This window comes from Paraburkholderia sp. SIMBA_027 (assembly GCF_046535315.1).
Classification (GTDB): domain Bacteria; phylum Pseudomonadota; class Gammaproteobacteria; order Burkholderiales; family Burkholderiaceae; genus Paraburkholderia; species Paraburkholderia tropica.
The window spans coordinates 56,619-112,908 of record NZ_JAWRWY010000014.1 but is presented as its reverse complement, the minus strand read 5'-3'; the positions used below and the strand labels follow the sequence as shown (position 1 = coordinate 112,908).

Here is a 56,290-nt window from a genome sequence, read left to right as displayed (position 1 = left end):
GCCATCTTCAACGCGTTGGCCTGCGCGAGAAAATCAGATAGCTGAGCACCGCAAGCGTGCAGACCGCGAGGCCGCCGTACAGCATCAGCGTGTTGAAACCGGCTTCGAGCGCGGCACGGGCTGTCGTTTCGAAATACGGTTCAAAATGCGTTTCAAAATCAGCGTGGCCGATCGAGCCGTCGCCCGGCGTGAAATTGCCCGCCGCCACGCGCGCGGCCAGCGCCTGCCACGACACCGCCTGCGCCGCGCCGCCGAGCGCGTCCTGCAGATGGCGCGCGACGCTCGCGACAAGCAGCGATCCCATCAGCGCGATGTTGATGGCGAGCGTCACCATGCGCGCGCTCATGTCGATGCCCGAGGCCATGCCCGCGCGGTCCGCCGAGACCGAACCGGTCGTCGTGTTCGTGACCGGCGTGTTGGTGACGCCGAGCCCCGCACCCGCGACGAGGCAGCCGGGCAGCACGGCCAGCGCGTGGCCGTGGCCGAAGGCGCTGCCCGCGCGCATCAGCAGGAAGCCCAAGCCGATCGTGAAGAGGCCCGCCGGAATCGCGCGCGCGGGCTGCAAGCGCAGCGCGAGGCGCTCGCCGATGGGCGGGAACACGAGCGTCGGCAGCGTGTAGGCGAGCAGCGACAGTCCGGAGGCCAGCGGGCCTTCGCGCAACACGCTCTGGAAATAGATCGGCAAATAAATGATGAATGGCCAGAAGCTGAAGTTCATGCCGACCGAGCCGAGCAGCGCGCCCGAAAAGCTGCGGATTCTGAAAACCGAGAAGTCGAACATCGGATGCGCGGCGCGCAATTCGATCGCGACGAACGCCGCGAAACTGGCGGCGCTCGCGGCCAGCACGCTCAGCGCCGGCACGCTGAAAAAGCCGATATCCGCGCCTTGCGTGATGGTCCAGACGAAGCCGAACACCGCCGCCGACAGCGTGACCATGCCCGCGATGTCGAGCTTGCGCGCCTGCGGGTCGCGCGATTCGCGCACGCCGGCGAGCGCGAGGCCGAGCGTCGCCACGGCGATCGCCACATGCACCCAGAACACCCATTTCCAGCTCGACAGCGCCACGATCGCGCCGCCCACCAGCGGGCCGAATCCGAGGCCGATGCCGAGCACGATCCCCCACGCGCTGAATGCCCGTGCGCGCGCCGCGCCTTGCGGAAACTGATGCGAGAGCACGGCCACGAGGCAGATGAGCATCGCGCCGCCGCTCGCGCCTTGCACGAAGCGGCTCGCGATCAGCGCCGCCGTGCTCGACGCCAGTCCGCACAGCCAGGACGCCGCGCCGAACAGCACGATGGTGACGACGAACACGCGCTTGCGGCCGAAGCGGTCGGCGAGCGTGCCGGTCGCCATCAGCACGGTCGTGCACGCGAGCGTGTAGGCGTTCATGATCCATTGCATCTGCTTGAAGTCGCCGTGCAGCACGACTTCGAGCGTCGGCAGGATCATCGGCACGCTCGAAATTTCGAGCGAAAACATCATGGCCGCGAGGCAGACGGCGATCAGCGCGAGGGTGTTCCGGCGCATCTGGGTGGGGCGCAGCGGGTCATGGTTTTCGCGGGCGAGGTCTTGCCCGAGTTCGGATAGCTGCATGTGGGAACTCCAGGTGAGCGGGGGAGATTCGCGTGTCGTCGAATCGGCTACACTCAGTTTATGGGAATGAAATTCCCGTATTGACGCGTTTGTGTCCCTATCAGGATTCCCATGAGGAACCAATGAACGACAAACTGGATGGTGTTGCGACCTTCGTGCAGGTCGTGGAGGCGGGCAGCTTCGCGCTGGCGGCCGAGCGGCTGAATCTCACGCGCTCGGCGGTCGGCAAGGCCATTACGCGGCTGGAAACGCGGCTGGGCGTGCGCCTGCTTCATCGCAGCACGCGTAGCCAGACGCTGACGACCGAAGGGCAGTGCTATTACGAGCGCTGCGTGCGCGCGCTCGCGGAACTCGACGACGCCGAAGCCTCATTCGACATCAGCCGCGTGGAGCCGGGCGGGCGGCTGCGCGTGAGCGTGCCCGAGGCTTTCGGGCATTGGTGCGTCGCGCCGGTGCTGCTCGATCTCGCGCAGCAGTATCCGCAATTGCAGATCGATCTGTCTTTCACGGACCGCTATACCGATCTGATCGAAGAGGGGGTGGATCTTGCCGTGCGCATCGGCGAGTTGCGCGACAGCACCACGCTGGCGGCGCGCCATCTGGGCACGCAGCACATCGTGATCGCCGCGGCGCCCGCGTATCTGGCGCAACACGGCACGCCCGCCAGTCTCGCCGATCTCGCGGATCACACCGGCATCGCCTATTCGCGCGCGGGCGTGATCGCACCGTGGGACGCGCGCGGCCCGAACGCGCAGACGCAGCCCGTGCGTATCCGCACGCAGATCAGCATGGACGATGTGCAGGCGATCGCGAGCGCCGCCATCGACGGTCATGGGTTGGCGTGGCTGCCTTGCTGGCTGGTCGCGCGTCATCTGGCGAGCGGCGCGCTCGTGCCGGTCCTCGACAGCTATCGCGTGCGTTCGCAGGAAATCTATGCGGTGTGGCCGCAGGTGCGGAACCTGCGCGCGAAGACGCGCGTGGCCATCGACGCCTTGAGGGCGCGCATTCCGGAGATGATTGGCACCTGATTCGATCGGGCAGCGTGGCAGCGCGGGCGCGAAAAATGCGCTTTTGCCCAGCGCGCATACGGTGCGCTTTCGTCGGAGAACTACGTTGCTAATAAATTTTCCATCCGGACCCGCATTCTGGACGACGAACCGGACCATTGCGTTCGCGGCATTCGTCGATGGCGTCGAGGTGATCTGCGAGTTGTCGCTCGAAGCCATAGAAGAGCATTTCGGTGCGAGCCGTTCGCGTCGCGACAGCATGATCGCCGCGTTCGACCGTCATCGCAGCCGCATCGAAGCGGTGGCGCAACGCGTCATTCCGCAGCGTCTCGCGGCGGGACGGTGTCCGCTGTTTTCTCGCGACTTTTATTGAATGACCCGAATCACGCGAATGTGGGGAAGGGAGCGAGCGCGCCGCGCGCATCCCGGCGCGCGGCGCGTCGATTCACGAGAAATCGCCGGGTTCGAGCTCGAGCGACTGACCGCCATTCTTCGAGAGCGCATGGCGTGCCGCGCGCTCAATGGTGGGCCGATTGGCGTCGAACGCACTCAATAGCGAACTCGACGACGTGCCTTCATTGCCGAAGCGTGTATTGAGCGCGTCCATCGACACGCTGCACCAGACCGGCCTGTCGTCGACATGCGCTTCGAACGCAATGCGCGCAGCCGCCACGCTATGACGTCGATTCGTAAACTCGATTCTCATCTCGATCCTCCGTGAAGTTTGGCGTAGTGAAAATGCCCGGCGCCAATCCTCTGCGGATTGGCCGGGCCTGTCTGGCGCAGCAAGGTGCAGTCCTGCCGGTCCTTGCATGACTTGCCACGCGAAACGCTGTTACGTCCTCGGTGTACTTCATTATGCGCGAGAAAAAAATTCGCGCACTGCGTGTCTTTCAGCTCTACGAATCGTAGGCGTTCGCGCGGCATATGTCAGTTTTTATCGATGAAGGTAATTTCGACTTTGTCGGTAAAAACATACCGGCAAACATAGCGGCGCTCATTATGGTTCGAGCCGGGTTCGGCGTTTGCACAGGTGAGTGTGTGCCATGCACGACAACCGTGACGGAGGACATCATGACCAGCACACTCGACCCCGACAACGACAACGCAGGCGAAGAGACGCCGCCCGTCGCGCCCGGACACGATATCGAATCGCTCGGACCCGGCGACTCCTCGGATAGCGGCAGCGATACGATCGGCGCGAAGCGCCACGAATTCGACCGCGATACGGAGCTCGACAATCACGCGCTCGAATTAGGCGCGGATGAAGAACGCAGCGACACCGACCGAAGCGGCACGGGCGAACGCGCGTCCGCCGACGGCGACGAAACCCTGCGTCCTGATGATGATGTATTGCCCGATCGCATCGAAGGTCCGGAAGACATTTAGCCTCGACGGATGACGCGCAGGCAGTTCTCATCGACACAAGGAAAAGGAAAACGCACGAGCGATGTCGGAAGAAGCATTGTGGTTTTTGCTGGTCGGCGTGCTGCTGATGTTCGTGGCGCTCGCGCGCGGGCCGATCGCGCGCCTGCCGCTCACGGGTGCGATGATTTATCTCGCGGTGGGCGTCGTGGTCGGACCAGGCGTGCTGGGTCTCGTTCACGCCGATCTTGCCGACAACGCGTCCACGCTTGCGGTGCTGGCCGAAGCCGGGCTCGTGATCTCGCTGTTTTCGGTGGGCATGCATTTGCGCGTGCGTCTGCTCGATCCGCTCTGGATCTTGCCGCTGCGGCTCGGCGTGCTCGCGATGGCGATCAGCGTCGCGTTGATGTTCGGCTTCGGCCTTGCGATGGGCGCCGCGCCTGGCGTTGCGCTATTTCTCGCCGCCGCTTTGGCGCCGACCGATCCGGTGCTTGCCAACGAATTGCGCGTGCAGGAAGCGGGCGACGCGGAACCTGTGCGCTTCGCACTGTCCGGCGAAGGCGGACTCAACGACGGCGCGGCCTTGCCGTTCGCCTTGCTCGGCCTCGCGTTGTGCGGCGTCCACGTCACGGGCATGGCGAACGCGGCGACCTTCGCGCTCTCGCTCGTCTGGGGCGTTGCGGGGGCGCTGCTGGTCGGCGCGGTGCTGGCCACGCTGTGCGTGCGCCTCGTTTTTCATCTGCGTACGCGTTATGGCGAAGCGGTGGGTCTCGATGGCTTCATCGCTATCGGGCTCATGTCGGTCGCGTATGGCACCGCGTTGCTGCTGCACGCGTATGCGTTCGTGGCGGTGTTCGCGGCGGGCGTGGCGCTGCGCCACGAGGAATTGCGCGCGACCGGCGAGCGACGGCCCGCCGAGACGCTGGAGACCATTCAGCTTGGCGAGCGCGTGGAGGCCGCGAAAGATCCGCAGCGTGCGCACGTGTTGCTCGCGGAGAGCATGACGGGTTTCACGCTCGAAATCGAGCGCTTCGCCGAATTATCCGTACTGCTGATTATTGGCTGTGTGGTGTCGGCGCACTGGCGCGAGATGCTCGATTGGCGCGCGGTCTCGTTCGCGCTCGTGCTGGTGTTCGTGGTGCGTCCGCTTGCCGTGCTGGTGTCGATGATCGGCGCGCGTGCCGACTCGCGGCAGCGCTGCCTGATGGCCTGGATGGGGATTCGCGGCGTGGGCGCGTTCTATTACGCGGTCTGGGGACTGGCCGAAGCGGGCGATGTGCTGCGCCCCGTGCTGCCCGCGGCGCTCGACGCCATCGTCATCTCCGTGTTGCTGCATGGATCGACGGCGGGCTATGTGCTGGGCCGCTACTATCGGCATGAGGATGCACGGCGTGCACGCGAGCGGGCGCGTGGAAAAGCGGCGGCCTGAGCGCGCCGCTTGTTTTGATGCCTGGTCTTATCCGTGCGCTTATCCGTGCGAATCCACCCACGCGCGCGCCCAGGAGAGCCCGGCGTCCTGCGCTTCCTGCTCGGTGTCGAAGGTGCCGAGTATGCCGGACGCTTCGACCAGCTTGAGGTCGAGCGTGATGGTGCCGCTTCCCGCATAGCGCTCGGGTGCGAGCAGTTCTTCCTGCTGCGCGATGGCATGTCCCCACAGGACATAGCCCTTGTATCGCTCTTGTTCCATCAGCGCGTCGCCTTGCGGGGTGGGGTGGATAAGCCACCATTTTAAGGGAAATAGCGGGTCCGCAGGCGGGCGGCGATGCTGCGCTGCGATTTTGTGGCTAAAGTCGCAGCGCGGGATTATTGCAGCGTTATTTTTCGCTCAGCGACTTCAGCCGGTTCAACCCCGCGCGGTAGAGCACTGAGTAATGCCCAACAAGTGAATCCGCGTGGTGCGCATCGATCGGCTCGAAGCGGCTGGCCCACGTCACGGTCGTACGGTTTGCGTCGATACGCCGCGCCGACACCTCGGCCTCATAGCCCGTCACCGGATCGGGGCCTTCGACAATCGCATAGCGATAGAAGCGCTCCGTGTCGCTGTGCTCGAGTAGCGCTTCGACGATGATCGCGCCGTCGATCGCTTCGAGGTGGCGCAGACGCCCGTCGTCCGAAAGCCGCGACGAGCGCACGAATTCAAGCCAGCCGGGCAGGCCGTCGAAGTTGCCCAGCAAGGCCCAGACCGATTCCACGGGCGCGTCGATATCGACGGATACGCTCACGCTTGCCATCATTTTTCCTTTGAGAATACGTGTTGCGAGCTTCGCGGCGCGCACGCCGCGAAGCTTCGAAAAGCGCTCGATTCAGCGCCTCAGTCCCACTGTGCGGCGAGACCTTCGGGGCTCACTTCGCGGCCATTGCGTTCGAGCGCCGCGATCTGCGCCATGTCGTCGTCGCTGAGTTCGAGCGTCTGCGCCAGCAGGTTGCTCGCGAGATTTTCGCGTTTCGTCGACGAAGGAATCACCGAGTAGCCGAGCCGCAGCGCCCAGGCGAGCGCGACCTGGGCGGGCGTCGCGTGACGGCGTTCGGCGATGGCGCGGATCACCGGGTCGCCGAGCACCTTGCCATACGCGAGCGTCATGTACGAGGTCACGTGAATGCCTGCCTGCTGCAAGAAGTCGACGAGCTTGCGGTTTTGCAGGTATGGGCTCAATTCGATCTGATTCGTCGCGATGTTGTCCTTGCCGACCACGGCAATGGCCTGCTTCGTCAGTTCGATATTGAAATTCGACACGCCGATCTGCTTCGTCAGACCTTGCTGCTTTGCTTCGGCGAGGGCGCTCATGAATTCGTCGAGCGAGACGCCGTTGTTCGGCGCGGGCCAGTGGATCAGCGTGAGATCCACGGCGTCTGTGCGCAGTTTGTGGAGGCTGTCCTTGAGGCTTGGGATCAGCTTCTCGCGTGAATAGTGGTCGACCCAGATCTTGGTGGTCAGAAAGAGGTCGTCGCGCGCGACGCCCGAGGCCGCGATGGCTTCGCCGACTTCGGCTTCGTTGCCGTAGATCTGCGCGGTGTCGATGGCGCGATAGCCGAGTTCGAGACCGTTGCGCACCGAGTCGATGACGACCTGGCCTTGCAGGCGGAACGTGCCGAGACCGAATGCGGGAATGTTGCTCATGTTGGACTCCGTAAAGTAATCGATTGAAAAAGCAGCGTGAAATCAGCGCGCGGCGCTTGGCGCGGGCTGGCGATTCTGGGCGATCTGCACGAGCACCAGCGCGAGGCCCGAGACGGCGATCAGCGCACCGACCACCGGCACGGCGGCATAGCTGAAGCCCGCCGAGATCGCCGCGCCGCCGGCCGCCGCGCCCACGGCGTTGCCGAGATTGAAGGCGCCCACGTTGACCGAGGAGGCGAGGCCCGGCGCTTCGGCGGCGGCGCGCATCACGCGCATCTGCAGCGGCGGAACCACGGCGAAGGTGGCGAGGCCCCACACGACCACGGCGAACGCCGCGCCCAGATGCGTTTTTGCGAGCAGCGGGAACGCCAGCATGATCGCGACCAGCAGCGTCAGGAACACGACGAGGCTGCCGTTGAGCGAGCGGTCCGCGAGCTTGCCGCCCGCCGCGTTGCCGATCGAAAAACCCACGCCGACGAGCACGAGCATGGCCGTGACGAAGGTCGGCGAGGCGCCCGTGATCTGTTCGAGCGTCGGCGCGATATAGGTGTAGAGCGTGAACATCGCACCCGCTCCCAGCACGGTGGTCGCCATCGCCGTGAGCACGGCCGGGCGCGTGAGCACCTGCAATTCGCCGCGCAGGTTGGGTGCCTGGCCCGCTGCGCCCTGGGGCAGCGCGACGCGCAGGATCAGCATCGTCAGCACGCCGAGCCCCGCGGTCGCCGCGAACGCCATGCGCCAGCCGATGGTCTGGCCGAGCCAGGTGGCCGCGGGCACGCCGCCGATATTGGCGATCGTCAGGCCCATGAACATGGTGGCGACGGCGCTCGCCTGCTTGTGGCGCGGCACCACGCTCGCGGCGACCAGCGAACCGAGGCCGAAGAACGCGCCGTGATTGAGGCTCGTGACGAGGCGCGCGAGCAGCAGTGTCGTGTAGTCCGAGGCGAACGCCGAGAGCAGGTTGCCGATCGTAAACAGGCTCATCAGCACGATCAGCGCGCTGCGGCGCGACCAGCGCGAGAGCGCGAGCGTCATCAGCGGCGCGCCGACCATCACGCCGATCGCGTAAGTGGTGATCAGCATGCCAGCGCGGGGAATCGACACGTGTACGCCCTCGGCGATCACGCGCAGCAGGCCCATCGGCGAGAACTCGGTGGTGCCGATGCTGAATGCGCCGATGGCGAGCGCCAGCAGTGACAGCCAGGCGTGGCCTTCGCGTGCGGGCGCGGAAGTGAGGGGCGGGGTCATGGCGAAAGGGGCTCCAGCGGTTTTTTGAACAGGACGCAGTGTGCCCGCTTTACTTTTGCAGAAAAAGTCGTCTATAAACGAAAGAGTTTTGATTTCAAATCAAGAATGAAAGTCACACTGGATGAACTGCAAGCCTTCGTGAGCGTGGTCGATACGGGTTCGATCACGGCGGCCGCGCATCAGCTCGGGCTGACGATTTCGGCCACCAGCCGCACGCTGGGGCGTCTGGAAGACAAGCTCAGGACCACGTTGCTGCGGCGCACGACGCGGCGTCTCGAACTGACCGAGGAGGGCAGCGCGTTTCTGCGCGACGCGCGGGCGATCATCGCGTCGGTGGAGGGCGCGGAGGAGCAGATGGCCGCGCGCCGCGAACGGCCTTCGGGCCGCCTGCGCGTGGACGCGGCGACACCGTTCATGCTGCATGTGATCGTGCCGCTCGTGCAGGGCTATCGTGCGCGCTATCCGCAGATCGAGCTGGAGCTGAACAGCAACGAAGGGATCATCGATCTGCTGGAGCGGCGCACGGACGTCGCGATCCGCATCGGCCAGTTGAAGGACTCCACGCTGCACAGCAAGCCGGTCGGGCGCAGCCGCGTGCGCGTGCTCGCGAGTCCCGCGTATCTGAAGACGCACGGCCAGCCGCGCCGCGTGGCGGACCTCGCGAAGCACACGCTGCTGGGTTTCACCGAGCCCGAGGCGCTCAACGTCTGGCCGCTCGCGGGGCCGGATAACGCGCCGTATCGCATCGCGCCGGGCATCCGTTCGTCCAGCGGCGAGACGCTGCGGCAACTCGCGCTGGCGGGCGAAGGCATCGTCTGTCTGTCCGATTTCATGACGGCGCGCGACCGTGGCGAAGGCGCGCTCGTGCAGCTTTTTACAGCGCAGACGCTGGAGGTACTGCAGCCGATCAACGCGGTCTACTACCGCAATACGGCGATTTCAGCGCGCATTGCGTCTTTCGTCGACTATCTGATCGAGGCCGTGCGCGACAGCGAATTCGCGCGGTGAGTGCGGTGCCTGGGCGGCTTCGTCATCGTTGCGCGCTCAACTCGCACCCTCAAGTCGCGCCCCATTTGGCCGACAAGGAGAAAGGCGCCGCCAGCACGCGCGCGCCGCTGCGATCCCCTGCATTTCATAAAGGTTGTACATGACGTTTTCGAGCCGAATCCCGCTACGGCTTTTTCGCCGGGATTTACGCCAGGTTTCAAGCCGGGTTGTGAGGGCGGCGCTGCTCGGCGCCGCGATGGTGTCCCTCAACGCGTGCGGCGGCGGCACGCCGGGCGACGCCGCCACGACCAGCGCCACTGCCAGCACCGCCGTCACCACGAGCCTGAGCGTCACGCCCACCACGCTCGCGCTGGTGGTCGGCAAATCGGCGGCGGCGCAGGCGACCGTGCTGCCCGCGAACAGCACGATTGCGTGGTCGAGCGGCGACACGTCGATTGCCACGGTTTCGTCGGCGGGCGCGGTGAGTTGCGTGGCAGCGGGCTCGGCCACGATCAGCGTGAGCACGACCGACGGTCACACGGCCACGATCGCCGTGACCTGCGCGAAGCCGTTTTCGATCTACGAGTTCCTGAAGCTCAAGCAGTATCAGGACGCGAGCGGCACGCACTCGATGACCGATGCGTGGTTCGAGAGCGAGCGCATCGCGCCGCTCAACCTGATCTATTCGAGCAAGCTCGTGACGTGTCCGCTGTCCAGTTGCACCGACGAATACGACGTCGACAGCACCAAGATCGCGACCGCCGCCGAGGCCGCCGACAGCACCGGCAAGACGCCCGTTTCGCTCGACCTCGAAGTGTGGGACACGAAGCGCTTCTACCCGAGCGTGGCGACGGGCAACGGCCAGACCATCGTCGAGAATCTGAGCGAGGCGTTGCAATTGTTCAAGGCCGACAATCCGGGCGCCGTGGTCGGGCTTTACGGCGAGGTGCCGCAGAACACCTTCGGCTGGAGCAGTTCGACCGAGGCGACGTACAGCGCGCTCAATCCGCAATATGCGAACGTGGCCGCGCTGGTCGATTACTACAGCCCGTCGCTGTACAACTACAACTACGACGGCACCGCGACCGGCGACGCCAACTGGAGTTCGGCCGCGAGCTTCGCCGTGTCCCAGTCGCGCGCGTTCGACACGCTCAACGGCACGTCGAAAAAAGTGCTGCCGTACATCACGCCGGTCTGGACCGACAGCGCGGGCACGGAACATCTGCTTACCTACGACCAGATGACCTTCCGTCTCGACGCGTTGCGCGCGGCGGGCGCGGACGGCTGCATCCTGTGGATTTCGAGCAGTCAGGTCGATCCGTCGACGGGCGCGCTGCTCGTCATCGATACGACGTCGGGCTGGTTCAAGGCCGTGCTGGACTTCGCGCAGACGGCGTCGTGACGCGGCATGGCGCGCGCTTTCGGCGCGGATTTCGACGCTTGAGACGATCGGGCATATTCCTGAGCGCCCCCGGCATTCGCGCCAGACGCCCGCGCGCCTAAAGTCACTCCATCGAACGACGGCATCCGCCGTCTCAAGTCTGGAGTGGATCATGAACGCATGGATCACCAAGCATGAGCCGATGCCCGCGGGCTTTTTCGGCATCGCAGTGGGCGCGCTGGCGCTGGCGGGCGCGTGGCGCGTCGCGGCGAAGCTCTGGGAAGTGCCGGCGGTGGCGGCGCAGGTGCTGACCATTGTCGCGCTCGTGGTGTGGGGCGCGATCATGACGATGTATGCAATCAAGTGGATCGCGCACCGCGAGGCCGCGCGCAAGGAGTGGGCGCACGAAGTGCAGTCGTCGTTCGTTGCGCTCGGCCCGGTGTCGACGATGCTGGCGGCGCAGGCGATCAAGCTCTGGTCGCCCGATCTCGCGCTGGCCCTGTTCGCGGCGGGCGCGCTCGCGCAACTCGGTATCGGCGTGATGCTGCACGGACGGCTCTGGCAGGGCGCGCGCAATGCGGAACTCGTCACGCCGGCGATCTATCTGCCGACCGTCGCGCCGGGCTTCGTGGCCGCGACCACGGCTGCCGCTTTTGGTCTTCCCGAACTCGCGATGTTGTTCTTCGGTGCGGGCGCGCTCTCGTGGCTCGCGATCGAATCGATGCTGCTCAACCGCGCCGCGCATGCCGCACCGACGGCGCCCGCACTGCGCCCGGGCTTCGGCGTGCAACTCGCGCCGCCGGTGGTCGGCGGCGTGGCGTGGATGGCGATTACCGGCACGGCGGCACATACGGGTTTGACGACGGGGCTGACCGGCACGACGGGTTTGATCGCTTACGCGCTGCTCGGCTACGGTCTGTATCAGGCGCTTCTGCTGCTGCGTCTGCTGCCGTGGATCCGTGCGCAAGCCTTCGCGCCGTCGTACTGGGCCTTCAGCTTCGGCACGGCCGCGCTGCCCACGCTGGCGATGCTGATCGCGCAACGCGGCGCACGGCACTGGGAACACGAACTGGCGTTCGTGCTGTTCGCGGCCTCGAACCTGGTGATCGGCCTGCTGTTCTTCAAGACGGCCGCGCTGCTGTGGGACGGCAAGCTGCTGCCGGCGCGCGCGGTGTCCTGATCGAGCGACACGTCATGCAAAAAAGCCTCACATCCGTGAGGCTTTTTTTCGTTAAACGCGCGCTTGTTCAGGCGGACAGCTTCTGCATTTGCGCGTAGAGATCGGCCTTGCCCTCGAAGCCGATGCCTGGCAGATCCGGCATCGTGATGAAACCGTTCTCGACCTTCACGCCGTCGGGGAAGCCACCGAACGGCTGGAACAGATCCGGATACGACTCGTTGCCGCCCAGCCCGAGACCCGCCGCGATATTCAGCGACATCTGATGGCCGCCGTGCGGAATACAGCGGCTGCGCGACCAGCCATGCTGATGCAGCATGTCGAGCGTGCGCAGATATTCGACGAGACCATAGCTCAGCGCGCAATCGAATTGCAGCCAGTCGCGGTCCGCGCGCATGCCGCCGTAGCGGATCAGATTGCGCGCGTCCTGCATCGAGAACAGATTCTCGCCGGTCGCCATCGGCTTGTCGTAGTAGTTGCGCAGCGCGGCCTGCAATTCGAAGTCGAGCGGATCGCCCGCTTCCTCGTACCAGAACAGGTCGTATTGCGAGAGCGCCTTCGCGTACTGGATCGCGGTGTCGAGATCGAAGCGGCCGTTCGCATCGACCGCGAGTTTCTGGCCGTCGCCGAGCACGCTCAGAATCGAGTCGATGCGGCGCAGGTCCTCGTCGAGCGACGCGCCGCCGATCTTCTTCTTCACCACCGTGTAGCCGCGATCGAGATAGCTGCGCATCTCGTCCTTGAGCTTGTCGTGATTCTGGCCGGGATAGTAATAGCCGCCCGCCGCATAGACGAACACCTTGCGGTTCGGCTCGCCGTTGCCGTAGCGGTCGGCGAGCAGTTGAAAGAGCGGCTTGCCCGCGATCTTCGCCACCGCGTCCCACACGGCCATGTCGATCGTGCCGATCGCCACCGAGCGCTCGCCGTGGCCGCCGGGCTTCTCGTTGGTGAACATCGTCGCCCAGATTTTGTGCGGGTCGAGATTGTCGCCCGCGTCGTTGACGAGCGAGGCGGGATCGGCTTCGAGCAGGCGCGGAATGAAGCGCTCGCGCATGAGCTTGCCTTGACCGTAACGGCCATTCGAATTGAAACCGTAGCCGACGACCGGCTTGCCGTCGCGGATCACGTCGGTGATCACGGCGACGAGGCTCAGCGTCATCTTGCTGAAGTCGATATAGGCGTTGCGGATCGGCGAACTGATCGGCAGCGTTTGCTCGCGAATCTCGACGATTCTCATGAGGCGGTCTCCTGGATGGATGCGTGGGCGCGCAATGTGGGTTGAGCGGTTTAAGTAGCGTGGCGCAATGGGAAGTAGCATAGCCGTCGCCGGGCCGCCTATACTTCACCTCAATTCATTTCATTCTTTACCCAAAGTGAGAACTGATTCGACTTCCGACTTCGCGTTCTTCGTGCAGCTGGCGCGGCTCAAGAGTCTCTCGGGCGCGGCGCGCTCGATCGGCATCACGCCGCCGGCGGCGACCAAGCGGCTCGGGATCCTCGAAGAACGCTTCGGCACGCGGCTCGTCAACCGCACCACGCGCAGCGTGAGCCTGACACCGGAAGGCGAGACCTTCGCGCGTTACGCCGCGCAGATTCTCGACCAGGTGCGCGAGATGGAGGACGCGATGGCCGGTTCGCCCGCCGATCCGCACGGACGCCTGCGCATCAACGCGACGCTGGGTTTCGGGCGCACCACGATCGCGCCGCTGGTGTCGGAGTTCGCGCGGCGCTATCCGCGTGTCGATATCCAGTTCGAGGTGACGGACCGGCCCGTCGATCTGGTCGAAGGCGCGTTCGATATGGCGATCCGTTTCGGCGAGTTGCCGGACCAGCGTCTGCGCGCGCGCCGCTTGATGAGCAACCGGCGTTTTCTGTGCGCATCGCCGAAATATCTGGAACGGCATGGCGTGCCGCGGCGCAAGGAAGATCTGGTCGATCACCGCTGCATCATTCACACGCAGAACGACGACGCGTCGGGCGTGTGGCGCTTCATGCAGGCGGATCATCTGGAAGCCTTGAAGGTGAGCGGCGCGCTGTCCAGCAACGATGGCGATATCGTGCTGCGATGGGCGCTCGACGGCCACGGCATTCTGATCCGCTCGGAATGGGATCTCGCGAAATACATCCAGAGCGGGCGGCTCAAACTCGTGCTGCCCGAGGTGGTGCTGCCGTCCGCCGATCTGTACGTCTACTATCCGGGTCAGCGCAACGAGTCGCCGCGCGCGCGGGCCTTCATCGACTTTCTCGTCAAGCATTTCGAAGCGCCGTTCGTGCCCGTGGACGTGAGCCAGCCCGCGCCGCCAGGCAAGACGGTGCGCAAACCGGCGCGTAAAAACGCGGGCAGGGCGAAGCGCTGAATGCACGCGGGGAAGTCGGGCGTGCAGCTTACGCGCGGCTTCCAGTGTTGGCTGACTCGCGCTAACATTCGCGTTTGCGTTGGTTTGTGCGTTTGTGCGTTTGTGCGTTCGTGAACCGCGACGGCCGCTTCGCTGCACGCGATGTGTCCCTGTCGTTGGACTGTGCCGGCGTTCGTGCTGGATTCACCGACGCCGTTCATTGCGAGGCGTCCGCCTCCCGCTCCCCTCATCCATCGTCGGCTGAATGCGATTCGTTCGGCCGGCTGGCGCTTTATGTCTGAAATCGATTCTCCGCTTCGTCAATCCGCCCCCGATACTTCGCGCGATGCATGGCCCGCCGTGGCCTCGCTCGCGCTCGGTTCGTTCGCTTCGGTGACCACCGAGTTTCTGCCGGTCGGCGTCTTGCCGGACGTGGTGAAATCGTTCGGCGTGAGCGCCGGACACGGCGGTCTGATGATGACGCTGCCGGGCCTGTTCGCCGCGCTGGCCGCGCCGGGCGTGCTGCTCGTCGGCAAGCGGATCGACCGGCGCACGCTGTTGCTGGCGCTTTCGGTGCTGCTGCTGGCGTCGGCGCTCACGTCGGCGGTGTCGACGCAATTCGGCTGGATGCTGCTCGGACGCGCAATGGTCGGCGCCAGTCTCGGCGCGTTCTGGTCGATGGCGCTGGCGGTCGCCGGGCGGCTGGTGCGCGCGGATCACGTGCATTACGCAGCGGCGGCAGTGTTCGGCGGCGCGACGACGGCGATGATCGTGGGCGTGCCGTTCGGTACCTTCGTCGCGGATCTGACCTCGTGGCGCGGCGCGTTTCTCGCGGCGGCCGCGCTCTCGGCCATCGCCCTGATCGTGCAGATCGTTGCGCTGCCCGCGCTTGCGGCCACGTCCTCGGCGACGCCCGGCGCGGCGCGCCTGCTGGCCTTCGCGCGCAACCGCATGGCCCAGCGCAGCATGGCCACGATCACGCTGCTGTTCGCCGCGCACTTCGGCACCTACACGTTTCTCGTGCCGCTGCTCAACGAAGCCGGATTCGCGGGTAAGGACGCGACGTGGGTGCTGCTCGCGTACGGCGCGTTCGGTTTCCTCTCGAATGCGCTCGCGAGCCGCTACGTGGCGCGCAGCCTGCGTCACACGCTGCTCGGCGCGACTGTGCTGATGGCCGTCACGCTGCTGGCGCTGCCCGCGGCGACGGGCCTGCGCGGCGCGGTGCTCGCGCTGGTCGCGCTGTGGGGCGTGGCGTGGGGCGCGCTGCCGCTCGCGCTGAACATGTGGCATCGGCAGATTCGCGATATCGAGGACGAGACGGTGTCCGCGATGTTCACGCTCACCACCCAGGTCGGCATCGGCTGCGGCACGGTGCTGGCGGGCTATATCGTCGATGCGCGCGGTCTGGGCGCGAACTACGTCACGGGCGCGGCGGTGGCGGCGCTGGCCGTGCTGGTGATCGTGCTGCTGCCGGTGAAAGGGACGGTTGAAGCGCCGGTGAAAAGGGCTGAATCAGCGTGAGTTGGCGCAATAAAACAGGGCGTCATCCCACCCGAAGGCTTGCCCTCGATGCCCAGGGAAAACCCGCACTTCAAGCGCGCCCGTAAAGGTCGATATCGCAGCTATCCCACTCATTCGACCACGCCGGGGAGCCACCGATGAATCTACGTTTGTTGATTGCCGCGACGCTGTGCGCGGCCACGTGTGCGGGCGCGACGTCGGCGTTCGCGGATAGCGCGACGCCACTGTCCGCGATCTCCGCAGTCTCCGTATCGAGCGACGACGACAGCGCCGCCGTCTTCGCGCCGGTGAAGCTCACCGCGGTGCAGAGCACGGCAGGCAACGCGGATCTCGCCGCGCCATCGGCCTCGGTGGGCGCGGACGTGCTGCGCGGCGCGACCGGCAACGCGGGCGTGAACCTCGTCGCCGGGGCGTTCAATGTGCAGGCCAATCAGATCGCGCTCGTCGGCACGTCGCGCGCGGAAATCGTCTCGCAGCAGACCGTGCAGGGCACCGCGCACATGACGGGCAGCGGCACGGCCGCACTCGGCGCGGGCGCGCTCGCCAACGTCAGCGGCAATATCGGCATCAATATCGCGGCGGGCGCGGGCAACGCGCAGTACAACGGCATGGTCGTGCACTGAGGCACGCCGCGCTACACCACGCTTCAGACCTCCTGCGCCGTCGGCCGGAACAGGATCTCGTTGACGTCGACGTCGTCGGGCTGCTCGATCGCGAAGGCGACCATGCGCGCGAAGCTGTCGGCGGGAATCGCGAACTTCTCGTAGAAGTCGGCGATCCCGGCCGCCACATCGGCTTCGGTCACGCTCTGCGGCAACTCCGATTGCACCGCGCCCGGCGAGATGATCGTCGTGCGGATGTTGTGCGGTTTCACTTCCTGGCGCAGCCCTTCGGAGAGCACGCGCACCGCCGTTTTCGTCGCGCAATACACGGCGTTGTTCTTGCCGACCTTGTGCCCCGCGACCGACGACACGTTGATGATATGACCGCTCTTTTGCCGCGTCATAGGCGGCAGCGCGGCGGCGATGCCGTACAGCACGCCCTTGATGTTCACGTCGATCATGCGATCCCAGTCCGCGATTTTGCCGCGTTCGAGCGGCGAATGCGGCATCAGACCGGCGTTGTTGATCAACACGTCGATACGGCCATGCGTGGCAACTGCGTGATCGACGAGCGCCTGAACCTGGCTCGCATCGGTGACATCGGTTTCGACGGCGGCGTTCTCCGGCAACCCGAGTTCGGCGGCCAGCGCCACGAGGCGATCGACGCGCCGCGCGCCGAGCACGAGCTTCGCGCCGGCGGCGGCGAGACGGCGCACGGCGGCTTCGCCGAGCCCGCTGCTCGCGCCTGTGATGACGATGACTTTTCCTGCGATATTGGCTGACATAGTGTTCCTTTGAACGGGGGGCGGGCGCGGGCGATCCTCAGCCGCGCGCCCGGCCGCTTACTTGCCGACGCGCGCCTGCAAATGCGCCGGATAGCGGTCGCCCTTCACGGCGATGTTCGCGAACGCCGTTTCAATGTCGCGCAGATTTTCAGCGGTCAATTCGATGGCCGCCGCGCCGACGTTTTCTTCCATTCGATGCATCTTGGTCGTGCCCGGAATCGGCGCGATCCACGGCTTTTGCGCGAGCAGCCAGGCGAGCGCGATTTGCGCGGGCGTCGCGTTCAGGTCCGTGGCGATCTGCTTGAGCACATCGACGAGCGCTTGATTGGCGCGGCGGTTTTCCTCCGAAAAACGCGGCACGACGTTCCGGAAATCCGTTTTGTCGAAGCTCGTCGTCGCGTCGATCGCGCCGGTCAGAAAGCCTTTGCCGAGCGGACTGAACGGCACGAAACCAATGCCGAGTTCGTCGAGCAGCGGCAGAATCTCCTGCTCGGGCTCGCGCCACCACAGCGAATATTCGCTTTGCAGCGCCGCGACCGGCTGCACGGCATGGGCACGGCGAATCGACTGCGCGCCCGCTTCCGACATGCCGAAATGCTTGACCTTGCCTTGCGCGATCAGCTCCTTCACCGCGCCCGCGACGTCTTCCATCGGCACGTCCGGATCGACGCGATGCTGATACAGCAGATCGATGCGATCGGTGCGCAGCCGCTTGAGCGCGGCGTCGGTCACGGCGCGGATGTTGTCGGGCTTGCTGTTGACGCCTTTCTGCACGTCGCCGCCTTCGAAGCCGAATTTGGTCGCGATCACCACCTCGTCGCGAACCGGCGCGAGCGCCTCGCCGAGCAATGCCTCGTTCGCGCCTTGCGCGTAGGCTTCGGCGGTGTCGAAGAAGGTTACGCCGCGCTCGAACGCGGCGCGGATCAGCTTGATGGCATCGGCCTTGTCGGTGGCGGGGCCGTAGCCGTAGCTCAGGCCCATGCAGCCCAGACCGATCGCGGACACTTCGAGCCCGCTCTTCCCGAGAACACGTTTTTTCATCGTCGACTCCTTATGCGTTGAGTTGCCGTCGCGACTCCGACAGCGGCACGACGATCAATGTAGCAGCGCGGCGTCTTGCGATTAAGCGCTAGAATCGGGATGAAGTTAGAAGCTGGGCTTATTAATCATGGCGCGTTCCGATCTTGCCGATATCACCGCATTTCTCGCCGTGGCGCGCGAGGGCAGCTTCACGAAAGCGGCCGCGCAACTGGGCGTCTCGCAGTCGGCGCTGAGCCAGACCGTGCGCAATCTGGAGGCGCGTCTGGGCTTGCGGCTGCTTGCGCGCACGACGCGCAACGTCTCGCCGACCGAAGCGGGCGAACGGCTGATCCAGTCGGTCGGTCCGCGGCTGGACGAAGTCGAGGCCGAACTGGCCGCGTTGACGGCGCTGCGCGAGAAACCGGCGGGCATCGTGCGCATCGCGGCGGGCGAGCACGCGGCGGAATCGCTGCTCTGGCCCGCCATCGAAAAGCTGCTGCCTGCGTATCCGGACATCACGATCGAACTTGTGATCGACAACGGGCTGACCGATATCGTCGAGCAGCGGCTCGATGCGGGCGTGCGGCTCGGCGAGCAGGTCGCGCGCGATATGGTCGCCGTGCGCATCGGGCCGGACATCCGGATGGCCGTGGTCGGTACGCCGGCGTATTTCGCGCGCCATCCGAAGCCGAAAACGCCGCAGGATCTGACCGTGCATAACTGCGTGAACATCCGCATGCCGACCGCCGGGAGCCTCTACGCGTGGGAGTTCGAAAGGGCCGGGCGCGCGCTCAAGGTGCGTGTGGAAGGCCGGCTGATCTTCAATACGGCGACGCTGGCGGTGCGCGCCGCGCTTGCGGGCGCGGGACTCGCGTGCGTGCCCGAGGCGCGCGTGCTGGCGCATATCGAGCGCGGCGAACTGCTGCGCGTGCTGAGCGACTGGTGCGCGCCGTTTCCTGGTTTCTATCTGTATTACCCGAGCCGACGGCAGCCGACACCGGCGTTTACGGTTGTCGCCGATGCGTTGCGGGGCGGGGTGTAGGTGAATGGGCTGGCGCGCACTGGCGGTGATCACGACCGAGGATGCACGCGCGCAACACCTCGCCGAAGTGTGCAAAGTGATCTTCGCGCCTTGCAAGCAAGCGTGAATGCGGCGTTCAGGCGCGCTGCGTTTGCTCGGCCAGTCGCGCTTGCAGGAACTCGATAAACCGCTGCGTTTTCGCGGGCAGCAAGCGTGTTTCCGTCATCGCGTAGATCGGCGTGGGTGTGCCGTGCCACTGCGGCATGACGGGCACCAGCGCGCCAATCGCGAGATCGTCGGCGACCACTTCGCGCGGCACCAGCACGATGCCCCGATCGAGCGTGGCGAGGCGGCGAATCATCCCCACGCTGTTGAGCGCATAGCGTCCGCCGACCGGCACCGTGACCGCGCGTTTGCGCTGACCGTCGTGCAGCGTCCATGAAGCAGCCTTCAGGATCGTCAGACATTCGTGCCGTTCGAGATCGGCGGGTTTCTCCGGCACGCCTGAACGTTTCAGATACGCGGGCGACGCAAACAGCGAGGGCGTGAGCGTTGCCAGCAAACGCGCGATCAACTGCGAGTTTTCCGATTCGCCGATACGGATCGCCACGTCGAACGGCTCGCTCACGAGATCGACGCGGCGCGGCGTGAGATCGAGATCGAAACCGATGCCCGGATATCGCTCGCCGAACTCCACGACAAGCGGCGCGAGATAGGTCACGCCGAAATCCACCGGCAGCGAGACGCGCAGCGTGCCGCTGGGCTGTGCGAGCAGCGTGCCGAGCTGGGCGTGCGCGAGCCGCGCCTCGTCGACGATGCGCTTGCAGCGCTCAAAATAGATCTGCCCGGCTTCGGTCAGCTCGATCTTGCGCGTCGTGCGATGCAGCAGCCGCAGCCCGATGTGCTTCTCCAGCGCGCTGATGCGCCGCGAGAGCGTGGAGTTCGGGATGCCCAGTGCGTCGGCGGCGTGGCGAAAGCCCTTGGCCTTTACGACCTCGACGAAGAGGGCCATGTCATTGAGGTAATCGTCCATCTTCATTGCTCCATGAGTGGATCAATGATATCCGATTAGCCGTCTTTATCTTCCTCATGAAGCATCCGATGATGGCGCCATCGCAGGTCCGAACCGTCTGCGTTCAACCCATTCGAGGAGCTGGTCATGAAGCAATTGTTCGATTCCGTCCGCGTCGGCCGTCATGCGCTGCGCAACCGCCTGGTCATGGCGCCGATGACGCGTTCGCGCGCCCAGTTCGACGGCACGCCGGGCGATCTCGCCGCGACTTACTATGCGCAGCGCGCGAGCGTCGGCCTGATCGTCACCGAAGGCACGCAGCCGTGCGCCGACGGCCAGGGCTATCTGACCACGCCGGGCATCTACACCGATGCGCACGTGGCCGGCTGGAAGCGGGTCGTGGACGCGGTGCACGCGAAAGGCGGCCGCCTGTTCATTCAGCTGATGCACGCGGGGCGCATGTCGCATCCGGATAACACGCCGCATCATCGCGCCGGTGTCGCGCCGTCCGCCATCGCGCCGGGCTCCGGCATGTTCACGGCGAAGGGCATGCAGGACATTCCGGTGCCGCGCGCGCTTTCGACCGAGGAAGTCCGCGCCACGGTCGCCGACTTCGCGCATGCGGCGCGCCGTGCGATCGAAGCGGGCGCGGACGGCGTGGAGATTCACGGCGCGAATGCCTATCTCGTGCAGCAGTTTTTCGCGCCGAGCGCGAACGTGCGGACCGATGAATACGGCGGTTCGATCGAGAATCGCGCGCGCTTTGCGATCGAGGTCGCGACGGCCATCGCGAAGGAGATTGGCGCGGACCGCACGGCGATCCGTCTGTCGCCGGGCATGGCGCTGTGGGGCATCGACGAGGGCGAGCAAGGTCCCGCGTTGTACCGCTATCTGGTGACGGCGCTCGACAAACTGGGCCTCGCGTATCTTCACATCGCGCATCAGGGCGATGAGGCGTTGCTCGCCGACATTCGCGCGCGCTGGACCGGCACGCTGATGGTGAACCGCGCGGGGCGTGCGCGGGAGCAGGTGGGCGCCGACGTGGCGTCGGGTGTGGCCGATCTCGAATCGTACGGCGCGATGGTGCTGGCGAATCCGGATTTCGTCGAGCGCATCAAGACCCACGCGCCGATGAACGAGCCGCGCCGCGAAGGTTTCTTTGGCGGGACGGCGCAGTTCTATACCGACTATCCGACGCTTGGCTGAGCGCAGGCGCCAAGGTTAATGAGCAGAACCGTGAGGCCGGGAAGCTGAACGGTTCTGCCGCCGCGAATTCGACGCCGATGAAGGTCGTGCCGGACCAGCCGCTGGTGACTTCCTGTGAAGGCGACGGCTGCATGATGCAGGCGAAATTCGCGCGGCCTTTTGCCTGACTGATATTCTTCAGGCAAAGGCCGTTGCGGATCACACGGTCCGCCGTGCATTCATCCCCCGCAACATCCCTCGCCGCCACATCCCCGCCAACACAGGCACAATACCCCCATGCGCCGCGTGTCGAACCGCTTCGACACCGCACCGCGCCATTTCGCCATTCGAACCGCCACACCCTGATTTGCAAAGACCCGCCGTGACCCAGCGCCATCCTTCCGCCGCCCACTGTTGTGCTTCACCCGGAGGCGTCCACGATGTCCGATCCTGAGTTCCAGGTCCTGCTCGTCGACGATGACGAATCGCTGCGCGACCTCCTGCGCGAATTTTTCCAGCAGCGCAACATCGCGTTCTCGGTGCTGCACGACGCCACCCAGCTCGAACGCCGCCTCGAACGCGAGCGTCCCTCGGTCATCGTGCTCGACGTGATGATGCCGGGCGTCGACGGCCTCACGGCGCTCAAGCAGTTGCGCGCGAGCGGCGACCGTATTCCGGTCATCATGCTCACCGCGCGTGCCGATGGCGCCGACCGCGTGATCGGCCTCGAACTCGGCGCCGACGACTATCTCGGCAAGCCCTTCATGCCGCAGGAACTGCTCGCGCGCCTTCGCGCCGTGCTGCGCCGCCAGGGCGAGCCCGATCGCGGTGCGCCCGAACGCCGCGCGCCATGCCGTTTCGGTCCGTTCGAATTGAATTTCGCCACGCGCACGCTGCTGCGCGACGGCGAGCCGGTCAAGCTCACGGGCAGCGAGTACGCGATGCTCGAAATCTTCGCGCAGCATCCGATGGAAACGCTCTCGCGCGCGAAGCTGCTCGATCTCTTGCACGGGCCGGGCGCGGCCGTGACCGAGCGCGGCATCGACGTGCCGGTGTGGCGTCTGCGCCGTCTGATCGAAGTCGATCCGTCCAACCCGCGCCGCCTGCAAACCATGCGCGGCGTGGGCTATATGTTCGTTCCCGACGATGACGCCGATGAAGCTTCCCTTCCGTCCGCTTGACACGCTGTTCGGCCGCCTTTCGCTGATGATCGTCGGCCTCGTGGTGCTGGTGCATGTGATGGCGCTACTGCTGATCGACAAGGAGCGCGCGAAGATCGACGCGCAGCGCTCGCTCAACAATCTCGTGATAGCGGCGCAGGTGCGCGAGCGCGATCCGGTGCTCGCCGAACACGTCGCGGACACGCTCGGCATTCATTACGTCGGTGTGGCGCATGCGATCGAGGCGGGCTGTCCCGCGCCGTGCACGGATACGAATGGTCCGCTCGAAGAGAGTTTGCGTCCGCGTCTGGGCGAGGGCAGTCACGTCGTGGTCGAGCCGGACACCAGCAGCGTGTGGGTGCGTCAGCGCGACGCGAAATACTGGATCGTGATGCCGGGCTTCATGCCGCCGCTCAGCCGCTTCATGGGTTTTTCGGCGCTTACGCTCGTGTTCGCGATCGTCACGGCGGTGATTTTTGCGTGGCAGGTGCAGCGTCCCGTGCGCGAACTGGCGCGTGCGGCGCGCGAGTATCGCATCGGGCGCGGCGTGCATCGCGTGGCGCAGGCGGGGCCGCACGAAGTGCGCGAACTGGTCAGCGATTTCAACGACATGGTGAGCGAACTCGCCGAAAGCGAGCGCGAGCGCTCGGTCATGCTCGCGGGCATCGCGCACGATCTGCGCACGCCCATCACGCGCATGCAGTTGCGCGCCGATCTGCTCGCCACGCCGAAAGATCGCGCGGCGTTCCTGCGCGAAACGGAATCGATGTCGCGCATCGTCACGCAGTTTCTCGACTTCGCGCGCGAGAACGTCAGCGATTCGGCGTTCGTGAGCGTCGACGCGCATTGCCGCCGCGATTACGGCGCGCACGCGGGCGATTCAGCCGAATCGGGCGCAACGGCAGCAGCGGAAGACGCTGACGACGGCGCACTCGTCAAGCTCGCGCTCCACGCAGGCGACGGCTTCATGCTGCCCGCCGTCGATCTCGACCGCATGCTCTCGAACCTGATCGAAAACGCGCTCACGTATGGCGAGCCGCCGGTCGAAGTGTCGACGAAGCTCGCCGATGGCCGTTACGTGCTGCGCGTGCGCGATCACGGCGCGGGCGTGCCCGAAGCGGATCTGCATCGCGTGCAGCGTCCGTTCGTGCGGCTCGACGCGGCGCGCGGCGGCGATGCGCATTGCGGCCTCGGTCTCGCGATCGTGCGCCGCCTCGTGCGTCATCACGACGGCGCGATGGATGTCGCCAACGATCCGCGCGGCGGCTTCGTCGTCACGATGAGCTTTCCTTATCCGCGCAAGGCGGGTTGATCGGCGCTGCCGATGGACGTCGGCGCGCCACTGACGCGCGCCGGTGTCTCGCGCATCGCCGCCGGTTGATGCACGTGATCGGACACGCTCAACTGCACGCAGCACAACACCGTTTCCACCACGCGCGCGACGAGCACATCGTCGGCGGCGGGCTGGCCGCTCGATAGCTGGCGGCAGAAGAAACCCGTGAGAGCCGAATAGATGAAGCGCGCGGACCCGAGCGCGTCGAGCGGCCCCTCGATCTCGCCGAGATGCGCGGCGTCGTCGAGCACGGCGGCGATGGTGGTTTCGGCGTGCGTGGCCGCGCTTTGCATGCGCGCGGCGAGCGGCGCGTTGCGGCGGACCGATTCGGCGTCCGCGAGCGCGATGCCGTAAAGACGGCGCGCCGAGCGATTGCCGAGCATGCGCTTGAGGCGCGCGCGCAACTCCTGCGCGAGCCAGTCCATCGGCCGCGCCGTCGCCGGCCGCGCGGGCAGATCGAAGGGCGCGAGCGACAGGTCGGGGCGCTCGAACAGCGCCTCGAATATCGCGGCCTTGCTGCGGAAATGCACGTAGATCGCGCCGCGCGTCACGCCCGCCTTGCCGGCGATTTCCTCGAGCGTGGCGGCCGCGAATCCCTTCCTGTAGAAGATCTGCTCCGCGCAATCGAGCAGCGTCTGGCGCTGCGCGAGCGATTGCTCCTTCGTCCTTCTCATATCAATCGGCCCTTCAAATTCCGTGCGTCCCGCACCGTCATGGCATCCGGCCCTCACACCCGATGGCGCGACGATACGGCGCGAGCGCGGGCAGGACATCCGCGCAGGACATCCGGGTAGGACATCAATTCGCGCCGATCTTATCAACGCCCGCGCCGCGTTTGCTTAGTGAATCTTACGGAGCGTTTTTCGCGTAACCCGGCGCGCTTGCAGTTTGCGTAAATTCCGCGTGAAGCAATGGTTAAGGGATTGGTAAGCCAGCCGGGCATGGGCCCGGCGCGCCTCTAGCGAATATGACAAGACACTCAGGAAACTACGCCATCACACCGGGAACGCCGTCACTCCGTACGCTCGCCGCGCAGTGCGCGGTGATTTGCGCCGCCATCGGCCTCGCAGGCTGCTCCGATAAACCGCAACAAGCGGCCTCCGCCACGCCGGAAGTCAACGTGATGCGCGTGCAGACGACTGCCGTGCCCGTGACGGTCGATCTGCCGGGCCGCGTGAGCGCGCATCTCGTCGCCGAAGTGCAGGCGCGCGCCACCGGCATCCTGCTCAAGCGCACCTTCGTCGAAGGCAGCGAGGTGAAGGCCGGCCAGCTGCTCTATCAGATCGATCCGGCGCCCTATGTGGCGACGCTCGACAACGCCAAGGCCGCGCTCGCGAAGGCGCGCGCGACGCTGGTCGCCGCGAAGGCGCAATCCGATCGCTACAAGGTGCTGGTCGCGGCCAACGCGGTCAGCAAGCAGGATTACGACAACGCCGTGGCCGCCACGGACGAAGCGCAAGCCGACGTCGAAGCCGACGCCGCGAGCGTGGAAACCGCGAAGATCAACCTGAGCTACACGACCGTTTATTCGCCGATCACGGGCCGCATCGGCAAGTCGTCGGTGACGCCGGGCGCGTACGTGCAGTCGAGCGGCGCGACCGAACTCGCGACCGTGCAGCAGATGGATCCGGTGTACGTGGACCTGACGCAATCGAGCGTCGACGGTCTGAAGCTGCGCCGCGCCGCCGCCGACGGCAAGATCACGCTGACCGGCCCGCACGCCGCGAAGGTGCAACTGGTGCTCGAAGACGGCCAGCCCTACAAGGGCACGGGCCACCTCGAATTCTCCGACGTGACCGTCGATCAGACGACCGGCTCGGTCACCGTGCGTGCGACTTTCGACAATCCGCACGACGTGCTGCTGCCGGGCATGTACGTGCGCGCGCGCATCGACGAAGGCTTCAACGAGCAGGCCGTGCTGCTGCCCGAAGCGGCTGTGCAGCACGACCAGAAGGGCAACCCGACGGCGCTCGTCGTCAACGCGAAGGACCAGATCGAACTGCGCCAGCTCACCACGGGCGGCGTAACGGATAACAACTGGATCATCGAGAAGGGGCTCAACGTCGGCGATCGCGTGGTCGTGTCGGGCGGCATGAAGGTGCAGCCGGGCCAGACCGTGCACGCCCTCGATCAGGGCGCGACGCCGGTTTCGGCGACGGCTGCCGCCGCCGACGCCGCGGCTTCGGATTCGGCAGCGGCTTCGGCATCCTCGCCCGCAGCGGCGTCCGCTGGCGCAGTGTGAGGTGACGCGTTAAATGGCTCGATTTTTCATAGACAGGCCCATCTTCGCCTGGGTGATCGCGATCATCCTGATGATGGCGGGGGTGGCCTCCATCTTTTCCTTGCCGGTGGCGCAGTATCCGACCATCGCGCCGCCTTCCATCCAGATTAGCGCGAGCTACGCGGGCGCATCGGCCAAGACCGTCGAAGACACCGTGACGCAGGTGATCGAGCAGCAGATGAGCGGTCTCGACCATCTGCTGTACATGTCGTCGACGTCCGACGATTCGGGCGCGGCCACCATCACGCTGACCTTCGCGGCGGGCACCAATCCCGACATCGCGCAGGTGCAGGTGCAGAACAAGCTGCAACTCGCCACGCCGGTGCTGCCGACCGTCGTGCAGGAAGCGGGCATCAAGGTCACGAAGTCCAGCAACAGCTTCCTGATGGTGATGGCGTTCGTCTCGCAAGACGGCAGCATGGACCGCTACGACCTCTCGAACTACGTGGCGTCGCACATCGAGGATCCGCTGAGCCGCGTCGACGGCGTCGGCACGGTCACGCTGTTCGGCACGCAGTTCTCGATGCGCGTGTGGCTCAACGCCGACAAGCTCAACCAGTACGCGCTGACGCCGGTGGACGTGGAAACGGCCATCACGAACCAGAACGTGCAGGTGGCGGCCGGTTCGATCGGCGGCACGCCGTCCGTGAAGGGCCAGGCGATGCAGGCGACCATCACGGAAGCGTCCTTCCTTCGCACGCCCGAGGAGTTCGGCAACGTGCTGCTCAAGGTGAACCAGGACGGTTCGCAGGTGCGCCTGAAAGACGTGGCGCGCATCGAGCTGGGCGGCGAGAACTACAACTTCGACACCAAGTACAACGGCGCGCCCGCAGCGGGCTTCGGCATTCAGCTCGCGACCGGTGCGAACGCGCTGCAAACCGAGCAGCTGGTGCGCGCGAAGCTCGCGGAACTGTCGAAGAACTTCCCGCACGGCCTCATCGTGAAGTATCCGTACGACACCACGCCGTTCGTGCGTCTGTCGATCGAGGAAGTGGTCAAGACGCTGCTCGAAGGCATCGTGCTGGTGTTCCTCGTGATGTATCTGTTCCTGCAGAATCTGCGCGCCACGCTGATCCCGACGATCGCCGTGCCGGTGGTGCTGCTGGGCACGTTCGCGGTGATGTCGGCGGCGGGCTTCTCGATCAACACGCTCTCGATGTTCGGGCTCGTGCTCGCCATCGGTCTGCTGGTGGACGACGCGATCGTGGTGGTCGAAAACGTCGAGCGCGTGATGGCGGAAGAAGGTTTGCCGCCGAAGGAAGCCACGCGCAAGGCGATGGGCCAGATCACCGGCGCGCTCGTGGGCGTGGCGCTCGTGCTCTCGGCCGTGTTCGTGCCGGTGGCGTTCTCGGGCGGCTCGGTCGGCGCGATCTATCGTCAGTTCTCGCTGACGATCGTGGCCGCGATGGTGCTCTCGGTGCTCTGCGCGCTGATTCTCACGCCCGCCTTGTGCGCGACCATCCTCAAGCCGATTCCGCAGGGCCATCACGAAGCGAAGACGGGTTTCTTCGGCTGGTTCAACCGCAACTTCGACAAGAGCCGCGACAAGTATCACAGCGGCGTGCAGCATGTGATCCGCCGTTCGTCGCGCTGGTTCGTGATCTATCTGGGCGTGATCGTCGCGGTGGGCTTCCTGTTCGTGCGTCTGCCGAAGTCGTTCCTGCCCGATGAAGATCAGGGCACGATGTACGTGCAGGTGCAGACGCCGGCGGGCTCGACCCAGGAAATCACGGCGCGCTCGCTCAAGGCGGTCACCGACTATCTGCTGACCGACGAGAAGAACATCGTCGAGTCGGTGTTCACGGTGAACGGCTTCAACTTCGCGGGCCGCGGCCAGAACTCCGGCATGGTGTTCGTGCAGATGAAGGACTTCGACAAGCGCCGCGCGTCGAACGAGAAGGTGCAGGCGCTGGTGGGCCGCGTGTTCGCGCACTTCGCGGGCGACAAGGACGCGATGATCATCCCGATCAATCCGCCGTCGATTCCCGAACTCGGCACCGCGTCGGGATTCGACTTCGAACTGACCGACAACGCATCGCTCGGTCACGAGCAGCTGATGGCCGCGCGCAATCAGCTGCTCGGCATGGCGGCGAAGGATCCGTCGCTGGCGCTCGTGCGTCCGAACGGCCTGAACGATACGCCGCAGTACAAGGTCGATATCGATCGCGAGAAGGCTCAGGCGATGGGTGTCGCCGCCGCCGACATCGACGATACGTTCTCGATCGCGTGGGGCTCGAAGTACATCAACAACTTCCTCGACACCGACGGCCGGATCAAGCGCGTCTACGTGCAGGCCGACGGCCCGTTCCGCATGAACCCGGACGATCTGGGCAAGTGGTACGTGCGCGGCACGAGCGGCACGATGGTGCCGTTCACCTCGTTCGCCACGGGCAAGTGGACGTTCGGTTCGCCGAAGCTCGAACGCTACAACGGCATTTCGTCGCTCGAAATACAGGGCCAGGCGGCGGCAGGCAAGTCGACCGGCCAGGCGATGAGCGCGATGGAACAACTGGCGGCGAAACTGCCGGCGGGCATCGGCTATTCGTGGACGGGTCTGTCGTTCCAGGAACTGCAATCGGGCTCGCAGGCGCCGCTGCTCTACGCGATTTCGATCATCGTGGTGTTTCTGTGTCTCGCGGCGCTGTATGAAAGCTGGTCGATTCCGTTCGCGGTGATTCTGGTGGTGCCGCTCGGCGTGATCGGCGCACTGCTCGCGGTGACGCTACGCGGCCTCGAAAACGACGTGTTCTTCCAGGTGGGGCTGTTGACCACCGTGGGTCTGTCCGCGAAGAACGCCATTCTGATCGTCGAGTTCGCGCGCGAACTGCAGGAGCAGCAGGGCATGACCGCGGTGGCGGCGGCGATCGAAGCCGCGCGTCTGCGTCTGCGCCCGATCCTGATGACGTCGATGGCCTTCGTGCTCGGCGTGCTGCCGCTGTCGATCAGCAACGGCGCGGGCTCGGCGAGCCAGCACGCGATCGGCACCGGCGTGATCGGCGGCATGTTCACGGCCACGTTCCTCGCCATTTTCATGATTCCGATGTTCTATGTGGTCATTCGATCGAAATTCAGCCGCTCCGAAGACAACGCGCAGAGCGGCACCGATGCGGCCCACGGCACGCAGGAGAGCCACGATGAATAAGCTCTCGCTGACCGCGCTCGGCGTGGCGGCGGCGTTCCTGAGCGCCGCCTGCACGCTGGAGCCGCACTACACGCAACCCGCCGCGCCGGTGTCGGCGGCCTATCCCACGGGTCCGGCCTACGACAGCCAGCCGGGCGCCGACGCGCGCAGCGCGCAGGGTCATTCGGCCGCCGACATCGGCTGGCGCGACTTCTTCAAGGACCCGCGCCTGCAGAGGCTCATCGAGCTGGCGCTGCAGAACAACCGCGATCTGCGTGTCTCCGTGCTGAAGGTTGCGCAGGCGCGCGCGCAGTACCGCATCGAGCGCGCCAACCTGATGCCGACGGTCTCCGTGACCGGCACCGGCACGCGCACCCGCACGCCGGCCGACCTCTCGTACGTGGGCCGCGCGACGGTCGCGAGCGATTACGACGCGGCTGCGGGCGCGTCGTGGGAGCTCGACTTCTTCGGCAAGGTGCGCAGCCTCTCGAACGAGGCGCTGCACACCTATCTGTCGACGGCGCAGGCGCGCAAGGCGGCGGAGATCACGTTGGTCTCCGAAGTCGCCGATCAGTATCTGACGATGCTCGCCTACGACGACACGATGAAGGTCACGAAGCAGACGCTCGACGCCGCGCAGAAATCGTACGAGCTGACGAAGACGGAATTCGACACCGGCACCGGTTCGGAACTCGATCTGCGTGAAGCGGCGGGCGTGGTGCAGCAGGCGCATGCGAACTACGAGAGCGAAGTGCGTCTGCGCGCGCAGGCGGAAAACGCGCTCGTGCTGCTGGTGGGCGCGCCGTTGCCCGCCGATCTGCCCGAGGGTCTGCCGCTCGATTCGCAGGCGCTGCTCGCCGATATTCCGGCGGGCCTGCCCAGCGATCTGCTCACGCGTCGCCCCGACATTCTCGAAGCCGAGGAAACGCTCAAGGCCGCCAACGCCAACATCGGCGCGGCGCGTGCGGCGTTCTTCCCGAGCATCAGTTTGACGGGGCAGTTCGGCTACGCGAGCGCGAGCCTCGGCTCGCTGTTCAAGCCGGGCCAGCTTGCGTGGGATTTCGGGCCGACCATCACGATGCCGATTTTCGAAGGCGGCGCGAACAAGGCCAGCCTCGACGTGGCGAAGCTCGAAAAAGACGAGGACGTGGCGGCGTACGAGAAGGCGATTCAGACGGCGTTCCGCGAAGTGGCGGACGGGCTCGCCGCGCGCGGCACGTACGATACGCAGATCAGCGATCTGCGCGCGTACACCGAAAGCGAGCAGCGCCGTTACACGCTGTCCGATCTGCGTTATCGCAACGGCGTGGACAGCTACCTCTCTGTGCTGAGCGCGCAGACCGATCTGTATTCCGCGCAGCAATCGCTGATCAGCGCGAATCTGAGCCGACTCACGAATCTCGTGGATCTGTATCAGTATCTGGGCGGTGGCTGGATTGCGCAGACCGGCGACGCGCCGCGCAATGCCGACTCGGATCGCACGGCGATGGAAACGTCGAACGCGGCGTCTTCAGCGTCGGCGGCATCCGCGGCGACTGCGGTACGTTAACCCTCAGAAGCATCCGGGGCACGCAGGGCGTGCCGCCGCCAGGCGCCTGGCGACACGCCCACCAGCTTGAGGAACACGCGGCTCAGGTGACTCTGATCGGCGAAACCGCATTGCGCGGCGATCTCCGAGAGCGTCATGGCCGTGCGTTCGACGAGCCGGCGCGCCTGCTCGGTGCGCTGTTCGAGCAGCCACTGATGCGGCGTGCGTCCCGTCGATTTCGAAAACGCGCGGATGAAGTAGCCGCGCGACAGATTGCACTCGCGCGCGATGTCGGCAATCGACACGCCGTCGCGCGTGCGCTCCAGCAGCAGTTCTTTCGCACGAGCTTCGTTGAGCGCCGAGAGCGCGCCCTTGGCGCGTTCGTTCGTGGCGTTGAAGCCGCCATACTGGCGCGCGACGTGCGAGCCGATCGCCAGACCGACCTGTTCGATGAACACCGTGTTGATGTCGCCCGCGAGTTCCAGATTCGCGGCGAGCGCGCGGGCCAGATGGCCGAGCACCGCGTCCTTCTGGTGCGCGCCGCAGGTCAGGCCGCTGATGGCGGGCAAATTCTGCTCGTCGGCCAGCCGGTCGAGAAAAGGGCGTGACAATTCGACAAGCACGAAATCGAAATTGCCATACATATCCGCCTGATAATCTTCAGAAAAATCGCGGATATAGATCGAATCGGTATCGAAATGCCGGTCTAAAGCGCGTGCCCCCCGGAATATCTTCCGGCGATGGGCATTGCCTAATGAAATACCCGTCAAAAATCCGCGTTCGCTGGCCGGCATGGCAATGCGTTCGAGGTCCGGCTCCGCCATGCATTTGCGGTAGAACGCGATATCCCCGTTGTCGACATGGACATCGACTCGCAATTTACTGGCAACACAGCCCAGATTGTCTTTGGGCGCGGCCTTGACCGGCGCTGATATTGCTCGCGAAATCATGGACGGTGACCTCGTGCCGGATTCTCCGGATGAATTGAACGGCGCGGATCAAACACCGCTGTAACCGGTTCGACAGAATCGAGGTGACATTTATACCATCGGTCAGAAATAGCGGCAACGCGTGCCATGCCTTGTGCTTATCGACTGCAATGCGGCGTGAATGGCGCTTCCGGAATCGCTGAATGCCCGTCTGGCTGCGGATTGGACCCAATCCGGAAATGATTTGCACAATCGCCGGAGTCAGCAACTGCTGAAAATCGTCCGGCGCACTGGCCCCGGAATTCGACGCCCGGGCGGCTTCAAGCGGCTCCGGCGGCGCGTTGCGCCTCGCATGCCGCGAATTATTCTTCAAGACGGCTTTATTTCTAATCATTACACTTCGCCCCAGAAAATAGAGGGGGAAGTCGACGTTCAATGAGAGGAGGCGCGATATTGGGTTCGAAACCGGGCGGCAATGGCGTTTCGAATGACGGTGTTCAACCAGGTGCGTGTCGGGTCACGTGCGAGCACGCAAATATGTCCTGGAGATGACCATGATTCAAATTGGCACATTGCGGGTCAGTTTCGAGCAGCGCGAGATCCGTCGCGACGGAATCGTGATGCGCATTGGCGCGCGCGCGTTCGACGTGCTCGAAGTGCTGTATCGCGCGAACAATACGATGCTCTCGAAGGACGCGATCATGGACGCCGTGTGGCCCGGCGCGATCGTCGAGGAAAACCGCCTGCAGGTGCACGTGGCCGCGCTGCGCAAGCTGCTCGGCGCGGAACGCGACCTCATCAAGACCGTGGCGGGGCGCGGCTATGTGCTGGTCGTGCCGAACCAGTCGACGGCGTCGAACATGCCGAATGCGTCGAGCACGGCCGGTGCGGACGCAGGCGGTGCAGTGCGCGAGGCCGCGCCGCTGCCTTCGCTCGCGTCGCTGCGCGTCGTGCCGCTGATCGGCCGCGAAACCGAAATCGCACGCATCGTCGAGCAGTTCGAGCACGTGCCGGTGACCACGATCGTCGGCGCGGGCGGTATCGGCAAGACCTGTCTCGCGCGTCACGCCGCGCGCGAAATGCAGCGCCGCCAGGGCCGCGCCGTGTGCTTCGTCGAACTGAACAAGGCCAGTTCGCGCGAGACCGTGTTCGCCGCGCTCGCGGAGGCGCTCGATCTGCAAGGCGAGCCGGGCGTGTCGTGCGAGGACGCGATCTGCGAGGCTGTTGCAGCGTCGAATTGTCTGCTCGTGCTCGATAACGCCGAGCATGTGATCGATGTCGTGGCCGGTTTCGTCGATACCCTCGTCGCGCGCCATCATGGTGCGCGCCTGCTGGTGACGAGCCGCGAGCCGCTGCACATCTGGGCCGAATCCGTGCTGCGCCTCGAACCGCTTGCGGTGCCGGCCAACGGCGCATCCACCGAGGCGATCCTCGCGCATTCCGCGGTCGCGCTGTTTCTATGCCGCGCCCGCGCGCTCGCGCCCGACTGCGCGCGCGACGAGGCGAGCATCGCGCTCGTCGCCGAAATCTGCCGCCGCCTCGAAGGCCTGCCGCTCGCCATCGAACTGGCCGCCGCGCGCGTGGCCACGCTCGGCGTGGAAGGCGTGGCGTCGCGCCTCGACGACCGGCTCAATCTGCTGACGGGCGGATTGCGTTCGACCTTGCCGCGCCATCAGACCTTGCGCGCGACCTTCGAGTGGAGCTACATGCTGCTCGACGCCGCGTCGCGCATTCTGTTTCGCCGCTCAGGCTGCTTCGCGGGCGCGTTCACCTTCGAGGCGGTCTGCGCGGTGACGGCCGAGCCCGGCATGTCGATCGCGGTGATCGTGTCGAGTCTTTCCGAACTCGCGACCAAATCGCTGCTGAATGTGGAGTTTCGCGGCGCGATCGCGGTCTACCGGCTGACCGAAAGCACGCGCGCCTATGCGCTCGAAAAGCTGCGCGACGAAGGCGAATCGCAGATCATCGCCACGCGCCACGTGCGCTATATGCGCAAGCGCATCGAGGAGAGCGGGCCGTTCGTCGCGCAGACGGAGCACGAGGGCGCCGATGTGAGCACGCGTCTCTCGCTCGACGACGCGCGCAGCGCCTACGACTGGGCCTTCTCCGACGACGGCGACAAGGTGCTCGGCGTCGCGCTCGCGGGGGCGCTCGTCGGCACCTTGCTCAGCGCCTCGCGCGTGCAGGAATGCTGCCAGCGCGCGCAACGCGCGCTCGCGGTGCTCGACACGCTACCCGCGGGCTCCGTCGATGTCGTCTGCGAAATGAAGCTGTGCGCCGCTTACGCGACCTCGCTGCTGCACGTGGGCGACGACATGGGCCGCGCCGTCGCGCTGTGGGAACGCGTGCTGCGTCTCGCGCGCGCCGCCGACGACGCCGAATTTGCCGCCGACGCGCTCTGGGGTCTCTGGAACACCATGCAATCGAGCGGCGACATTCACACGTCGCTGCGTTACGCCACGCGTTTTCAGCACGCGAGCGCCGCTTGCGATTCGCCGTGGCGCCGCTGGCTGGCCGAACAGACACTCGCTATTTCGCTGCACTGTTGCGGCGAACACGACCAGGCGCGCGAACGGCTCGAACGCACGGTCGAAGCCTTCACGACGCTCGGCGCCACGGCGCCGTCGCGCGGCTGGCTCACGGTGTATCCGCTGATCTACGCGCGCGGCACACTCGCGCGCATCGCGCTGCTGCAATGCCAGCCCGCGAAAGCGATGCAGCTCGTGGAAAGCACGCTCGATCTGATTCACGGCGATGCACTGGAGCCCTCGCTGAGTCACGTGCTGGCCTGCGTGGCCGTGCCGATCGCGCTCGATTGCGGCGAGCGGCAGTTGGCCGCCAACTATCTGGCGCTGCTGCGCTCGCAGTCGGCTAGCCATCGGCTGGAGATCTGGCTCGACTACACCGAGTGTCTGGCGGCGAAGCGCGACATGCTCGCGGGTCATGCGGACGTCGCGCTCGAACGGCTGGAAAACGCGTTGCCGCGGCTTGCGTCGCGTGGTTTCCGGCGCGTGGTCACGCCGTTCGTCGTGCTGCACGCGCAGACGCTCGCGCACGCGGGTCGTTTCGAGGAAGCGCGCACGCGGCTCGACGAAGCGCTTGCGAGTGCGCGGGCGAATGGCGAGCGTTACTTCGCGCCCGAGTTGCAGCGCGCGCGCGGCTGGCTGGAATTGCGGCGCGCGGCGCAGCGCGGCACGCCGCCGGACGACGTGGCGCGGCGCGAGGAAGCGGGGCGGCGTCTGCTCGACGAGGCGATCTCGATGGCGCGTGCCGATGGCGCGCCGCTGTGGGCCTTGCGCGCCACGCTCGATCTCGCGACGTACGAATTCGACAAGGGCGAGACGGCGCGCGCGACAGCGTTGATCGACGGTCTGGAGGATTCGGCGTGGGATCGCACGTCGAATGCGCCCGATTTTCAGCGCCTTGCCGCGCTCAGGCAGACGCTGCAATCGGCACGCACGCAGCGCACGGAGCGGCTTGCGCCGCAGTGAACGCCGCACGCACGGCGCGGCGGGTTCTGCAAGGCAACTAGCGCTGGGCCGCCGCGTGCGGCTTGCCGATCAGCAGGAAATGCACGCATGCGATGAGCGGAAACACCAATGCCACGCACGCGACCAGCGTCCAGCCACCGCGTTCGTACAAGGGGCCCGCAAGCGCGGAACCGAACGCGCCGCCCACGAAAATGCTCGTCATATAGAGCGCATTGAGGCGATTGCGGCTCGCCGCGTGCAGCGCATAGATCTCGCGCTGGCCGAGCACCATGTTCATCTGCGCGGCAAAGTCGAGCGCGACGCCCGTCACCACCAGCCCGAACACGCCGAACGCCGGATGCACGAGCGCGGGCAGGAACGACAGCGTGCCGACGATCAGCGCTACCACGGTCGCGCGCACGGAATGCCCGGCGTCGGCGAGTCGTCCCGAGACGGGCGCCGAGGTCGCACCAATCGCACCGACGAGCGCGAACAGCGCGATGGCGGTCTGCGAGAGGCCGTAGTGGCGTGTGAGTTCGATCGGCACGGCGGTCCAGAACAGACTGAACGAGGCGAACATCAGCGCCTGATAGAGCGCACGATGACGCAGCACCGGCAGCGTGCGCACGAGCGTGATCAGCGAGCCGAGCAGGGCGAAGTACGTCGCGCGATGCTCGGGTTGACGGCGCGGAATCGTCAGCGCGAGCACGGCGGTCACGAGCGTCATCAGCATGGCCGCGCCTGCGAACACGGTGCGCCAGCCGAAGTGATCGGCGAGCACGCTCGACAGCGGCCGTGACAGCAGGATGCCGAGCAGCAAGCCGCCCATGATCGTGCCGACGATGCGTCCGCGCGCATGATCGGGCGCGAGATGCGCGGCGAGCGGAATCAGGATCTGCACCGCCACCGAACTGAATCCGATCAGCAGCGAGATCGCCAGAAACACGCCGGCCGACTGCGCGAGCGAGGCCGCGATGAGACTCGCGATCGACACCAGCGCGGTCACGATCATTAGACGGCGGTTTTCGAGCAGATCGCCGAGCGGCACGATGAAGAACAGGCCGAGCGCATAGCCGATCTGCGTGAGCGAGACGATCAGGCTCGCGGCGCCGCCCGTCATGTGCAGCGACGGCGCGATCAGTTCGATGATCGGCTGCGCGTAATAGAGATTCGCGACGATCGCGCCGCAACTGAATGCGAACAGCGCGATGAGTCCCTGAGTGAGGTGCACGGCGTGCGGCGTGCCGCCGTGCATGCGCGAAGGCGTGGACATGGGCGTTCCTTGAACGATGAATCGGTGCGACGAGCATAGGCGCGCCGTCGCGGCGGCGGAATGGGGCGGCGGCGCAATCCCGCGTTGCGTGGCGCGCAACGGCTTCGCGTCGTCAGCGCTCATGGTCGTTTCAGCGCTGGCATAATGCCCGCCATGGACAAGCTACTCGCCTTGAAGACCCTGCTCGAAGTGGCCGACGCCGCCGGTTTCGCCAAGGCGGCGCAACGTCTCGGCGTGGCGACCTCGTCGGTCACGCGTTTGATGGATGCGCTCGAACAGGACGTCGGCGCGGTGCTGCTCACGCGCACGCCGCGCCGTGTCAGCCTGACCGATGCGGGCGCGGCCTATGTCGAGCAGGTCGCCAAAGTGCTCGACGATCTCGCGGAAGCCGACGAAAGCGTGCTCGACAGCGGCGCGGAACCGGCGGGCATGCTGCGCATCGCGGTGCCGTCCACCTATAACCGCGTGGTGCTCGCGCCGCATCTGGCCGCGTTTCTCAGCGAACATCCGCGCATGGCGCTCGACGTGGTGGCCGCCGACCGCTATGTCGATCTCGCGCTGGAGCGCATCGATCTGGCGGTGCGCATCGGCGTGCCCGAAGCGAATCCGCAACTCGTCGTGAAGACGCTCGCCGATAATGCGCGGATCGTGGTGGCGAGCGCCGCCTATATCAAGCGCGAAGGCATGCCGGACGCGCCCGCCGATCTCGCCGGGCGCGACTGTCTGCGTGTGAATTATGGCGGCGGCTATCGCGCGCGCCAGGTCTGGACCTTCACGCGAGGCGAGACGCAGGAGGCGGTGAACGTGCGCGGCCGCCTCGTCTCGGACAGCATCGACATGCTGCTCGCCGCCGTGCACGCGGGGCACGGTTTCGCGCTGTTGCCCGCATGGCTCGTGCACGACGCGCTCGCGTCCGGTCAGCTCGTGCGCGCGTTCGAAGGCTGGCACGTGAGTCCGCAAGGCGGCGATGTGGTCGTGCACGCCGCATATCTGCCGAATCGGCGTCATTCGACCAAAGTACGCGCGCTGCTGCGTTTTCTCGAAGCGCGTCTGAACCCGCGCTGATCCGCTCGCGCCCGAGCGCACGATCGTTCAGGCGTTCATTTCCTTCTTCCCTTCGACGATGCATCGCGGCCTCGCCCCGGCCGCCGATGCCGCTCGCCCGTTGCCCGCGATCGAGTCAATCCGCATCTGAATTCAGGACTTTTCAGATCGCGCCAAGGACTTTGCAGGACCGTCTCCGTAATCTGCGCTCACGCATGCGGCGTCAACTTCATGACTTCTCGCCCGCCGCATTGCGCCTGATTCACACGCGCAACCTCATCGCCGCTGCACACGCAGCGATGCAACGACGGAGATCCAGCATGAACACGCAGCAAATCGACACGACCATTCCCTCGGCCTCGCGTCGCCGGATGCTTTCGGCCAGCGCGGGCATGGCCGGCGCCATGGCCGCCATGTCGAGCCTGTCCGCGAACGCGGCGACGACGGCAGGCGCCGCGCCCCACGCGCACGGCACCGGCCACCATCACGGCGGCAGCTACGTGAGCGCGAAGGACGGCACGCAGATCTACTTCAAGGACTGGGGCACGGGCACGCCGGTGGTGTTCTCGCACGGCTGGCCGCTGTGCGCCGACGCGTGGGACGCGCAGATGCTGTTCCTCGTGAACCAGGGCTATCGCGTGATCGCGCACGACCGCCGCGGCCATGGCCGCTCGGGTCAGCCGTCCGAGGGCAACGACATGGACACCTACGCCGACGACCTCGCCGCCGTGCTCGACGCACTCGACGTGAAGGGCGCGATGCTCGTGGGTCACTCGACGGGCGGCGGCGAAGTCGCGCATTACATCGGCCGTCACGGCGAAAAGCGCGTGGCGAAGGCCGTGCTGATCGGCGCGGTGCCGCCGCAAATGGTCAAGTCGCCGACCAACCCGAACGGCCTGCCGATGCAGGTGTTCGACAACATCCGCGCGGGCGTGGCCGCGAACCGCTCGCAGTTCTATCTGGATCTGGCGCAGCCGTTCTACGGCTTCAACCGTCCGAACGCGAAGGTCTCGCAAGGTCTCGTTCAGGAATTCTGGCGTCAGGGCATGGCCGGTTCGATCAAAGGCCAGTACGAGTGCATCAAGCAGTTCTCGGAAGTCGATTACACCGACGACCTGAAGAAGATCAGCGTGCCGACGCTGATCCTGCATGGCGACGACGACCAGATCGTGCCGATCGACGATTCGGCGAAGCTGTCGGCCAGGATCGTCAAGAACGCCACGCTGAAGATCTACGAAGGCGCACCGCACGGCATGTGCAGCACGCACGTCGACAAGGTCAACGCGGATCTGCTCGCCTTCCTGAAATCGTAAGCGATCCTGATCGAATTCAGGATATTTCAGCGCAACGACAAGGACGCGGCGACGCGCGAGCCCTAATCTCAACGTCGCCGACCCAACCTTTAAACGGAGCCTCTCATGGCAAAAGAACTGTTGACCCCCGACACCTGCGCACTCGCGCTGATCGACCACCAGCCGCAGATGTTCTTCGGCACGCACTCGCACGAGCGCACCACGGTGCTGCACAACGTGCAGATTCTCGCGAAGGCCGCGAAGCTCTTCAAGGTGCCGACGGTCCTCACGACCATCGCCGCCGACTCGTTCAGTGGCCATCTGCTGCCGGAAGTGCAGGCGGTGTTTCCGCAGCAAAAGCCCATCGACCGCACGTCGATGAATTCGTGGGAAGACGCGGGCTTCCGTGAAGCGATCAAGGCCACGGGCCGCAAGAAGATCGTGATCGCCGGCCTGTGGACCGAAGTCTGCGTGACCTTCCCGACGATCCAGATGCTCAACGAAGGCTTCGAGATCTACGTGCCGACCGACGCATGCGGCGACATCACGGAAGAAGCGCACGAGCGCGCCGTGCAGCGCATCGTCCAGGCGGGCGCGGTGCCGATGAACTCGCTGCAGTTCATGTGCGAACTGCAACGCGACTGGGCGCGCGGCGAGACCTACGAAGGCTGCATGGACATCTTCAAGGCGCACAGCGCGTACGGCATCGGCGTGCGTTACGCCAAGCAGATCCTCGGCGAGCACGCGAGCGAGGCGGGCTGAAGCTGAAGGGCTCGCGTTGTCGCGAGCCTCGCAGAACGACGCGTGCGAAGCCGCCTGAAAAAACCTGAAGGCCGGTTTCGCGCGCAGCAGCAAATACATCAACCGCATCGAGAACACAGGAGGGCGTCGATGAGCGCACCCGATCAACCTGCCCGCGTCGCCGACCTGGTGATCTACAACGGCAAGATTGCCACCCAGGACGAGCGCCGCTCGTTCGTCACCGCACTGGCCGTGTCGAACGGCAAGGTCGTGGCGTCCGGCAACGAGCGCGACGTCATGCAATGGGCGCGCGACGACGCCCGCCGCATCGACCTGAACGGCCGCACCGTGATTCCGGGTCTCAACGACTCGCACCTGCACGTGATTCGCGGCGGTCTGAACTTCAATATGGAATTGCGCTGGGACGGCGTGCCGTCGCTGGCCGACGCGCTCGCCATGCTGCGCGAGCAGGTCGCGCGCACGCCCGCGCCGCAATGGGTGCGCGTGGTGGGCGGCTGGAACGAATTCCAGTTCGCCGAGAAGCGCGGCCCGACGCTCGAAGAGATCAACGCGATCGCGCCCGACACGCCGGTCTTCATCCTGCACCTGTACGACAGCGCGTTGCTCAACGCGGCAGCGCTGCGCGCGGTGGGTTACGACCGCGACACGCCCAATCCGCCGGGCGGCGAAATTCAGCGCGACCGGCGCGGCAACCCGACGGGCATGCTGATCGCGCGTCCGAACGCGGGCCTGCTCTACGCCACGCTGGCGAAGGGCCCGAAGCTCGCGCTCGACGATCAGATGAATTCTTCGCGCCAGTTCATGCGCGAACTGAACCGGCTCGGCGTGACGAGCGCCATCGACGCGGGCGGCGGTTATCAGGCCTATCCCGACGACTACGCCGTCATCATGGAACTGGCGAAGCGCGATCAGTTGAGCATCCGCATCGCGTACAACCTGTTCACGCAGAACGCGAAGCGCGAGGTGGAAGACTTCGCGAAGTGGGTGAAGGCCACGCGTCCCGGCGACGGCGACGACTTCCTCAAGGTCAACGGCGCGGGCGAAATGCTGGTGTTTTCGGCCGCCGACTTCGAAGACTTCCTCGAACCGCGCCCGGACCTGCCCGAAGGCATGGAGAAAGAACTCGAAGACGTCGTGCGCCTGCTGGTGCAAAACCGCTGGCCGTGGCGTCTGCACGCGACCTACGACGAATCGATCGACCGCTTCCTGAACGTGTTCGAGCGCGTCAACGCCGACACGCCATTCAACGGTCTGCGCTGGTTCTTCGACCACTGCGAAACGATTTCCGAGCGCAATATCGAGCGTATCGCGGCGCTGGGCGGCGGCATTGCCGTGCAGCATCGCATGGCGTTTCAGGGCGAATATTTCATCGCGCGTTACGGCGCCGAAGCCGCCGCGCAAACGCCGCCGGTGCGCAAGATGCTCGAAGCGGGCCTGCCCGTGGGCGCGGGCACCGACGCCACGCGCGTCGCGAGCTACAACCCGTTCGTGTCGCTCTACTGGCTGGCCTCCGGTCGCACCGTGGGCGGCACGCCGATGTACGCGCAGCGCGACCGTCTCGACCGCATGGAAGCACTGCGTCGCTACACGGTGGGCAGCGCGTGGTTCTCGAACGACGAGACGAAGAAGGGCGCGCTCGTACCGGGCCAGTACGCCGACTTCGCCGTGCTCAGCGACGACTTCTTCACGGTCGAGGAAGAAGCGATCAAGCATCTGACCTCGGTGCTGACCGTGGTGAATGGCCGCGTGGTGTATGCCGATGCGGAGTTCGACACGCTCGCGCCGCCCGCGTTGCCGGTCAGCCCGTCGTGGTCGCCGGTTGCGGAGTTCGGCGGTTATGCGCGCTATCGGCCGGTGGTGTCGAATTCGGCGGCGAATGCGGCATCGCTTGCGCAATCGTGCAGCGACGCCTGCGTGAACCTGTGCGGCGTGCACCAGCACGCACACGGCCGCGCGTGGCGCAGCAACGCGCCGGTTTCGGACCAGAACGGTTTCTGGGGCGCGCTCGGCTGTAGCTGCTTCGCGTTCTGATCGGGGAGCGCGCCATCATGAAACGCATCGACACTACCGACGCCGCGCTGCTGTTCCTGCGCGTGGCCGCGAGTCTGCTCGTGCTGTTCGTGCACGGTCTGCCGAAGGCGCTGCACGTGCACGCACAACTGGGCGCGATCGAAGATCCGATGCATCTGGGCAGTGGTTTTACGCTCGGATTCGCAATCTTCGCCGAAGTCGTCTGTCCGGTGCTGATGATCCTCGGCATCTACACGCGGCTCGCCGCGCTGCCGATTCTCGTCGTCACGGTGGTCGCGCTCGGCCTCGTGCATCCGGACTGGACGCTCGAACAAGGCCAGTTCGCATGGATGCTGCTGATCCTGTTCGGCACCGTGGCGATCGGCGGACCGGGCCGTTACCGGCTTGGCGCACCGCTCGCCGCGCAGACGCATCGCGCTTGACCGGCGGCGCGCGTCATCGACGTCACTCACAACAACGCACAGGAAAACGGGGCATGGGAACAGCGTCATGGAGGGCAGGCGGAGAGGTGGCGGGCGTACGCATTCCGTGCACGCCGGTCGCGATCGCCGCGGCGGAGAGCGCGCACGCGGCGCTGCCGCCGGTGCTGCTCGGCCATGCGAGCCGCGTGTTCGTGTTCGCGGCGCTCAACGGGCGGCGCGGCGGCGTGGCTTGCGACGAGGGCACGCTCTACGTGAGTTCGATGTACGCGAACATGGGTTTGAGCGCCGCCTACGCACATTCGACGGCGCGCTACGAACTCGACAGCGCCGACGCGGCGCGCCGCCTGTTGCATCACTATGGCGCGAGCGCGCGCGATCAGGACGAGGCATGGCTCGCGATCGCGCTGCACACCACGCCGGGTGTGTCCGCGCGCGTGTCGCCGCTCGCGGACATGCTCGCGGCCGCGGTGCGTATGGACCTCGTCGCTGCGCAGTTCGACGATTACACGGGCGGCGAGCGCTCGGGCGTGCTGGCCGCGTATCCGCGCGGCAAGGGCTTCGAGGAGGAGATCATCGGCGCGATTGGACGCGGCGTCGCGCACCGGCCGCACACGACCTTCGGCACCGCGAGCGCGGACGTGCTCGACCGCGTCGATCCGGACTATTGCCGCGTGAATTTTTGCGGACAGATTCTGGGCTCGCGCTGGCAGGGCGCGCAGGCAGCCGATGGCCGGACGCCTCCGCATTCCCGCGCGGCGCCTCGCGCCTGACGCGGTCCGCTACAGCAGCACAGCAAGGAGAAGCAGACATGTCATACCTGATTTCGCTGGGAGCGGGCCTCGTGGTCGGCTTCCTCTATTACTTCTCGCGGGTGCAGTCGCCCGCGCCGCCGCTGATCGCGCTCGTGGGCCTGCTGGGCATCGTGATCGGCGAGCATGCGATTCCGTTCGTGCAGGCGCAGTTGAAGCCGCCCGTGGCGCAGTCACAGACGCAGACCGCGCCGCAGGAAGTCAACCCGACCACCACCGTCGCCGCGGCGCAACCGTCATGCAGCAACGAGCCTTGAGTCCCGCCGCCATGCTCGCGCCGTTGCGCGGCGAAAACGTGGCGCTCGCGTTCGTCGCGGGCTATGTCGATACGCTTGGTTTCGTCGCGCTGTTCGGGCTGTTTACGGCGCACGTCACGGGCAATTTCATTCTGATCGGCTCGGGCCTCGCGGGCGCGGGCAGCGGGCTGCTGATCAAGTGGCTCGCGTTTCCGGCCTTTATCGCGGGCATTGTGGCGGCGCGCGTGCTCGACAACGCGCTGCGCGATTCCGCGCACGGCACCCGCGCCGGCGGCCTGTACGCCTTGCAGATCGCATTGCTCGCCGCGTTCATGATCGCGGGCGTGCTGGCCGCGCCGATCACGAATGCCGATGCGCCGCTCACGATCGTCTGCGGCCTGCTCGGCGCGGCGGGGATGGGCGTGCAGAACGCGCATGCGCGGCTCGCGTCGCGCAGCGTGGTCGCCAACACGGTCATGACCGGCAACGTCACGCAGGCCGTGATCGACGTGTTCGATCTGCTGTTTCCGGGCCGCACGCACGTGGACCCCGCCGACACGCGCGAGCGGCTCGCCCGCACGCTGCCGCCGGTGCTCGCGTTCGCGCTGGGCGCGGGCGGCGGCGCGCTGGGCTGGCTGACGGCTTCGTTCTGGGCGCTGGTCGTGCCGCTCGCGTTGCTGGCGACGCTGGCCGCGTCGGCGTGGCGCGAGGAACCGGCCGGATCCGCCGCTTGATTTTCAACGTTTCATCGTTTCGATTTTTCATCAGGAGCATTACGTGAATCTTTCCGCCTTTCAACGACCCGTGCGCGCGCTCGTCGTCGCGCTTGCGGCGCTTGGCGTCATGCTGCCCGCGTCGAGCGCCTTCGCCGACGACGCGCAATATCCGCAATCCGCGCAAGCGAAGCAATCGGCGCAATTGCCGGTGGTTTCGGTCGGTCCGCAATACGACACGACGCACGTCTACGTCGCCAACGACGACATCGACGCGTTCGTGAACAGCTTCCTCGCGACCTTCGGCGGCAAGGCTTCGCCGCGCGCCGTCTTCACGGTCACGCCGACGCCGAGCAAGACCGCCTCGCAATACGTGCAGACGCCGGTGGGCATGCTCTCGGTGTTCGCGTTCCAGACGCCTGTGCCGTACCCGTTCGGCAACGAACGCACCGGCTATCTGGTCACCGATATCGACACGGCCGTGCGCGCCGCGCGTGCAGCGGGCGCCGACGTGCTGGTCGAATCGTTCGACGATCCGATCGGCAAGGACGCCATCATTCAATGGCCGGGCGGCCTGACGATGCAACTCTACTGGCACACGAAGGCGCCGTCGTACGCGCCGCTCGCGTACGTGCCGGACAACCGCGTCTATGTTTCGAAGTACGAGGCGCAGAATTTCATCAAGCGTTTCCTGCGCTTCTCGCACGGCAAGATCGTCTCCGACAACCACCACGCGGACGGCGCCGAGATCGGCAAGCCGGGCGAAACGATCCGTCGCGTGCGCCTGCAATCGGGCTTCGGCAACATGCTCGTGTTCGTGACCGACGGCAAGCTGCCGTTCCCGTACGGCCGCGAAACGACCGGCTACGACGTGCCCGATCTGGATGCCACGCTCGCCAAGGCGCAGGCGGCCGGCGTGAAGGTGCTGGTGCCCGTCGCGCAGAACGTGGAAGGGCGCACGGCGATGGTCGAGTTCCCCGGCGGCTACGTGGCCGAACTGCATCAGCGCGCGAAGTAAGCAGCATGCTCACGAGCAAGCGATCGCGCCGCCAGGCGCAGGGATGGCGGCGCGCGGCGCTCGCGGGCGCCGCGTTCGCCGGGTTGCAGGCGGGCGCGGCGAATGCGGCGGATGCGCAAGCGGATGCGGCTTCGACTGCGCCCGCTGCGGCGGCGGCTTCAACGTCGGCATCGGCGGCCTGCAACGCGCAGCGTCCGATTCCGTCGTTCAACCGCTGGCAGGAAGATTGGAGCGCGCTCGCGAATCCGTGCGTGCCGCGCAAGCCGCTCGATGCGCTCAAGTACCTGCCGCTGTCGAGCGACCCGTCGTGGTATCTCTCGCTCGGCGCGAATCTGCGTGAGCGCTTCGAACTGAACAACACGCCGCTGTTCGGCCTCGGCGCGAACAAGCCCGACAGCTGGCTGATCCAGCGCGTCGAAGTACACGCCGATGCGCATTTCGGCGAGCACGTCCAGGCGTTCTTTCAACTCGAGGACGCGCGTCCGTACGGCAAGGACTCGGTCACGCCCGTCGACAAAAATCCGCTCGATATCGAGCAGGCGTTTGTCGCGTTCGTCTACGGCGTGGGCGGCGGCACCTTCAAGGCGCGCGTGGGGCGTCAGGAAATGGCGTTCGACTTGCAGCGTTTCGTGTCCGTGCGCGACGGCCCGAACGTGCGCCAGGCCTTCGACGCGCTCTGGGCCGACTACGAGATCGGCAAGTGGCGCTTCATTGGCTATCTCACGCAGCCGGTGCAGTATCGCGACAACTCGGATTTCGACGATGTCTCCAACGGCCATCTGACCTTCGACGGCGTGCGCGTCGAGCGTGCGAGCGTCGGTCCCGGCGATCTCTCGGCGTACTGGTCGCGCTACGAGCGCGATAACGCGCGCTTCATCGACGCGAGCGGCAACGAGCGGCGCGATGTGTTCGACGCGCGCTACGCGGGCAAATCCGCGCCCTTCGACTGGGACGTGGAAACGATGTTCCAGACCGGCCACGTGGGCGCGGACACCGTGAGCGCGTGGGCGTTCGGCGCGCTCGGCGGCTACACGCTCGCTTCGCTGCCGGGCACGCCGCGCGCGGGCTTGCAGATCGACGGCGCATCCGGCGATCACCATCCCGGCGACGGCCGCGTGGGCACCTTCAATCCGCTGTTTCCGAACGGCTATTACTTCACGCTCGCGGGCTACACCGGCTATAGCAACCTGATCCACGTAAAGCCTTCGCTGACGTTCAAGATCACGCCGAAGCTCACGCTGCTGACCGCGCTCGGTTTTCAGTGGCGCGAAACGACTGCCGACGCCGTTTACGGCCAGGGCATGGCGACGGTGCCGGGCACGGCGGGCAAGGGCAATCGCTACACGGGCATGTATGCGCAGGTGCGCGCCGACTGGATCGTCAACGACAACGTGGCGCTCGCGCTCGAAGCCGTGCACTTCAACGTGGGCAGCTCGATCCGCGCGTTGGGCGCGCGCAATGCCGATTATGTGGGCGTCGAAGCGAAGCTCGGCTGGTGAAGTCCGCCGGGCAAAGATTCGACGATGAGGACGCTGAGCGTCATGAAGACAGGGGAACGATATGGTCACGCAGACGCATAGTCTCGAAGTCGCGCGGCTGTCCGCCGCCGCGCGCGCCAACGCCGACGACGCGCGCGTCTGGCGCTGGTACGCCGATCTGATGGAAGACGACCGCGTGCGCTGCACGCGCACGCGTCACGGCTGGCAGATCACGGTCGACAATCGCTGCACGGTCGAGGACGAATCGTTCGATTGCGCCGTGCGCCGCGCGGAGCAGGCGTGGAGCGGCATCGCGCAGACGCAGGTGAAACTGCACCGCCGCCGCAAGAGCGCGCCGAAGACGGACGCGATCGTGTTGCCGCAGTTCTGGTGACGCGGTTTCGTTGACGTGCCAGGCGTCAACGCGCGTCGCCCGCGTCGCGTAGCATGCGCCCGAACGCGTCGATGATCCGCTCCACGTAGCGGTTCTTGTGCGCGAACGGGCCATGCGGCGTTTCGCGGTGCGCGAGCATGGTCGCGTTCGCTTCGAATACGAGCACGCGGCCATCGGCCGTGAGCGTGAAGTCGACGCCACCGTAAGCGAGCCCGAGCCGCGCGCCGATGGCGCGAATCGCTTCGTGCGCGCGCGTGCCGAGTGCCGCGCGCGGATCGGCCAGAAAGTGCTGTTCCTCGTTGAGCTTCCACGGGCTCCCCGCCATATCGGCGGAAAAGTAGTGGACCATCCAGTGACGCGAAATCGCGAGATGGTACGGATGCGGCTCGCCCGCGACAAACAGCGTGCGGTATTTGCGGTAATGCCCATCGGCGGCGCGGAAATCGTGAAAGGCCGTGAGATAGCACGGCGCATCGAGATCGGCGAGCGCGCGCCACAACGAATCGAGCGAGGCGTGCAGCGTCACGCCTTCGCCGCCGTGCGCGGCGAGCGGGCGCAGCAGGAGCGGCAGCGTCAGTTGCGACTGCGCGAGCTGCGCCGCGAGCGCGGCTTCGTTTGACGGACGTGCGTCCAGACGCACGCAGCGCGGCACGATCACATCGGGCACGCCGTCGAGTAATTCCCCCAGCCGATGACGATGCGTGCGCGCAATCGCGTCCGGCGCATTGAGCAGCGGCCGTTCGCGACGCGCCGCGAAATCCGCGAAACGCGCGAGGCGAGCGGCGAGCGGCGCGGCCACATCGGCGTCGCCGATACCGTTGAACACCACGTCATGCGGCGGCAACTGCGCGTCTTCGGCGTCGCCGGCGCAATCGATCGCGTAGCGGATGCGCGTGGTCGTTTGCGCACCGAGCAGCGCGTCGATCGGCACGTTGCCGGTGCCGTGACCCACGCCGAGTATCAGCACGCGCAGCGTTTCCGTGCCGAGCGCCCGATCGACGAAGACGCGTTGCAGACGGTACGCGCGTTCGCGATGCACGCGCGCTTCATCGGCGAGCCCTTCGCGGTCGAGCGTCGCGGCCAGATTCTGATGCGCGATGGCGAGCGCCGGATCGATCTCCAGCGCGAGCCGATACCAGCGGATCGCTTCCTTGCGCCGTCCGTTCATCGCGTAGACGGTCGCGATGTTGTAGAGCACGAGCGCGTGCTGCGGGGTGGGCTGATGCGTGGCATGATCGCCGTGCGTCGTGCCGAGCATGCCGAACGCGGCGAGCGCCAGTTCGTGCGCGGCGCTGCCCGCCACGTCGTGAGCCGCGCGCAGGGCCGCGAGCATGCGCGTATGCAAGCCGAGATCGAGCGGCGCGGCGTCGAGCGCTCGCGACATTGCTTCAATCGAATCCGCTTCGATCGAATCCACTTCCGTTGCCACGAGTGTGTCAGCCATGACGTGCTCCGAATTCGCGCAGCGCGTCGCACAGCGTCTCGACGGCTTCGAGCGTGACCGCGTTATAGAGCGACGCGCGCAGCCCGCCGATCGAGCGATGTCCTTCGAGTCCCACCATGCCGCGCTCGCCCGCGAAGTCGAGGAACGCGCGGTCGAGACGCGCGTCGCGGAACGTGAAGGCCGCGTTCATCTGCGAGCGCCACAGCTTGAGCGCATGCACATCGACGGCATCGCGCATCGCGTCGAGCGTGTCGTAAAGACGCGTCGATTTCGTTGCGTTGATGCGCTGCATCGCGTCGAGTCCGCCGATCGTGTCGCGAAGCCAGCGCGTGACCAGCGTGAGCACGTAGATCGCGAAGACGGGCGGCGTGTTGTAGTTCGAGCGATGCGCGATCTGCGTGCGCAGGTCGAGAATCTGCGGCAGGCCCTCGGGAATGCGCTCGAGCAATGCGCGGTCGATCATGGCGACGGTTACGCCCGCCGGGCCGAGATTCTTTTGCGCGTGCGCGTAGATCATGCCGTAGCGTCCCGTGTCGAACGGACGCGACAGAAAGTCCGACGACATATCGGCGATCAGCGGCACACGCGGCGTCGTGTCGGGCGCGGCGAATTGCAGCCCCTCGACGGTTTCGTTCGACACGTAATGCAGATACGCAGCGCTCGGCGCGACGGCGAGGCGATCGAGCGACGGCAACTCGCGAAAGCCGGACGGCGCGCCGTCCCACACTACGCGGCACGGGCCCACGCGTTGGGCTTCGGCGCTCGCGCGGCTGCTCCAGTAACCGGAGTTGATGTAATCGGGCGGCGCGAAAGCGCGCGTGGCGAAGTTCAGCGGAATCGTCGCGAACAACAGGCTGCTGCCGCCTTGCAGAAACGACACCGCGAAACGCTCGGGCAAACCGAGCAGGGCGCGCAGATTGCGCTCGGCTTCGTCGACGATCTGCTCGAACCAGTCCGAGCGATGACTCATGCCGAGCACGGACAGCCCCGTTTCCGGCAGCGCGGCGATGGCGGCTTGCGTGGCGTCGAGTACGGCGGCCGGCAACGCGCCGGGACCGCCGGAAAAATTGAGAGCGTTGGACTTCATCGGGCGTGTGAGCGTCTGTGCGGCGGCGCGCCGAAGCGTGGATCCGCGGAGTCGCGAATACGCGCGTCAGACGCCAGTTTCAGTGACGCTCAAGACTAACAAGCCCGAAGGTGCGATGAGGAGCGGAGCAAAGGGGCAAACGCGCGCCAATTTCGCGGATGCAGATTTCCGTATGCTTTCAGCAATATTAAGGAATGTAAGCGGCGGATTTCAGGCACCGTCATGCACGTCCTGGCACGCCCGAAATCCGCAACACACGACGCCGCTCAGGCCGTCACCGGCTTCTTCGCGCGCACGGCTTTGGTCGCGGGTTTCACGCTCGCATCGGCGGCGCCGGTCGTGTGATACGCGTGGCGCAGATGCTCGTGCATGCGCGACGCGGCCACTTCCATGTCGCCCGCAAGAATCGCGTCGATGATCTCGATGTGCTCGTTGCACCACTCGCGAATGCGCTTGCGGTTCACATAGCCCTGAAATTCCAGCAGACGCCGCAAACGATTCTGCTGCTGCATCGATTGATGCATGAACACGTTGCCGCTGTACTCGGCGAGCAGTTCGTGAAAGTTCGCGTCGGTGTCGAACACCTGGCGCGGCGTGACGCTCTCGCCGCCCAGTTGCGAAAGCAGAAACAGATGCTCGCGCTTGCAGCGCTCCAGCGCCGAGCGGTCGGCGGAGAAGGTGGCGAGCATCAGGCCCGCCGGTTCCATCGTGAGACGGAAGTCGTAGCTGCTCTTGAGCGTGAGCGCCGAATCGAGCGACGGCTGGAAGCTCCAGCCATGGCCCTTGTTGCGCACGATGAGCCCGTCTTCCGAGAGCCGCGAGAGCGCGCGCGTCATCGTCATGCGGTCGACGCCGTAACGCTGGCAGATGTCGGTCTGCGTGAGCGAGGCGGGCAGCGTGCCCGCGAGCCGGTCGGTGACGAGACGGTTGTACAGGTCTTCGTCGCCCGAAGTGGGCAGTTCGAGTTCGATGCGATGCAGCCCGTCGGCGGGCTTCGCGAGGAAAAAACCGCGATTCTCGCGCGACTCGATCACGCCGAACGATTCGAGCAGCGCCATCGCGGCGCGCACGGGCGTACGCGAGACGCCGAGCAGATCCGCGAGCTGCTGCTCGCGCAGATGATGCCCGACCTCGAAGTGCGCTTCCTGAATCAAGTCGATGATCTGTTTGGCCAGCACATGGGCGGCTTTGCCCGGGCGCTTGATCATTTCCGCATTCCTCCAGTCGATGGCGGAAGAATAACAAAAAATACAAATTCTGGGTGCCACAAAGAGGGCGCAAACATCCTCGCTCGCCAAAAAAAACCATGCAAGAGGGCTTTTTTATTGCTTGACCCGTGTTTTTGTCGTTTGTATAAATTGAGACAATTGAAACAAACGTGATGCAAAGAACGGAGTTTGCGAATGTCTCTATCCCTGTTGTTCGACTACCTCATCTCGGCCGATTTCGTGCGCGGCGCGGCCATGACGCTGGCGATTACCGTCGTCTCCCTGCTGTGCGGCATGCTGATCGGCCTCGTGCTGGCGCTGCTGCAAGGCAGCCGTAACCGCGTCGCGCGCACCTTCACGTTCCTCTATCTGTGGCTGTTCCGCGGCACGCCGGTGCTGTTCCAGATCATCTTCATCTACAACGTGCTGCCGTCGTTCGGCATCCGCTTCAGCGCCTTCGTGTGCGCCGTGCTCGCGCTCTCGCTCAACGAAGGCGCGTTCATGTCCGAGATCTTCCGTTCGGGCCTGCATGCGGTGAAGCAGGGCCAGCGCACGGCGGGCTTCGCGCTCGGCATGAACGGCGCGAAGGTGTTCCGCCACATCGTGCTGCCGCAGGCGCTGCGCGTGGTGCTGCCGCCCATCGGCAACCAGATGATCGGCATGCTCAAGCTGAGCGCGCTGGTGTCGGTGATCGCCGTGCAGGAACTGCTGCTCGTGGCCAATCAGGCGGCCAGCGCGAACTTCCGCTATCTGGAGGCGCTGAGCGCCGCCGGCATCTATTACCTCGCGTTCACGACGCTGTTCATGCTGCTGCAAGGCTGGATGGAGCGCGCGCTGAACCGCCGCCGCAAGAGCGCCGTGCGCCGCACGTCCTTCGCCGAACGTCTGCTCGGTGTTTCGCAACCCGTCGTCCGCTAAAGGCTTGTTCATGTCGACCGTACCCGCTTCGCCGCTTCTCAAGATTCATCGCATCGACAAGAGCTATGGCGGCACCCAGGTGCTCAAAAGTTGCTCGCTCGAAGTCGCGCCGAAGGAAACCATCGTGATCGTCGGGCCGTCGGGCTCGGGCAAATCGACGCTGCTGCGCTGCGTGAATCTGCTCGAATCCGTCGACGCCGGCAACATCCTGTTCGAAGGCCGCGACCTCACGCGCGAACTCAAGCGCGTGCATCAGGTGCGCCAGCAGATCGGCATGGTGTTCCAGAACTTCGAGCTGTTCTCGCATCTTTCGGCGATCGAAAACATCATGCTCGCGCCGATGTCGGTGGCGGGCGTCTCGCGGCTCGACGCGCACGATCTCGCGCTCGCGCTGCTCAACAAGGTGCATCTGCGCGAACGCGCCGATCACTATCCCGACCAGCTTTCCGGCGGCCAGCAGCAGCGCGTGGCGATTGCGCGCGCGCTGGCGATGAAGCCGAAAGTCATGCTCTACGACGAGCCGACCTCGGCGCTCGACCCCGAAATGGTGAACGAAGTCACCGAGGTGATGGCCGAGCTGAGCGCCGAAGGCATGACGAGTCTCGTCGTCACGCACGAGATGGGTTTCGCGCGCCGCGCGGCGGACCGCATCGTTTTCATGGAAGCGGGCGAGGTGATTCTCACCGAGTCCAGCGAACAGTTTTTCAGCGGCACGACGCACGAGCGCGCGCGCCGCTTTCTCGACCAGATCCTGCATTGACCGGAGCCCCCTGCATGTCCGCGATTCTTTCCACGCCGTCTTCCGCCGCATCCGCTACACAATCCGCCACGCAACCCGCCATGCAACCCGATCTCGCGCGCATGAAGCGCGATCTCGCCGCCCTCGTCGGCATCAATACCGAGAACCCGCCGGGACGCGAGATCGAGGCCGCGCAACTCGTGCATCGTCTGCTCGAAGAAGCGGGCTTCGATCTGTCGCTGAGCGAATACAAGCCGGGCCGCGCCAACGTGATGGCGCGCCTCGAAAACGGGCCGGGCCCGACCTTCGCGTTCAACACGCACCTCGACGTGGTGCCCGCCGGCACCGGCTGGCAGTCCGATCCGTTCGTGCTGCGCGAAGCCGACGGCCGCCTCTACGGACGTGGTTCGTGCGACGCCAAGGGCCCGCTCGCCGCCATGCTCGAAGCCATGCGCATGCTCGCGGCCGACCGCTCGCGCTGGTCGGGCACGCTGCTCGGCGTGTTCACCGCCGACGAGGAAATCGCCAGCGAAGGCGCGAAGTTCTACGCGGCGAGCCGTCCGCACGTCGACTTCGTGGTGGTCGGCGAACCGACCTCGAACGCAACGTTCTCGGCGCACAAGGGCAGCCTGCGTCCGCTTGTGCGCGTGCACGGCGTGACGGCGCATTCGGGCACGCCGCATCTCGGCGACAACGCGATCTATCGCGCGGCGCAACTGCTCAAGCTCGTCGAAGGCCATCACGAAAACGAAGTGCGTTGCCGCTGCCATCCGCTCGTCGGCTCGGCGAGTCTCACGGTCACGCGCGCGCTCGGCGGACATGCCGACAACGTCGTGCCCGGCGCGTGCGATCTGCTGCTCGACCGCCGCATGGTGCCCGGCGAACTCGAAGAGGACGTCAAGCGCGAAATCGAGCAACTGCTGGAAACGGCGCGCGAGCAGTTCGGCGTGCGCGCGGAAGTGCTCGAATACAAGCCGACCACGGGCGGCGCGACCGAAACCGCCGCCGACTCGAAGATCGTGCAGGCGAGCCTCGCCGCGTGCCGCGCGCACGGCAACAGCGAGCCGGGTCCGTTCGGTTTCCAGGGCGGCTGCGATCTGGTGCATTTCCGCAGCGTGGGCGCGGCGGGCGTGGTGATCGGCCCGGGCACGCTCGAAGTCGCGCACAAGCCCGACGAGTTCGTGCCGATCGACGAATTCCTCGCGTCGAGCCTGATCTATCGCGACGTCGCGATCGAGATGCTCAAGGCGGAGCAATGAACGACGCGGCGCTGACGCTTACGCGCGCCGCGGGCATTCGCGCGAGCCTGCATCGCGCGGCGCTGCATTACGGCGGCGGCCTCGTGCTGCATACGGCGTCGTCGGGCAGCGTGGCGAGCCTCGAGGCGCTCTATCTGCGGCTCGAAGAGGCGGGGCAGTGCGGCACTGGCGAGGTGCGCATCAATTGCGCGTATCTCAACGGTTACGCGGCGGAGCAGATCGTCGATGAAGCGTTCAAGGCGATCGCGCAAATCGACTGGGCCCAAGGCGCGCATGCCTTGTTCGACTCGCTCGGCGCGCTGATCGCGCCTTGCGGTGCGCCGGTGCGCACGTTGATCGACAGCGCCTTGCACGATCTGCGCGCGCGTCAGCTCGGCATCAGCGTGGCCGCGTTGTACGGCGCGGCGCAGCGCACGCAGGCGCCGTCGTGGCGTACCAACCAGACGCTGTTCTGGTCCAGCGACGACGCCATGCTCGCGCGCGCCGCGCAGTATCTCGACCGCGGCTTTCGCGACCTGAAGCTGCGCGTGGGCGTCGCCCATTTCGACGACGACCTGCGCCGCATCGACCTGCTGCATTCGCGCTTCGGCGCGCGCCTCACGCTCTCCGTCGACGCGAACGGCCAGTGGCGTCCCGAAGACTGCGCGACGCGTTTCGCGGCGCTCGCCGCGCGCGGCGTGGACTACGTCGAGCAGCCCATCGCGGCCGGCGACTGGGACGCGCTGCGCGACGTCGCGCGCGCCAGCCCGATCACGCTGATGCTCGACGAAAGCCTGCAATCGCCCGCCGATATCGACGCGCTCTGCGCACTCGCGGGCCTGCCGGTCGCCGCGCATCTGAAGCTGCTCAAGCTCGGCGGCATCGCGGCGACGGTGGCCGCGGCGCGCAAGCTCCAGGCGGCGGGCGTGGCGCTGATGATCGGCCAGATGAACGAAGGCGCGCTCGCCACGGCGGCCGCGCTCCAGGCGTGCTGCGCGTGCGGCCCGCGCTGGGCGGAACTCTACGGCGCGGACGGCCTCGTCGACGACCCCGCGCGCGGCATCGTCTACCGCGACGGCGGCGTGAACGTCACCGATCCGCACGGACTGGGCGTGAGCTTCGACGCCGCCCTCACCACGACACTTTGAACGACACAAGGACTGACAGCATGCAAGCGAATCAAGGCCCCGCACAGGGCAGCGAATCGGCCTTCACGGCCGCCGAATACGCGCATCGCGTCGCGCGCGCCCGCGAGCTGCTCGCGCGCAACCAGATCGACGCGATGGTCGTCACCGGCCCGGAAAACATCTTCTATCTGACGGGCCAGCAGACGCCGGGCTACTACACCTTCCAGGCGCTGGTGCTGCCGGTCGAGGGCGATCCGGTGTTCGTGATCCGCCAGCTCGAATATTTCAACTTCATCGCCAATACCTTTATTTCCGATGCGCAGGTGTATGGCGACGGCGACAATCCCGTCGACGTGCTCGTGCGCGTGATCCAGCAGAAAGGTCTGGCGGGCAAGCGCGTGGCGATCGACAAGCGCGGCTGGTTCCTGCCGATCGCGGTCTACGAGGCGCTGGGCGCGAAGCTCGGCACCATCGCCGACGCGGCGGGCGTGGTCGAGCAATTGCGCGCGGTGAAGTCGCCCGCCGAAATCGCCAAGCTCGAAAAAGCCGCGAGCTATGTCGATGCGGGCATGCGCGCGGGGCTCGACGCGGTGCATGTGGGCAACACGGAAAACACGCTGGTCGCGGCGATGATGGGCGCGGCGATCGCGGCCGGTTCGGAATACGTCGGCATGGAGCCGCTCGTCTCGGCCGGTCCGCGCACGGGCGTGCCGCACGGCACGTGGCGTCGTCGCGCGCTCGAAGCGAACGCGCCCGCGTTCCTCGAAATGGCCGCGTGCCACGACCGCTATCACGCGGCGCTGATGCGTTCGGCGTGGATCGGCGACGTGCGTCCCGAAGCGCTCGATATGGAAAAGGTCTGCCAGGAAGCGCTGCAGGCGGCGCTCGACGCCATCGTGCCGGGCGCGCCGTGCGAAGCGCCGCACCTTGCTTGCCAGGCCGTGATCGACCGCGCGGGTTACACCGACAACTTCAAGAAGCGCACCGGCTATTCGGTCGGTATTTCGTTCGCGCCGGATTGGGGCGAAGGCTCGATCCTGAGCCTCTACACGGGCGTGACGACGCCGCTGCGTCCGGGCATGACGTTCCATATTCCGCCCGCGCTGCGCATCTACGGCGAGTTCACCGTCGGTGTCAGCGAAACCGTGGTCGTGACCGAAACCGGCTATCGCGCGCTCGGCAATATCGCGCGTCCGCTGCTGCGCGTGGCCGCCTGAGCGTGCCCGAACGCGTGCGAACGCGCAGTCCAAAGAATCAAGAGGTGTCTATGTCTTTTTCCCAACTGGCGCCGCGCATGAGCCGCGTGCGCCCCTCGCCCACGGCCGCGATTTCCGACAAGGTGCGCGAGTTGCTTGCCGCCGGCAAGTCCGTCATCAATCTCGGTGAAGGCGAATTGCATTTCGACACGCCCGCGCACATCAAGCGCGCGGGCATCGAAGCGATCGAGCGCGGCGACACGAAGTACACCGCCGTGGCGGGCACGAGCGAACTGCTCGCGGCGATCGTCGAGAAGTTCGAGCGCGAGAATGGCGTGCGTTACGCGATGGACGAAGTGATCGCGGGCACGGGCGCGAAGCAGTTGATTTTCAACGCGCTGCTCGCGACGCTCGCGCCCGGCGACGAAGTGCTGATCTGCGCGCCGTACTGGGTGTCGTATCCGGATATGGTGGCGCTGGCCGAAGGCCGCGCGCGCGTGCTGAGCGGCGATCCGTCGAACGGCTGGAAGCTCGACGCGCCGACGCTGCGCGCCGCCATCACGCCGAAAACGCGCTGGCTGATCCTGAATTCGCCAAACAATCCCACGGGCGCGGTCTACACGCGTGAGGAATTGCGCGCGCTCGCCGACGTGCTGCTCGACCACGAGCACGTGCTCTTG

At 66.0% G+C, this 56,290-nt stretch carries 52 protein-coding genes (1 of these 52 running past the window's edge); 35 read left to right on the top strand and 17 right to left on the bottom strand.

All coding sequences use genetic code 11. The annotated features are described in order from the left end of the window. Positions 1–7: 7 nt before the first annotated feature. Positions 8–1,594, bottom strand: coding sequence for an MFS transporter (locus SB764_RS25800; protein ID WP_410865458.1), 1,587 nt, complete (start codon positions 1,592–1,594; stop codon positions 8–10). Positions 1,595–1,716: 122 nt separating this feature from the next. On the opposite strand from SB764_RS25800, the gene SB764_RS25795 reads away from it, so the two are divergent. Together SB764_RS25795 and SB764_RS25790 are read left to right on the top strand one after the other, a co-directional pair. Next, positions 1,717–2,622, top strand: a complete 906-nt coding sequence (locus SB764_RS25795) for a LysR family transcriptional regulator (RefSeq protein ID WP_410865456.1) — start codon at positions 1,717–1,719, stop codon at positions 2,620–2,622. 85 nt (positions 2,623–2,707) lie between these two features. Beyond that, entirely contained in the window at positions 2,708–2,974 is a 267-nt protein-coding gene (locus SB764_RS25790) for a DUF1488 domain-containing protein (protein WP_065059710.1), read from the top strand. Positions 2,975–3,046: 72 nt separating this feature from the next. On the opposite strand, the gene SB764_RS25785 is transcribed toward SB764_RS25790, so the two are convergent. Further along, positions 3,047–3,307 carry a DUF1488 domain-containing protein gene (locus SB764_RS25785; RefSeq protein WP_065059709.1) on the bottom strand — a complete coding sequence of 87 codons (261 nt, stop codon included), beginning with the start codon at positions 3,305–3,307 and terminating at the stop codon, positions 3,047–3,049. Positions 3,308–3,528: 221 nt separating this feature from the next. Here SB764_RS25785 and SB764_RS25780 point away from each other — a divergent pair, with 221 nt between their 5' ends. Continuing rightward, positions 3,529–3,990, top strand: coding sequence for a hypothetical protein (locus SB764_RS25780; protein ID WP_373681620.1), 462 nt, complete (start codon positions 3,529–3,531; stop codon positions 3,988–3,990). Between the two features lie 61 nt (positions 3,991–4,051). Further along, positions 4,052–5,395, top strand: a complete 1,344-nt coding sequence (locus tag SB764_RS25775) for a cation:proton antiporter (protein WP_110327691.1) — start codon at positions 4,052–4,054, stop codon at positions 5,393–5,395. 39 nt (positions 5,396–5,434) lie between these two features. Here the strand turns inward: SB764_RS25775 and SB764_RS25770 are convergent, their stop codons facing one another. The 4 genes from SB764_RS25770 to SB764_RS25755 form a co-directional block, all read right to left on the bottom strand. Beyond that, positions 5,435–5,653, bottom strand: a complete 219-nt coding sequence (locus SB764_RS25770) for a hypothetical protein (protein ID WP_065059707.1) — start codon at positions 5,651–5,653, stop codon at positions 5,435–5,437. 127 nt (positions 5,654–5,780) lie between these two features. Next, on the bottom strand, positions 5,781–6,197 hold the full coding sequence (locus SB764_RS25765; RefSeq protein ID WP_074985289.1) for an SRPBCC family protein: 417 nt from the start codon (positions 6,195–6,197) through the stop codon (positions 5,781–5,783). Between the two features lie 80 nt (positions 6,198–6,277). Continuing rightward, complete coding sequence (gene dkgB, locus SB764_RS25760) at positions 6,278–7,084, bottom strand: 2,5-didehydrogluconate reductase DkgB (protein WP_074985287.1); 807 nt, start codon at positions 7,082–7,084, stop codon at positions 6,278–6,280. A 42-nt stretch (positions 7,085–7,126) separates the two neighbouring features. Beyond that, positions 7,127–8,332: an MFS transporter gene (locus tag SB764_RS25755; protein ID WP_410865452.1), complete on the bottom strand. Its 1,206-nt coding sequence runs from the start codon at positions 8,330–8,332 to the stop codon at positions 7,127–7,129. A 105-nt stretch (positions 8,333–8,437) separates the two neighbouring features. Between SB764_RS25755 and SB764_RS25750 the strand changes: the two genes are divergently transcribed. From SB764_RS25750 to tehA, 3 genes are all read left to right on the top strand, one after another. Continuing rightward, positions 8,438–9,340: a LysR family transcriptional regulator gene (locus tag SB764_RS25750; protein ID WP_065059704.1), complete on the top strand. Its 903-nt coding sequence runs from the start codon at positions 8,438–8,440 to the stop codon at positions 9,338–9,340. Between the two features lie 235 nt (positions 9,341–9,575). After that, complete coding sequence (locus SB764_RS25745) at positions 9,576–10,721, top strand: Ig-like domain-containing protein (protein ID WP_410865450.1); 1,146 nt, start codon at positions 9,576–9,578, stop codon at positions 10,719–10,721. 151 nt (positions 10,722–10,872) lie between these two features. Then, positions 10,873–11,880 (top strand): dicarboxylate transporter/tellurite-resistance protein TehA, encoded by a 1,008-nt coding sequence (gene tehA, locus SB764_RS25740; protein WP_410865448.1) that lies wholly within the window; start codon positions 10,873–10,875, stop codon positions 11,878–11,880. A 67-nt stretch (positions 11,881–11,947) separates the two neighbouring features. Here tehA and SB764_RS25735 read toward each other — a convergent pair whose 3' ends face one another. Further along, positions 11,948–13,114 (bottom strand): mandelate racemase/muconate lactonizing enzyme family protein, encoded by a 1,167-nt coding sequence (locus tag SB764_RS25735; RefSeq protein ID WP_065059701.1) that lies wholly within the window; start codon positions 13,112–13,114, stop codon positions 11,948–11,950. A gap of 136 nt (positions 13,115–13,250) precedes the next feature. Between SB764_RS25735 and SB764_RS25730 the strand changes: the two genes are divergently transcribed. The 3 genes from SB764_RS25730 to SB764_RS25720 all read left to right on the top strand — a co-directional run bounded on the left by SB764_RS25730 (position 13,251) and on the right by SB764_RS25720 (position 16,357). After that, on the top strand, positions 13,251–14,234 hold the full coding sequence (locus SB764_RS25730; protein WP_343666144.1) for a LysR family transcriptional regulator: 984 nt from the start codon (positions 13,251–13,253) through the stop codon (positions 14,232–14,234). 273 nt (positions 14,235–14,507) lie between these two features. After that, positions 14,508–15,734, top strand: coding sequence for an MFS transporter (locus SB764_RS25725; protein WP_065059699.1), 1,227 nt, complete (start codon positions 14,508–14,510; stop codon positions 15,732–15,734). Positions 15,735–15,871: 137 nt separating this feature from the next. Then, complete coding sequence (locus tag SB764_RS25720; RefSeq protein ID WP_410865446.1) at positions 15,872–16,357, top strand: hypothetical protein; 486 nt, start codon at positions 15,872–15,874, stop codon at positions 16,355–16,357. Positions 16,358–16,380: 23 nt separating this feature from the next. On the opposite strand, the gene SB764_RS25715 is transcribed toward SB764_RS25720, so the two are convergent. Both SB764_RS25715 and SB764_RS25710 read right to left on the bottom strand, forming a co-directional pair. Further along, positions 16,381–17,121: an SDR family oxidoreductase gene (locus tag SB764_RS25715; RefSeq protein WP_321901926.1), complete on the bottom strand. Its 741-nt coding sequence runs from the start codon at positions 17,119–17,121 to the stop codon at positions 16,381–16,383. A 57-nt stretch (positions 17,122–17,178) separates the two neighbouring features. Continuing rightward, positions 17,179–18,162, bottom strand: coding sequence for an aldo/keto reductase (locus SB764_RS25710; protein WP_410865444.1), 984 nt, complete (start codon positions 18,160–18,162; stop codon positions 17,179–17,181). Between the two features lie 127 nt (positions 18,163–18,289). Here SB764_RS25710 and SB764_RS25705 point away from each other — a divergent pair, with 127 nt between their 5' ends. Further along, positions 18,290–19,183, top strand: coding sequence for a LysR family transcriptional regulator (locus SB764_RS25705; protein ID WP_343666141.1), 894 nt, complete (start codon positions 18,290–18,292; stop codon positions 19,181–19,183). Between the two features lie 115 nt (positions 19,184–19,298). Here SB764_RS25705 and SB764_RS25700 read toward each other — a convergent pair whose 3' ends face one another. Then, a complete protein-coding gene (locus SB764_RS25700; RefSeq protein WP_065059842.1) occupies positions 19,299–20,195 on the bottom strand; it encodes a LysR family transcriptional regulator in 897 nt (298 codons plus the stop codon). Between the two features lie 126 nt (positions 20,196–20,321). Between SB764_RS25700 and SB764_RS25695 the strand changes: the two genes are divergently transcribed. From SB764_RS25695 to SB764_RS25685, 3 genes are all read left to right on the top strand, one after another. Continuing rightward, on the top strand, positions 20,322–21,380 hold the full coding sequence (locus SB764_RS25695) for an alkene reductase (protein WP_065059694.1): 1,059 nt from the start codon (positions 20,322–20,324) through the stop codon (positions 21,378–21,380). Positions 21,381–21,799: 419 nt separating this feature from the next. Then, a complete protein-coding gene (locus tag SB764_RS25690) occupies positions 21,800–22,540 on the top strand; it encodes a response regulator (protein ID WP_176081085.1) in 741 nt (246 codons plus the stop codon). Beyond that, positions 22,515–23,831 carry an ATP-binding protein gene (locus tag SB764_RS25685; RefSeq protein WP_183039806.1) on the top strand — a complete coding sequence of 439 codons (1,317 nt, stop codon included), beginning with the start codon at positions 22,515–22,517 and terminating at the stop codon, positions 23,829–23,831. Before SB764_RS25690 ends, SB764_RS25685 begins: the two co-directional genes overlap by 26 nt. Here the strand turns inward: SB764_RS25685 and SB764_RS25680 are convergent. After that, a complete protein-coding gene (locus SB764_RS25680) occupies positions 23,810–24,526 on the bottom strand; it encodes a TetR family transcriptional regulator (protein WP_410865441.1) in 717 nt (238 codons plus the stop codon). The two genes, SB764_RS25685 and SB764_RS25680, sit on opposite strands and share 22 nt — an antisense overlap. 293 nt (positions 24,527–24,819) lie before the next feature. Here SB764_RS25680 and SB764_RS25675 point away from each other — a divergent pair, with 293 nt between their 5' ends. The 3 genes from SB764_RS25675 to SB764_RS25665 are packed head-to-tail and all read left to right on the top strand — an operon-like array spanning position 24,820 to position 30,803. After that, on the top strand, positions 24,820–26,094 hold the full coding sequence (locus SB764_RS25675) for an efflux RND transporter periplasmic adaptor subunit (protein ID WP_410865439.1): 1,275 nt from the start codon (positions 24,820–24,822) through the stop codon (positions 26,092–26,094). A 13-nt stretch (positions 26,095–26,107) separates the two neighbouring features. Beyond that, positions 26,108–29,275, top strand: a complete 3,168-nt coding sequence (locus SB764_RS25670; RefSeq protein WP_410865437.1) for an efflux RND transporter permease subunit — start codon at positions 26,108–26,110, stop codon at positions 29,273–29,275. Next, positions 29,268–30,803: an efflux transporter outer membrane subunit gene (locus SB764_RS25665; protein WP_074985262.1), complete on the top strand. Its 1,536-nt coding sequence runs from the start codon at positions 29,268–29,270 to the stop codon at positions 30,801–30,803. Before SB764_RS25670 ends, SB764_RS25665 begins: the two co-directional genes overlap by 8 nt. On the opposite strand, the gene SB764_RS25660 is transcribed toward SB764_RS25665, so the two are convergent. After that, positions 30,800–31,732 (bottom strand): helix-turn-helix domain-containing protein, encoded by a 933-nt coding sequence (locus SB764_RS25660; protein WP_065059689.1) that lies wholly within the window; start codon positions 31,730–31,732, stop codon positions 30,800–30,802. The genes SB764_RS25665 and SB764_RS25660 overlap by 4 nt on opposite strands. Then, positions 31,662–32,084 carry a hypothetical protein gene (locus tag SB764_RS25655; RefSeq protein ID WP_410865434.1) on the bottom strand — a complete coding sequence of 141 codons (423 nt, stop codon included), beginning with the start codon at positions 32,082–32,084 and terminating at the stop codon, positions 31,662–31,664. Before SB764_RS25655 ends, SB764_RS25660 begins: the two co-directional genes overlap by 71 nt. A gap of 181 nt (positions 32,085–32,265) precedes the next feature. Here SB764_RS25655 and SB764_RS25650 point away from each other — a divergent pair, with 181 nt between their 5' ends. Then, positions 32,266–35,202: a winged helix-turn-helix domain-containing protein gene (locus SB764_RS25650; protein WP_110327812.1), complete on the top strand. Its 2,937-nt coding sequence runs from the start codon at positions 32,266–32,268 to the stop codon at positions 35,200–35,202. Between the two features lie 37 nt (positions 35,203–35,239). Here the strand turns inward: SB764_RS25650 and SB764_RS25645 are convergent, their stop codons facing one another. Then, a complete protein-coding gene (locus SB764_RS25645; RefSeq protein WP_321892448.1) occupies positions 35,240–36,454 on the bottom strand; it encodes an MFS transporter in 1,215 nt (404 codons plus the stop codon). A 153-nt stretch (positions 36,455–36,607) separates the two neighbouring features. Here SB764_RS25645 and SB764_RS25640 point away from each other — a divergent pair, with 153 nt between their 5' ends. The 11 genes from SB764_RS25640 to SB764_RS25590 all read left to right on the top strand — a co-directional run bounded on the left by SB764_RS25640 (position 36,608) and on the right by SB764_RS25590 (position 46,653). Next, entirely contained in the window at positions 36,608–37,519 is a 912-nt protein-coding gene (locus tag SB764_RS25640; protein WP_410865431.1) for a LysR family transcriptional regulator, read from the top strand. A gap of 299 nt (positions 37,520–37,818) precedes the next feature. Continuing rightward, positions 37,819–38,811, top strand: coding sequence for an alpha/beta fold hydrolase (locus tag SB764_RS25635; RefSeq protein WP_074985257.1), 993 nt, complete (start codon positions 37,819–37,821; stop codon positions 38,809–38,811). 105 nt (positions 38,812–38,916) lie between these two features. Next, positions 38,917–39,552 carry a hydrolase gene (locus tag SB764_RS25630; protein WP_065059686.1) on the top strand — a complete coding sequence of 212 codons (636 nt, stop codon included), beginning with the start codon at positions 38,917–38,919 and terminating at the stop codon, positions 39,550–39,552. Positions 39,553–39,681: 129 nt separating this feature from the next. Beyond that, positions 39,682–41,583, top strand: a complete 1,902-nt coding sequence (locus SB764_RS25625; protein ID WP_321904961.1) for an amidohydrolase — start codon at positions 39,682–39,684, stop codon at positions 41,581–41,583. A gap of 17 nt (positions 41,584–41,600) precedes the next feature. Beyond that, entirely contained in the window at positions 41,601–42,005 is a 405-nt protein-coding gene (locus SB764_RS25620) for a DoxX family protein (RefSeq protein ID WP_321904962.1), read from the top strand. Between the two features lie 53 nt (positions 42,006–42,058). Further along, entirely contained in the window at positions 42,059–42,775 is a 717-nt protein-coding gene (locus SB764_RS25615) for a phosphohydrolase (protein ID WP_410865428.1), read from the top strand. Positions 42,776–42,813: 38 nt separating this feature from the next. Continuing rightward, positions 42,814–43,071 (top strand): DUF1427 family protein, encoded by a 258-nt coding sequence (locus tag SB764_RS25610; RefSeq protein WP_065059682.1) that lies wholly within the window; start codon positions 42,814–42,816, stop codon positions 43,069–43,071. After that, positions 43,053–43,784 (top strand): YoaK family protein, encoded by a 732-nt coding sequence (locus SB764_RS25605; RefSeq protein WP_110327676.1) that lies wholly within the window; start codon positions 43,053–43,055, stop codon positions 43,782–43,784. The genes SB764_RS25610 and SB764_RS25605 overlap by 19 nt, the downstream gene beginning before the upstream one ends. Before the next feature lie 43 nt (positions 43,785–43,827). Then, positions 43,828–44,781, top strand: coding sequence for a VOC family protein (locus SB764_RS25600; protein WP_074985251.1), 954 nt, complete (start codon positions 43,828–43,830; stop codon positions 44,779–44,781). 5 nt (positions 44,782–44,786) lie between these two features. Then, positions 44,787–46,280: an alginate export family protein gene (locus SB764_RS25595; RefSeq protein WP_065059679.1), complete on the top strand. Its 1,494-nt coding sequence runs from the start codon at positions 44,787–44,789 to the stop codon at positions 46,278–46,280. A 61-nt stretch (positions 46,281–46,341) separates the two neighbouring features. Beyond that, entirely contained in the window at positions 46,342–46,653 is a 312-nt protein-coding gene (locus SB764_RS25590; protein WP_065059678.1) for a hypothetical protein, read from the top strand. Positions 46,654–46,678: 25 nt separating this feature from the next. On the opposite strand, the gene SB764_RS25585 is transcribed toward SB764_RS25590, so the two are convergent. From SB764_RS25585 to SB764_RS25575, 3 genes are all read right to left on the bottom strand, one after another. Beyond that, positions 46,679–48,097 carry a hypothetical protein gene (locus SB764_RS25585; protein ID WP_410865425.1) on the bottom strand — a complete coding sequence of 473 codons (1,419 nt, stop codon included), beginning with the start codon at positions 48,095–48,097 and terminating at the stop codon, positions 46,679–46,681. Further along, a complete protein-coding gene (serC, locus tag SB764_RS25580; protein ID WP_410865423.1) occupies positions 48,090–49,184 on the bottom strand; it encodes a 3-phosphoserine/phosphohydroxythreonine transaminase in 1,095 nt (364 codons plus the stop codon). The genes SB764_RS25585 and serC overlap by 8 nt, the downstream gene beginning before the upstream one ends. A 266-nt stretch (positions 49,185–49,450) precedes the next feature. After that, positions 49,451–50,392, bottom strand: coding sequence for a GntR family transcriptional regulator (locus SB764_RS25575; RefSeq protein WP_065059675.1), 942 nt, complete (start codon positions 50,390–50,392; stop codon positions 49,451–49,453). A 195-nt stretch (positions 50,393–50,587) separates the two neighbouring features. Between SB764_RS25575 and SB764_RS25570 the strand changes: the two genes are divergently transcribed. The 6 genes in view from SB764_RS25570 to SB764_RS25545 are tightly spaced (at most 50 nt apart) and all read left to right on the top strand, a layout consistent with a single transcriptional unit that may run on beyond the window. After that, complete coding sequence (locus SB764_RS25570) at positions 50,588–51,310, top strand: amino acid ABC transporter permease (RefSeq protein WP_065059674.1); 723 nt, start codon at positions 50,588–50,590, stop codon at positions 51,308–51,310. Between the two features lie 10 nt (positions 51,311–51,320). Beyond that, entirely contained in the window at positions 51,321–52,070 is a 750-nt protein-coding gene (locus tag SB764_RS25565; protein WP_065059673.1) for an amino acid ABC transporter ATP-binding protein, read from the top strand. Positions 52,071–52,084: 14 nt separating this feature from the next. Next, positions 52,085–53,308 carry a M20 family metallopeptidase gene (locus SB764_RS25560; protein ID WP_197520326.1) on the top strand — a complete coding sequence of 408 codons (1,224 nt, stop codon included), beginning with the start codon at positions 52,085–52,087 and terminating at the stop codon, positions 53,306–53,308. Then, positions 53,305–54,435, top strand: a complete 1,131-nt coding sequence (locus tag SB764_RS25555) for a mandelate racemase/muconate lactonizing enzyme family protein (RefSeq protein WP_410865421.1) — start codon at positions 53,305–53,307, stop codon at positions 54,433–54,435. Before SB764_RS25560 ends, SB764_RS25555 begins: the two co-directional genes overlap by 4 nt. Positions 54,436–54,455: 20 nt before the next feature. Further along, a complete protein-coding gene (locus SB764_RS25550) occupies positions 54,456–55,631 on the top strand; it encodes a M24 family metallopeptidase (protein ID WP_183715872.1) in 1,176 nt (391 codons plus the stop codon). A gap of 50 nt (positions 55,632–55,681) precedes the next feature. Beyond that, on the top strand, positions 55,682–56,290 hold the 5' end (the start) of the coding sequence (locus SB764_RS25545; RefSeq protein WP_065059670.1) for a pyridoxal phosphate-dependent aminotransferase. The gene runs 621 nt beyond the window's last position; the window shows 609 of its 1,230 coding nt (coding positions 1–609); its start codon is at positions 55,682–55,684; its stop codon lies off the right edge, out of view.

Excerpts from the sequence above, each read along its gene's own strand:
- SB764_RS25800 (WP_410865458.1), bottom strand. The coding sequence starts at position 1,594 with ATGCAGCTATCCGAACTCGGGCAAGACCTCGCCCGCGAAAACCATGAC.
- SB764_RS25795 (WP_410865456.1), top strand. The coding sequence starts at position 1,717 with ATGAACGACAAACTGGATGGTGTTGCGACCTTCGTGCAGGTCGTGGAG.
- SB764_RS25785 (WP_065059709.1), bottom strand. The coding sequence starts at position 3,307 with ATGAGAATCGAGTTTACGAATCGACGTCATAGCGTGGCGGCTGCGCGC.
- SB764_RS25780 (WP_373681620.1), top strand. The coding sequence starts at position 3,529 with ATGTCAGTTTTTATCGATGAAGGTAATTTCGACTTTGTCGGTAAAAAC.
- SB764_RS25775 (WP_110327691.1), top strand. The coding sequence starts at position 4,052 with ATGTCGGAAGAAGCATTGTGGTTTTTGCTGGTCGGCGTGCTGCTGATG.
- SB764_RS25770 (WP_065059707.1), bottom strand. The coding sequence starts at position 5,653 with ATGGAACAAGAGCGATACAAGGGCTATGTCCTGTGGGGACATGCCATC.
- SB764_RS25765 (WP_074985289.1), bottom strand. The coding sequence starts at position 6,197 with ATGGCAAGCGTGAGCGTATCCGTCGATATCGACGCGCCCGTGGAATCG.
- dkgB (WP_074985287.1), bottom strand. The coding sequence starts at position 7,084 with ATGAGCAACATTCCCGCATTCGGTCTCGGCACGTTCCGCCTGCAAGGC.
- SB764_RS25755 (WP_410865452.1), bottom strand. The coding sequence starts at position 8,332 with ATGACCCCGCCCCTCACTTCCGCGCCCGCACGCGAAGGCCACGCCTGG.
- SB764_RS25750 (WP_065059704.1), top strand. The coding sequence starts at position 8,438 with ATGAAAGTCACACTGGATGAACTGCAAGCCTTCGTGAGCGTGGTCGAT.
- SB764_RS25745 (WP_410865450.1), top strand. The coding sequence starts at position 9,576 with ATGGTGTCCCTCAACGCGTGCGGCGGCGGCACGCCGGGCGACGCCGCC.
- tehA (WP_410865448.1), top strand. The coding sequence starts at position 10,873 with ATGAACGCATGGATCACCAAGCATGAGCCGATGCCCGCGGGCTTTTTC.
- SB764_RS25735 (WP_065059701.1), bottom strand. The coding sequence starts at position 13,114 with ATGAGAATCGTCGAGATTCGCGAGCAAACGCTGCCGATCAGTTCGCCG.
- SB764_RS25725 (WP_065059699.1), top strand. The coding sequence starts at position 14,508 with ATGTCTGAAATCGATTCTCCGCTTCGTCAATCCGCCCCCGATACTTCG.
- SB764_RS25720 (WP_410865446.1), top strand. The coding sequence starts at position 15,872 with ATGAATCTACGTTTGTTGATTGCCGCGACGCTGTGCGCGGCCACGTGT.
- SB764_RS25715 (WP_321901926.1), bottom strand. The coding sequence starts at position 17,121 with ATGTCAGCCAATATCGCAGGAAAAGTCATCGTCATCACAGGCGCGAGC.
- SB764_RS25710 (WP_410865444.1), bottom strand. The coding sequence starts at position 18,162 with ATGAAAAAACGTGTTCTCGGGAAGAGCGGGCTCGAAGTGTCCGCGATC.
- SB764_RS25705 (WP_343666141.1), top strand. The coding sequence starts at position 18,290 with ATGGCGCGTTCCGATCTTGCCGATATCACCGCATTTCTCGCCGTGGCG.
- SB764_RS25700 (WP_065059842.1), bottom strand. The coding sequence starts at position 20,195 with ATGGACGATTACCTCAATGACATGGCCCTCTTCGTCGAGGTCGTAAAG.
- SB764_RS25695 (WP_065059694.1), top strand. The coding sequence starts at position 20,322 with ATGAAGCAATTGTTCGATTCCGTCCGCGTCGGCCGTCATGCGCTGCGC.
- SB764_RS25690 (WP_176081085.1), top strand. The coding sequence starts at position 21,800 with ATGTCCGATCCTGAGTTCCAGGTCCTGCTCGTCGACGATGACGAATCG.
- SB764_RS25685 (WP_183039806.1), top strand. The coding sequence starts at position 22,515 with ATGAAGCTTCCCTTCCGTCCGCTTGACACGCTGTTCGGCCGCCTTTCG.
- SB764_RS25680 (WP_410865441.1), bottom strand. The coding sequence starts at position 24,526 with ATGAGAAGGACGAAGGAGCAATCGCTCGCGCAGCGCCAGACGCTGCTC.
- SB764_RS25675 (WP_410865439.1), top strand. The coding sequence starts at position 24,820 with ATGACAAGACACTCAGGAAACTACGCCATCACACCGGGAACGCCGTCA.
- SB764_RS25670 (WP_410865437.1), top strand. The coding sequence starts at position 26,108 with ATGGCTCGATTTTTCATAGACAGGCCCATCTTCGCCTGGGTGATCGCG.
- SB764_RS25665 (WP_074985262.1), top strand. The coding sequence starts at position 29,268 with ATGAATAAGCTCTCGCTGACCGCGCTCGGCGTGGCGGCGGCGTTCCTG.
- SB764_RS25660 (WP_065059689.1), bottom strand. The coding sequence starts at position 31,732 with ATGATTTCGCGAGCAATATCAGCGCCGGTCAAGGCCGCGCCCAAAGAC.
- SB764_RS25650 (WP_110327812.1), top strand. The coding sequence starts at position 32,266 with ATGATTCAAATTGGCACATTGCGGGTCAGTTTCGAGCAGCGCGAGATC.
- SB764_RS25645 (WP_321892448.1), bottom strand. The coding sequence starts at position 36,454 with ATGTCCACGCCTTCGCGCATGCACGGCGGCACGCCGCACGCCGTGCAC.
- SB764_RS25640 (WP_410865431.1), top strand. The coding sequence starts at position 36,608 with ATGGACAAGCTACTCGCCTTGAAGACCCTGCTCGAAGTGGCCGACGCC.
- SB764_RS25635 (WP_074985257.1), top strand. The coding sequence starts at position 37,819 with ATGAACACGCAGCAAATCGACACGACCATTCCCTCGGCCTCGCGTCGC.
- SB764_RS25630 (WP_065059686.1), top strand. The coding sequence starts at position 38,917 with ATGGCAAAAGAACTGTTGACCCCCGACACCTGCGCACTCGCGCTGATC.
- SB764_RS25625 (WP_321904961.1), top strand. The coding sequence starts at position 39,682 with ATGAGCGCACCCGATCAACCTGCCCGCGTCGCCGACCTGGTGATCTAC.
- SB764_RS25620 (WP_321904962.1), top strand. The coding sequence starts at position 41,601 with ATGAAACGCATCGACACTACCGACGCCGCGCTGCTGTTCCTGCGCGTG.
- SB764_RS25615 (WP_410865428.1), top strand. The coding sequence starts at position 42,059 with ATGGGAACAGCGTCATGGAGGGCAGGCGGAGAGGTGGCGGGCGTACGC.
- SB764_RS25610 (WP_065059682.1), top strand. The coding sequence starts at position 42,814 with ATGTCATACCTGATTTCGCTGGGAGCGGGCCTCGTGGTCGGCTTCCTC.
- SB764_RS25605 (WP_110327676.1), top strand. The coding sequence starts at position 43,053 with ATGCAGCAACGAGCCTTGAGTCCCGCCGCCATGCTCGCGCCGTTGCGC.
- SB764_RS25595 (WP_065059679.1), top strand. The coding sequence starts at position 44,787 with ATGCTCACGAGCAAGCGATCGCGCCGCCAGGCGCAGGGATGGCGGCGC.
- SB764_RS25590 (WP_065059678.1), top strand. The coding sequence starts at position 46,342 with ATGGTCACGCAGACGCATAGTCTCGAAGTCGCGCGGCTGTCCGCCGCC.
- SB764_RS25585 (WP_410865425.1), bottom strand. The coding sequence starts at position 48,097 with ATGGCTGACACACTCGTGGCAACGGAAGTGGATTCGATCGAAGCGGAT.
- serC (WP_410865423.1), bottom strand. The coding sequence starts at position 49,184 with ATGAAGTCCAACGCTCTCAATTTTTCCGGCGGTCCCGGCGCGTTGCCG.
- SB764_RS25575 (WP_065059675.1), bottom strand. The coding sequence starts at position 50,392 with ATGATCAAGCGCCCGGGCAAAGCCGCCCATGTGCTGGCCAAACAGATC.
- SB764_RS25570 (WP_065059674.1), top strand. The coding sequence starts at position 50,588 with ATGTCTCTATCCCTGTTGTTCGACTACCTCATCTCGGCCGATTTCGTG.
- SB764_RS25565 (WP_065059673.1), top strand. The coding sequence starts at position 51,321 with ATGTCGACCGTACCCGCTTCGCCGCTTCTCAAGATTCATCGCATCGAC.
- SB764_RS25560 (WP_197520326.1), top strand. The coding sequence starts at position 52,085 with ATGTCCGCGATTCTTTCCACGCCGTCTTCCGCCGCATCCGCTACACAA.
- SB764_RS25555 (WP_410865421.1), top strand. The coding sequence starts at position 53,305 with ATGAACGACGCGGCGCTGACGCTTACGCGCGCCGCGGGCATTCGCGCG.
- SB764_RS25550 (WP_183715872.1), top strand. The coding sequence starts at position 54,456 with ATGCAAGCGAATCAAGGCCCCGCACAGGGCAGCGAATCGGCCTTCACG.